54 protein-coding genes (2 of these 54 cut by a window edge) are annotated in these 55,315 nt (G+C 64.8%); 24 read left to right on the top strand and 30 right to left on the bottom strand.

Annotation, left to right across the window (positions count from 1 at the left end; genetic code table 11):
• A protein-coding gene (locus QD356_RS14300) for a ferredoxin--NADP reductase (protein WP_043331585.1) crosses the window boundary here: on the top strand, positions 1 to 487 show its 3' portion. Its footprint begins 290 nt before the window's first position; 487 of the gene's 777 nt are visible here — the last part of the coding sequence; its start codon lies off the left edge, out of view; its stop codon occupies positions 485 to 487.
• A gap of 130 nt (positions 488 to 617) precedes the next feature.
• Here the strand turns inward: QD356_RS14300 and glnK are convergent, their stop codons facing one another.
• The 3 genes from glnK to QD356_RS14315 form a co-directional block, all read right to left on the bottom strand.
• Positions 618 to 956, bottom strand: coding sequence for a P-II family nitrogen regulator (glnK, locus tag QD356_RS14305; protein ID WP_024951507.1), 339 nt, complete (start codon positions 954 to 956; stop codon positions 618 to 620).
• Between the two features lie 149 nt (positions 957 to 1,105).
• Positions 1,106 to 2,353 (bottom strand): ammonium transporter, encoded by a 1,248-nt coding sequence (locus tag QD356_RS14310; RefSeq protein ID WP_192839056.1) that lies wholly within the window; start codon positions 2,351 to 2,353, stop codon positions 1,106 to 1,108.
• Between the two features lie 31 nt (positions 2,354 to 2,384).
• Positions 2,385 to 2,723, bottom strand: coding sequence for a P-II family nitrogen regulator (locus QD356_RS14315; protein ID WP_043331582.1), 339 nt, complete (start codon positions 2,721 to 2,723; stop codon positions 2,385 to 2,387).
• A gap of 437 nt (positions 2,724 to 3,160) precedes the next feature.
• Here QD356_RS14315 and QD356_RS14320 point away from each other — a divergent pair, with 437 nt between their 5' ends.
• Positions 3,161 to 3,535, top strand: a complete 375-nt coding sequence (locus QD356_RS14320; RefSeq protein ID WP_192839057.1) for an accessory factor UbiK family protein — start codon at positions 3,161 to 3,163, stop codon at positions 3,533 to 3,535.
• 94 nt (positions 3,536 to 3,629) lie between these two features.
• On the opposite strand, the gene QD356_RS14325 is transcribed toward QD356_RS14320, so the two are convergent.
• Positions 3,630 to 3,908: a hypothetical protein gene (locus QD356_RS14325; RefSeq protein ID WP_225996600.1), complete on the bottom strand. Its 279-nt coding sequence runs from the start codon at positions 3,906 to 3,908 to the stop codon at positions 3,630 to 3,632.
• Positions 3,909 to 5,060: 1,152 nt separating this feature from the next.
• Between QD356_RS14325 and QD356_RS14330 the strand changes: the two genes are divergently transcribed.
• Positions 5,061 to 6,605: a YifB family Mg chelatase-like AAA ATPase gene (locus QD356_RS14330; protein WP_166019070.1), complete on the top strand. Its 1,545-nt coding sequence runs from the start codon at positions 5,061 to 5,063 to the stop codon at positions 6,603 to 6,605.
• Positions 6,606 to 6,639: 34 nt separating this feature from the next.
• On the opposite strand, the gene QD356_RS14335 is transcribed toward QD356_RS14330, so the two are convergent.
• From QD356_RS14335 to QD356_RS14350, 4 genes are all read right to left on the bottom strand, one after another.
• Positions 6,640 to 7,725, bottom strand: a complete 1,086-nt coding sequence (locus QD356_RS14335; RefSeq protein WP_192839058.1) for a DUF4105 domain-containing protein — start codon at positions 7,723 to 7,725, stop codon at positions 6,640 to 6,642.
• Between the two features lie 24 nt (positions 7,726 to 7,749).
• Positions 7,750 to 8,901 (bottom strand): aminotransferase class I/II-fold pyridoxal phosphate-dependent enzyme, encoded by a 1,152-nt coding sequence (locus QD356_RS14340; RefSeq protein WP_192839059.1) that lies wholly within the window; start codon positions 8,899 to 8,901, stop codon positions 7,750 to 7,752.
• Between the two features lie 98 nt (positions 8,902 to 8,999).
• Positions 9,000 to 9,527: a hypothetical protein gene (locus QD356_RS14345; protein WP_192839060.1), complete on the bottom strand. Its 528-nt coding sequence runs from the start codon at positions 9,525 to 9,527 to the stop codon at positions 9,000 to 9,002.
• The gene (locus QD356_RS14350; RefSeq protein ID WP_225348087.1) at positions 9,524 to 10,462 is read right to left on the bottom strand and encodes an alpha/beta hydrolase; all 939 of its coding nucleotides are present in this window, start codon (positions 10,460 to 10,462) and stop codon (positions 9,524 to 9,526) included. The genes QD356_RS14345 and QD356_RS14350 overlap by 4 nt, the downstream gene beginning before the upstream one ends.
• Before the next feature lie 462 nt (positions 10,463 to 10,924).
• Here QD356_RS14350 and QD356_RS14355 point away from each other — a divergent pair, with 462 nt between their 5' ends.
• Positions 10,925 to 13,105: a malate synthase G gene (locus QD356_RS14355; protein ID WP_192839061.1), complete on the top strand. Its 2,181-nt coding sequence runs from the start codon at positions 10,925 to 10,927 to the stop codon at positions 13,103 to 13,105.
• A gap of 197 nt (positions 13,106 to 13,302) precedes the next feature.
• Entirely contained in the window at positions 13,303 to 13,719 is a 417-nt protein-coding gene (locus tag QD356_RS14360) for a PaaI family thioesterase (RefSeq protein WP_043336979.1), read from the top strand.
• 38 nt (positions 13,720 to 13,757) lie between these two features.
• On the opposite strand, the gene QD356_RS14365 is transcribed toward QD356_RS14360, so the two are convergent.
• A complete protein-coding gene (locus QD356_RS14365; protein WP_043336980.1) occupies positions 13,758 to 14,177 on the bottom strand; it encodes a DUF423 domain-containing protein in 420 nt (139 codons plus the stop codon).
• 99 nt (positions 14,178 to 14,276) lie between these two features.
• On the opposite strand from QD356_RS14365, the gene thiS reads away from it, so the two are divergent.
• From thiS to QD356_RS14385, 4 genes are all read left to right on the top strand, one after another.
• Positions 14,277 to 14,477 (top strand): sulfur carrier protein ThiS, encoded by a 201-nt coding sequence (gene thiS, locus QD356_RS14370; RefSeq protein WP_043336981.1) that lies wholly within the window; start codon positions 14,277 to 14,279, stop codon positions 14,475 to 14,477.
• A 79-nt stretch (positions 14,478 to 14,556) separates the two neighbouring features.
• Positions 14,557 to 15,390, top strand: a complete 834-nt coding sequence (locus QD356_RS14375) for a thiazole synthase (RefSeq protein ID WP_052384900.1) — start codon at positions 14,557 to 14,559, stop codon at positions 15,388 to 15,390.
• Between the two features lie 60 nt (positions 15,391 to 15,450).
• Positions 15,451 to 16,290 (top strand): tRNA (guanosine(46)-N7)-methyltransferase TrmB, encoded by an 840-nt coding sequence (trmB, locus tag QD356_RS14380; RefSeq protein WP_192839062.1) that lies wholly within the window; start codon positions 15,451 to 15,453, stop codon positions 16,288 to 16,290.
• 188 nt (positions 16,291 to 16,478) lie between these two features.
• Entirely contained in the window at positions 16,479 to 17,396 is a 918-nt protein-coding gene (locus QD356_RS14385; protein WP_225996601.1) for a putative RNA methyltransferase, read from the top strand.
• A gap of 291 nt (positions 17,397 to 17,687) precedes the next feature.
• Here QD356_RS14385 and QD356_RS14390 read toward each other — a convergent pair whose 3' ends face one another.
• Positions 17,688 to 18,617 carry an AEC family transporter gene (locus QD356_RS14390; protein ID WP_131431117.1) on the bottom strand — a complete coding sequence of 310 codons (930 nt, stop codon included), beginning with the start codon at positions 18,615 to 18,617 and terminating at the stop codon, positions 17,688 to 17,690.
• A gap of 266 nt (positions 18,618 to 18,883) precedes the next feature.
• Here QD356_RS14390 and QD356_RS14395 point away from each other — a divergent pair, with 266 nt between their 5' ends.
• The gene (locus QD356_RS14395) at positions 18,884 to 19,477 is read left to right on the top strand and encodes a hypothetical protein (protein WP_052384509.1); all 594 of its coding nucleotides are present in this window, start codon (positions 18,884 to 18,886) and stop codon (positions 19,475 to 19,477) included.
• Between the two features lie 64 nt (positions 19,478 to 19,541).
• On the top strand, positions 19,542 to 20,258 hold the full coding sequence (locus tag QD356_RS14400) for an SCO family protein (RefSeq protein ID WP_192839063.1): 717 nt from the start codon (positions 19,542 to 19,544) through the stop codon (positions 20,256 to 20,258).
• Between the two features lie 538 nt (positions 20,259 to 20,796).
• On the opposite strand, the gene QD356_RS14405 is transcribed toward QD356_RS14400, so the two are convergent.
• Positions 20,797 to 21,504, bottom strand: a complete 708-nt coding sequence (locus tag QD356_RS14405) for an FKBP-type peptidyl-prolyl cis-trans isomerase (RefSeq protein WP_043333314.1) — start codon at positions 21,502 to 21,504, stop codon at positions 20,797 to 20,799.
• Between the two features lie 139 nt (positions 21,505 to 21,643).
• Positions 21,644 to 22,249: a TIGR02444 family protein gene (locus tag QD356_RS14410; protein WP_192839064.1), complete on the bottom strand. Its 606-nt coding sequence runs from the start codon at positions 22,247 to 22,249 to the stop codon at positions 21,644 to 21,646.
• Between the two features lie 135 nt (positions 22,250 to 22,384).
• Here QD356_RS14410 and QD356_RS14415 point away from each other — a divergent pair, with 135 nt between their 5' ends.
• On the top strand, positions 22,385 to 24,319 hold the full coding sequence (locus QD356_RS14415; RefSeq protein ID WP_107335718.1) for an ATP-binding cassette domain-containing protein: 1,935 nt from the start codon (positions 22,385 to 22,387) through the stop codon (positions 24,317 to 24,319).
• Positions 24,320 to 24,322: 3 nt separating this feature from the next.
• On the top strand, positions 24,323 to 25,087 hold the full coding sequence (locus QD356_RS14420) for a pseudouridine synthase (RefSeq protein ID WP_192839065.1): 765 nt from the start codon (positions 24,323 to 24,325) through the stop codon (positions 25,085 to 25,087).
• A gap of 121 nt (positions 25,088 to 25,208) precedes the next feature.
• Here the strand turns inward: QD356_RS14420 and QD356_RS14425 are convergent, their stop codons facing one another.
• Positions 25,209 to 26,441 (bottom strand): patatin-like phospholipase family protein, encoded by a 1,233-nt coding sequence (locus tag QD356_RS14425; RefSeq protein ID WP_192839066.1) that lies wholly within the window; start codon positions 26,439 to 26,441, stop codon positions 25,209 to 25,211.
• 354 nt (positions 26,442 to 26,795) lie between these two features.
• On the bottom strand, positions 26,796 to 27,227 hold the full coding sequence (locus tag QD356_RS14430) for a YqaA family protein (protein WP_192839113.1): 432 nt from the start codon (positions 27,225 to 27,227) through the stop codon (positions 26,796 to 26,798).
• A gap of 143 nt (positions 27,228 to 27,370) precedes the next feature.
• On the opposite strand from QD356_RS14430, the gene thiD reads away from it, so the two are divergent.
• Positions 27,371 to 28,171 (top strand): bifunctional hydroxymethylpyrimidine kinase/phosphomethylpyrimidine kinase, encoded by an 801-nt coding sequence (gene thiD / locus QD356_RS14435; RefSeq protein WP_192839067.1) that lies wholly within the window; start codon positions 27,371 to 27,373, stop codon positions 28,169 to 28,171.
• A 93-nt stretch (positions 28,172 to 28,264) separates the two neighbouring features.
• Entirely contained in the window at positions 28,265 to 28,942 is a 678-nt protein-coding gene (locus QD356_RS14440; protein WP_192839068.1) for a chalcone isomerase family protein, read from the top strand.
• A 266-nt stretch (positions 28,943 to 29,208) separates the two neighbouring features.
• On the opposite strand, the gene dctP is transcribed toward QD356_RS14440, so the two are convergent.
• Positions 29,209 to 30,300: a TRAP transporter substrate-binding protein DctP gene (gene dctP, locus QD356_RS14445; protein WP_225996602.1), complete on the bottom strand. Its 1,092-nt coding sequence runs from the start codon at positions 30,298 to 30,300 to the stop codon at positions 29,209 to 29,211.
• Positions 30,301 to 30,782: 482 nt separating this feature from the next.
• On the opposite strand from dctP, the gene QD356_RS14450 reads away from it, so the two are divergent.
• The 3 genes from QD356_RS14450 to dtd all read left to right on the top strand — a co-directional run bounded on the left by QD356_RS14450 (position 30,783) and on the right by dtd (position 33,388).
• Positions 30,783 to 31,445 (top strand): TRAP transporter small permease, encoded by a 663-nt coding sequence (locus tag QD356_RS14450; protein ID WP_052384515.1) that lies wholly within the window; start codon positions 30,783 to 30,785, stop codon positions 31,443 to 31,445.
• A 78-nt stretch (positions 31,446 to 31,523) separates the two neighbouring features.
• Positions 31,524 to 32,798, top strand: coding sequence for a TRAP transporter large permease (locus QD356_RS14455; RefSeq protein WP_054556427.1), 1,275 nt, complete (start codon positions 31,524 to 31,526; stop codon positions 32,796 to 32,798).
• 140 nt (positions 32,799 to 32,938) lie between these two features.
• A complete protein-coding gene (dtd, locus tag QD356_RS14460) occupies positions 32,939 to 33,388 on the top strand; it encodes a D-aminoacyl-tRNA deacylase (protein WP_192839069.1) in 450 nt (149 codons plus the stop codon).
• Positions 33,389 to 33,488: 100 nt separating this feature from the next.
• Here the strand turns inward: dtd and QD356_RS14465 are convergent, their stop codons facing one another.
• The 6 genes from QD356_RS14465 to QD356_RS14490 form a co-directional block, all read right to left on the bottom strand.
• On the bottom strand, positions 33,489 to 34,535 hold the full coding sequence (locus QD356_RS14465) for a TRAP transporter substrate-binding protein (protein WP_225996619.1): 1,047 nt from the start codon (positions 34,533 to 34,535) through the stop codon (positions 33,489 to 33,491).
• A 280-nt stretch (positions 34,536 to 34,815) separates the two neighbouring features.
• Entirely contained in the window at positions 34,816 to 36,222 is a 1,407-nt protein-coding gene (locus QD356_RS14470; protein WP_192839071.1) for a TRAP transporter large permease subunit, read from the bottom strand.
• Positions 36,222 to 36,791: a TRAP transporter small permease subunit gene (locus QD356_RS14475; RefSeq protein WP_043333327.1), complete on the bottom strand. Its 570-nt coding sequence runs from the start codon at positions 36,789 to 36,791 to the stop codon at positions 36,222 to 36,224. The genes QD356_RS14470 and QD356_RS14475 overlap by 1 nt, the downstream gene beginning before the upstream one ends.
• Before the next feature lie 664 nt (positions 36,792 to 37,455).
• Positions 37,456 to 38,193: an endonuclease/exonuclease/phosphatase family protein gene (locus QD356_RS14480; RefSeq protein WP_225996620.1), complete on the bottom strand. Its 738-nt coding sequence runs from the start codon at positions 38,191 to 38,193 to the stop codon at positions 37,456 to 37,458.
• A gap of 92 nt (positions 38,194 to 38,285) precedes the next feature.
• Positions 38,286 to 38,930, bottom strand: coding sequence for a thiol:disulfide interchange protein DsbA/DsbL (locus QD356_RS14485; protein ID WP_043333328.1), 645 nt, complete (start codon positions 38,928 to 38,930; stop codon positions 38,286 to 38,288).
• Positions 38,931 to 39,207: 277 nt separating this feature from the next.
• The gene (locus QD356_RS14490; RefSeq protein WP_347882118.1) at positions 39,208 to 39,855 is read right to left on the bottom strand and encodes a c-type cytochrome; all 648 of its coding nucleotides are present in this window, start codon (positions 39,853 to 39,855) and stop codon (positions 39,208 to 39,210) included.
• Positions 39,856 to 40,265: 410 nt separating this feature from the next.
• Here QD356_RS14490 and yihA point away from each other — a divergent pair, with 410 nt between their 5' ends.
• Entirely contained in the window at positions 40,266 to 40,955 is a 690-nt protein-coding gene (yihA, locus tag QD356_RS14495) for a ribosome biogenesis GTP-binding protein YihA/YsxC (RefSeq protein WP_054556430.1), read from the top strand.
• Between the two features lie 143 nt (positions 40,956 to 41,098).
• Here the strand turns inward: yihA and QD356_RS14500 are convergent, their stop codons facing one another.
• The 8 genes from QD356_RS14500 to argH all read right to left on the bottom strand — a co-directional run bounded on the left by QD356_RS14500 (position 41,099) and on the right by argH (position 48,300).
• On the bottom strand, positions 41,099 to 41,509 hold the full coding sequence (locus QD356_RS14500; protein WP_192839073.1) for a hypothetical protein: 411 nt from the start codon (positions 41,507 to 41,509) through the stop codon (positions 41,099 to 41,101).
• A gap of 268 nt (positions 41,510 to 41,777) precedes the next feature.
• Positions 41,778 to 42,497 carry an HAD family hydrolase gene (locus QD356_RS14505; RefSeq protein WP_192839074.1) on the bottom strand — a complete coding sequence of 240 codons (720 nt, stop codon included), beginning with the start codon at positions 42,495 to 42,497 and terminating at the stop codon, positions 41,778 to 41,780.
• A complete protein-coding gene (locus tag QD356_RS14510) occupies positions 42,494 to 43,573 on the bottom strand; it encodes a tyrosine recombinase XerC (RefSeq protein WP_192839075.1) in 1,080 nt (359 codons plus the stop codon). The genes QD356_RS14505 and QD356_RS14510 overlap by 4 nt, the downstream gene beginning before the upstream one ends.
• Positions 43,570 to 44,361, bottom strand: coding sequence for a DUF484 family protein (locus QD356_RS14515; protein WP_192839076.1), 792 nt, complete (start codon positions 44,359 to 44,361; stop codon positions 43,570 to 43,572). The genes QD356_RS14510 and QD356_RS14515 overlap by 4 nt, the downstream gene beginning before the upstream one ends.
• A gap of 80 nt (positions 44,362 to 44,441) precedes the next feature.
• The gene (gene dapF, locus QD356_RS14520) at positions 44,442 to 45,272 is read right to left on the bottom strand and encodes a diaminopimelate epimerase (RefSeq protein WP_192839077.1); all 831 of its coding nucleotides are present in this window, start codon (positions 45,270 to 45,272) and stop codon (positions 44,442 to 44,444) included.
• Complete coding sequence (gene lysA / locus QD356_RS14525; protein ID WP_043333334.1) at positions 45,272 to 46,543, bottom strand: diaminopimelate decarboxylase; 1,272 nt, start codon at positions 46,541 to 46,543, stop codon at positions 45,272 to 45,274. The genes dapF and lysA overlap by 1 nt, the downstream gene beginning before the upstream one ends.
• A 60-nt stretch (positions 46,544 to 46,603) precedes the next feature.
• The gene (locus tag QD356_RS14530; RefSeq protein WP_225996603.1) at positions 46,604 to 46,825 is read right to left on the bottom strand and encodes a lipoprotein; all 222 of its coding nucleotides are present in this window, start codon (positions 46,823 to 46,825) and stop codon (positions 46,604 to 46,606) included.
• Positions 46,826 to 46,905: 80 nt separating this feature from the next.
• Positions 46,906 to 48,300: an argininosuccinate lyase gene (gene argH / locus QD356_RS14535; protein ID WP_043333338.1), complete on the bottom strand. Its 1,395-nt coding sequence runs from the start codon at positions 48,298 to 48,300 to the stop codon at positions 46,906 to 46,908.
• Between the two features lie 275 nt (positions 48,301 to 48,575).
• On the opposite strand from argH, the gene hemC reads away from it, so the two are divergent.
• From hemC to QD356_RS14560, 5 genes are all read left to right on the top strand, one after another.
• The gene (gene hemC / locus QD356_RS14540) at positions 48,576 to 49,523 is read left to right on the top strand and encodes a hydroxymethylbilane synthase (protein ID WP_043333340.1); all 948 of its coding nucleotides are present in this window, start codon (positions 48,576 to 48,578) and stop codon (positions 49,521 to 49,523) included.
• Between the two features lie 10 nt (positions 49,524 to 49,533).
• The gene (locus QD356_RS14545) at positions 49,534 to 50,418 is read left to right on the top strand and encodes a uroporphyrinogen-III synthase (RefSeq protein ID WP_192839078.1); all 885 of its coding nucleotides are present in this window, start codon (positions 49,534 to 49,536) and stop codon (positions 50,416 to 50,418) included.
• Positions 50,419 to 51,990: a uroporphyrinogen-III C-methyltransferase gene (locus QD356_RS14550; protein ID WP_225996604.1), complete on the top strand. Its 1,572-nt coding sequence runs from the start codon at positions 50,419 to 50,421 to the stop codon at positions 51,988 to 51,990.
• Entirely contained in the window at positions 51,987 to 53,210 is a 1,224-nt protein-coding gene (locus QD356_RS14555) for a heme biosynthesis HemY N-terminal domain-containing protein (RefSeq protein WP_043333341.1), read from the top strand. Before QD356_RS14550 ends, QD356_RS14555 begins: the two co-directional genes overlap by 4 nt.
• 519 nt (positions 53,211 to 53,729) lie before the next feature.
• Positions 53,730 to 54,314: a DUF2780 domain-containing protein gene (locus QD356_RS14560; RefSeq protein ID WP_159055812.1), complete on the top strand. Its 585-nt coding sequence runs from the start codon at positions 53,730 to 53,732 to the stop codon at positions 54,312 to 54,314.
• Positions 54,315 to 54,467: 153 nt separating this feature from the next.
• Here the strand turns inward: QD356_RS14560 and QD356_RS14565 are convergent, their stop codons facing one another.
• Positions 54,468 to 55,315, bottom strand: the 3' portion of a protein-coding gene (locus QD356_RS14565; protein ID WP_192839079.1) for a mechanosensitive ion channel domain-containing protein. Its footprint extends 1,537 nt past the window's final position; the window shows 848 of its 2,385 coding nt (coding positions 1,538-2,385); the start codon falls outside the window, past its right edge; the stop codon is at positions 54,468 to 54,470.

The following is a 55,315-nucleotide window of genomic DNA, read 5'->3' on the forward strand; positions in this document are numbered from 1 at the left end:
CACGCTGGTACTGGACGACCTGCTGCCGGGCGAGAACCTTTACCTGTTCTCCACCGGCACCGGTCTGGCGCCGTTCCTGAGCGTCATCCAGGATCCGGAAACCTATGAGCGCTATGACAAGATCATCCTGATGCACGGCGTGCGCCATGTCTCCGAGCTGGCCTATGCCGACATGATCGCGGAAGAGCTGCCCAAGCACGAGTATCTGGGCGAAGAGATCGCCGAGAAGCTGATCTACTACCCGACCGTGACGCGCGAGGAGTTCCGCAACCAGGGCCGCATCACGGATCTGGTCGAGAACGGCAAGCTGTTCGAGGACATCGGCCTGCCGCCGCTGGACCCGAAGCGCGACCGCGCCATGATCTGCGGCAGCCCGGCGATGCTCGACGACATCAGCGCCATGCTGGATGCGCGTGGCTTCGCCATCTCGCCGAAGATGGGCGTGCCGGGTGACTACGTGATCGAGCGTGCCTTTGTCGAGAAGTGATCCGCGAGCATCACGCATGAGCGACAAGTGCTGAAACGAAAAAACCGCAGGCCGATGGCCTGCGGTTTTTTTGTGTGCTCATGTCACCCGTCGGGGCAGCACGTCAGTGCCAGGGGCTTGCGCCAGAGGCTCAGACGGCGTCCTTGCCGGTCTCGCCGGTACGGATGCGAATGACCTGCTCCAGCGGCGAGACGAAGATCTTGCCGTCGCCGATCTTGCCGGTATTGGCGACATTGGTGATCGCCTCGATCACGGAATCGATCATGGCGTCATCCACCGCGACTTCCAGCTTCACCTTGGGAAGGAAGTCGACCACGTACTCGGCACCCCGATACAGCTCGGTGTGGCCCTTCTGGCGGCCGAATCCCTTGACCTCGGTCACGGTGATACCCTGCACGCCAATCTCCGACAGGGATTCGCGCACGTCGTCGAGCTTGAATGGCTTGATGATGGCAGTGACCAGTTTCATCGTGTCTCTCCTTGGGTGATGGTGCGGGTAACGAGGCCTGCTCGTCACGCCGGTCTCTGACTCAAGCATACACCGCTTATCCAGTCAGGAAAAAAGACTCCCGCCAGGTGGCGGGAGTCTTGATGCTGCAGGTGCTGTCGCGTCCAGGCTTACTTGCGGCTGGAGGTGAATTCCGGATAGGCCTCCATGCCACATTCGGCCAGATCCACACCTTCGTACTCTTCTTCCTCGCTGACGCGAATCCCCATGACGGCCTTGATGATCAGCCACACCACGAAGCTTGCGATGAACACCCAGGCGAAGATGGAGGCGGCGCCCAGCAGCTGTGCGGAGAAGGTGGCATCGTCATTGGTCAGCGGCACGGCCAGCAGACCCCAGAGACCGACCACACCGTGCACGGAGATGGCGCCGACCGGATCATCGATCTTCAGCTTGTCGAGACCGACGATGGAGAACACGACCAGCAGACCGCCGATGGCGCCGATCAGGGTGGCAGCACCGACGCTCGGTGCCAGCGGACCCGCAGTGATGGCGACCAGGCCAGCCAGCGCGCCGTTGAGGGCCATGGTCAGGTCAGCCTTGCGGAACCACAGACGGGCGAGGATCAGCGCGGCGATGACACCACCACAGGCGGCGGCATTGGTGTTGACGAAGACCTGAGCGACCGCGTTGGCCTCATCGATGTTGGACAGCACCAGCTCGGAGCCGCCGTTGAAGCCCAACCATCCCAGCCACAGGATGAAGGTACCCAGCGTGGCCAGCGGCAGGTTGGCGCCCGGGATGGCATTGATCTCGCCATTCTTGCCGTACTTGCCCTTGCGAGCGCCCAGCAGCAGCACGCCTGCCAGTGCGGCGGAAGCGCCGGCCATGTGCACGATGCCGGAACCGGCGAAGTCGCTGAAGCCCGCTGCGCTCAGGAAGCCGCCACCCCAGGTCCAGTAACCCTGCACCGGATAGATGACACCGGTCATGACCACGGCGAAGGCCAGGAAGGCCCACAGCTTCATGCGCTCGGCGACCGCACCGGAGACGATGGACATGGCGGTAGCCACGAACACCACCTGGAAGAAGAAGTCGGAACGTGCGCTGTAGTAGATGTCGCCACCGGAAGCGAGCGCTTCCTCAGCGGTATTCTCGGCACCGATCAGGAAGCCCAGGCTCGGCAGGAAGCCGCCTTCGGCGCTCGAGTACATGATGTGGTAACCGACGACCATGTACATGGTGCAGGCGATGGCGAACAGCGCCACGTTCTTGGTCAGGATCTCGGTGGTGTTCTTGGCGCGGACCAGACCGGCCTCGAGCATGGCAAAGCCGGCTGCCATCCATAGCACCAGGGCGCCACAGACCAGGAAGTAGAAGGTATCAAGTGCGTACTTGACCTCGATGATCTCGTTCATGCGGGGTTCTCCTTGTTATTGTGCGCGGGGCTCAGACAGCGTCGGCGCCGCGTTCACCGGTGCGGATACGGATGACATCGTCCAGCGGAGTGACGAACAGCTTGCCGTCGCCGATCTTGCCGCTGTTGGCCGCCTGGGTGATGGCGTCCAGTACCGATTCCACACTGCTGTCATCGACAGCCACTTCAATCTTGACCTTGGGAAGGAAGTCGACGACGTACTCGGCACCGCGATACAGCTCGGTGTGCCCCTTCTGACGTCCGAAGCCCTTCACTTCGGTGACGGTAATCCCCTGCACGCCGTTGTCGGCCAGTGCTTCTCGCACGTCGTCCAACTTGAAGGGTTTGATGATGGCGGTGATCAGTTTCATGTGCTGCCCCCGTTCGCTACCGGAATGATCATTCTTGTTAAGCATGGCCAGTCAGATGAGCTGGCGGCCTGTTCCTGACAAGTGCATCGCACGAGATGTGCCATGCGGCTGAAAATCCTTGTAACTCATCTGGTTATCGCAGGATGGCTGACAGTCTTTTGGCCTGTGCAAAGATGGCTGAATCCGAAGGTCACCTGGCATGCACCGTAATGGTGCTGTTTCTGCGCCTTTGGGTGTGGGGGCAAGTGCTAATGTGGTGCAGGTGTGTGCCTGCCGATGAGGATTGTCTGGTGCAGGACGATGCGGGGCATGCACCCGACTCCAGGGTTGCGTATCCTTGCAGCAGGACACGACGGCCCCATGTACAGGGGTGTCATCATTTTCTGACCGGCAGTCCGCACGACGCGGCCGCCGGCCCGCAACGGCTGAGGTGCAGCATGTTCAAGAATGACGTCATCGGGCGTATGGCCCAGCAGATCGGTGAGCGCCTGCAGGATGCCTCGCATGGCCCGGAAGAGCTGCAGAAGTCCGTGCAAGGGGTGATGCGCGGTGCCTTCGACCGCATGGAACTGGTCTCGCGTGAAGACTTCGACATCATGATGGATGTGCTGACGCGTACGCGCAGCCGCGTCGAGTCGTTGGAAAAGCAGGTCATCGCCCTCGAGGCACTGCTGGAAAAGCAGGGGCTGGTAGCGGGCAATGCACCGGCTGCCGAGCCCGCCACACCAGTGGATGACGAGGGGGAAGCCGCGGTAGCGAAGCGTGAAGCCGCCAGTCACGCCGCGGAGATCGAGCGCCAGCGCGACGCCTGATTCCGTCAGGTGACGGCTGAACCAAAACCGCCACGCCCTTTCGGGGCGTGGCGGTTTTTTGCGTCATGGGCGCCGCTGATTCTGAGGGGCGGCCTCAGGCAGTCTGGGGACGAGTGCCCAGCATCCAGCGCACCAGACCTACCACTGAGGCGATGATCCAGAAGATCTCGATCACGAAGCTGGCGAGGTTGAAATTGATGCACAGGCTGATCAACAGCAGGATCGCTCCGCTCAGATTCATCAGGTTGTAGGTCAGGCTGCGGGCATCGAGTCTGCCGATCTGCAGCAGGAAGAAGGCGCCGACGACCAGAGCGGTGCCTAGCATGCCGATCACATCCGCCAGGGATGCCAGTGGGGCAAGCATGTCTTGCATGGGTAGTGCTCCTGAAACAAGCCGAAGTCGTCCTGAATGGCTGGCCCTTTCCGTGGGTTGGACGATTCTCTGCCGCGCAGCGGCGGCGTTCCGTGAGACAGCTTGGCGGTCATCCCGGCGAAGCCGGGACAACCGATCAAATATACAGCAGTCCCCGTCTGGCGGCACTCTTGTGGCTCTCTCGAGGGCGCTATCGGCCCTGTATGAGCACTTTCTTGGTGCAGGCAGGTATCGAGTCGGCCTCACACCATGCCCATGTGGCGACTGGCGGCGCTGGAATGCGCCAAAACAGGCGCTTTTGCGTGGAAAGTGCTGCCAAAACCGCTACTTTTAATTCGCCGCGAGCGTTTGTCGGCAATGCTGGCGAGCGACCCGCAGCGTCAGCACCCAGGCGCGTCGCGGCGCGTGAAGCTGGAATGGCAGTCGCAGCCGCAGATGCAGGGCACCAGACGCTCTCAATCACCAGGCAGCCGTGAGCCGTCACCCAGCGCCAGGTCCTCAGGCGCCAATCCCCGGCATCAACGACCCGATGCTCGTGCAAAGTCCTCGAACGCAGCGCATGCACCTTCTCTGACTCCTCTCCGCCAGGCGCCTCATGAGCCCCTCTGGCTAAATCTGATCTCTGACATGGCTTTCATCACTCGACTGAGTCGATCGTCCAAGCACCCTGCCTGCAGTTATTGAGTTTAATTTCTGTTGGTTGGTGCTTGTGAGTTGAGGTCGGGCTGTGGGTGTCCTGGTCTTACGTTGGCTCGCTTGATCATCGATGGTATCAGTGCCTTGAATGATGAAGTTTTGAGCGCTCAAAAAACGTCCACACGCAATGATTATGTAATCTTATCCACAGCCTGTCTTTTTGTTACGTATCCAGTAATTGCGTGAGCCTGAGGCGTAAAGAAATTTACGTTATAGGCGACAGAATCGTCACCTGAACACGTATTTCCAGGCGGCGCATGGCAGTGTCGTGGGGGTATGCGAAGCCTTGCGGCAATTGTCGAGCGCCCGAGCGTTGAGGCGCTCGCCTTCTGGGGAGTATGAGGTTTGCCATGCTGGGAGGGTTGGCAGCGGTGTGTGCCTTCATGCTCATGGCAGGCCAGTGCCTGCTCCGATTGCGCCGTGCAACTGAGAGGCGGCATCACGCAGGGAAGGCTCATGTCATTGGCAATGTTGCGCACGCGCGCGTCACTTGGTCTCGAAGCACCGGAAGTTCAGGTGGAGGTACACCTTTCCAACGGTTTGCCGGGGCTGTCCATCGTCGGCTTGCCGGAAGCGGCGGTGAAGGAGAGTCGCGAGCGGGTGCGCAGTGCGCTGCTCAATGCCGGGTTCGAGTTTCCGGCGCGGCGCATCACCCTCAATCTGGCGCCAGCGGACCTCCCCAAGGAAGGCGGACGCTTCGATCTGCCCATCGCGCTGGGGATTCTGGTCGCCTCAGGGCAGATACCGGAAGAGGCCGTGGCAGCGATGGAGTGCCTCGGCGAGCTGGCGCTGGATGGCAGCATCCGTGCCGTGACCGGCGTGCTGCCAGCCGCACTCTGCTGTCGCAAGGCGGGGCGGACGTTGGTGGTGCCGCGCGGCAATGCCGACGAGGCGGCGCTCGCCGAGGAGTTGGAAGTACTGGCGGTGGGGCATCTGCTGGAGTTGGTGGCTCACCTGCTGGGGCGCGAGCGCCTCACGCCGCATGTGTGTTCGATCATTCCCCAGGCGCGCCTGCCGGAGCCCGACCTGAGCGAGGTGCGTGGCCAGCATCAGGCACGCAGGGCATTGGAGATCGCCGCGGCCGGCGGCCACAACCTGCTGTTCGCTGGTCCGCCGGGCACCGGCAAGACGATGCTGGCCAGTCGCCTATCCGGCATCTTGCCGCCACTGGGCGAAGGGGAAGCGCTGGAAGTCGCGGCGGTGCGCTCGGTATGTGGTCTGCCGATCATGGAGCGCTGGGGGCAGCGGCCATTCCGCGCCCCGCACCACACGGCCAGTGGGGTCGCGCTGGTGGGAGGTGGCTCCAAGCCGCGTCCGGGCGAGGTGTCGCTGGCGCATCATGGTGTGCTGTTTCTGGATGAGCTGGCGGAGTTTGACCGTGGCGTGCTGGAAGTGATGCGTGAGCCGCTGGAGAGTGGCCGTATCCTGATCTCGCGCGCCAGCCATCAACGCCGTTTCCCGGCGCGCTTCCAGCTGGTGGCGGCGATGAACCCCTGCCCCTGCGGCTACCTCGGTGACAGTCGTCGCAATTGCAGCTGCACCCCGGCGCAGATCCAGCGCTATCAGGCGCGTCTGTCCGGCCCGTTGCTGGACCGCATCGACCTGCAGGTCGAGGTGCCGGGCCTGCCCGCCGAGGAGCTGACATCCGCCACCCCCGGCGAGGCCTCGGCCGGCGTGCGCGAACGAGTGCTGGCCGCTCGCGCGCGCCAATTGGCACGCGGCGGCCTGAATGCTCATCTGGATACCCATGCGCTGGAAGCCGCCTGTCAGCTGGAAGACGGCGAGCGCCAGTGGTTGGCCGGTGTGCTGTCACGCCTCAATCTCTCGGCGCGCGCCTATCACCGGGTGCTGCGTGTCGCGCTGACACTCAGTGATCTGATCGACCAGGACGGCGTGCAGCGGCCGCAGCTGATGGAGGCCATCGGCTATCGCCAGCTGGACCGCATGATGGGCAGGGACCCGGCTCGCCCGGGCGCCAGTGCCCAGCAGCGCAGCGCCTGATGTCGGCGGATCAGGATGTCAGCCCTGCTCGGGCTCAGTAGGAGGGTCTGTCCGCGCCGGGGATGCCCTCACGAATCAGGCGTGAGAAGTCGCCGTCCGGATGCTCATCGGCGGCGATGGCGGCGGGATTGATCAGGCTGCTGGCCTTGAGTTCCGCGAAGGGCGCAGCGTCACTCAGGGCGTTCTGGTCCGCGACATATTCCGGCAGATAGCCGGAGAGCAGCAGACGGTAGTCCAGCGGCAGACCGTCAGTCAGGCGCGTCATCATCGCGTAGACGAGGGTGGTGCAGTTGCTGGTGGCGGTGTTGTAGAAGCGTGGCTGAGTGCGCAATGTCTCGGCTTCGTCGACGTAGGCCAGCAACAGCTCGCGGATCATCTCGCGCGGCATCTGCACCCGATAGAGGTGTACCTGTTCGCCGCGCATGTTGCTGCGCACGCGGATGATGTCGCGTTCGTCGGCGGCGATCACTGCCAGTTCGTACTGCTTGAACATGCCGCCGAGGGTCGAGAACTGCTCGGTGCGCTCCTTGCGGATCTCCACCGAGAAGGCCAGATAGCGGCCATCGGCAAAGCCGAAGCTGACCAGTGTGTGGGCGATCTGCGGCCCCATCCAGTGACTGGTCAGCAGGTCCACCGAGGTCAGCTCCTCCAGCGGATAGTCGCGGCTTTCCCAGCGCGGCGTGTAATCCTCGGCGCTGTGCCACACGAAGTTGCGTACCTGCTCGAGATGCAGCACTTCACCCTGCGTGGCAGCCTCGGCCCTGGCGCTTGCCGGCGATGCCTCGTCCCGTGCTGGCGTGACCACCTGCCCCTCGACCAGATGCGCCACCTCCGGCGCCCAGTCGCGGTCCGCCCGTGGCGTGATGCTGGCCCACCAGGCAAGGCTTGCGACCAGCAGCATCAGGTAGCCGCCCATCAGCCGCCAGCGAATCGCGCTGGCCTGTGGCCACCACAGGGCAATCACGCACACGAGCCCCAGCACCGCTGCGAGAGCAGCCACGGTGGTGCGCAGCCCTTCCGGTCCCGGCAGGCGGAACCACAGTGCGGGCACCAGCCAGAGGCTCGCGCCCACCACGGCGAGGCTGCTCAAGGCACGGGCCGCGAGGCTGACCAGCGTCATCGCGAGGCCCTCACGATAAATCGTTCATGAACGGCGCTCTTCGGCGATGGCCTGCTCGAGACGCGCGAGACGGCCCGGTACCAGACTGTCTTCGAGTGTCGAGATGCGCAGGATATGGCCAAGCGAAGGATGCGGGGAGCGAGTGATCAGCACGCCTTGAGCCATCAGCTGCTGCTGCACCTGCGCTGCCAGTTCGGCGCTCTTGAGGCGCACGCAGAGGAAGTTGGTCGCGCTGGGCAGCACTTCCGCGCCCAGCGAGCGCAGGTGCTCGGCAAGACGATCGCGACAGTCGATCACGCCGGCGACGTGCGCTGCCGCCTCTTCAGGGTGCGCAAGCAGCAGCTCACCTGCCGCCATTGCCGGGGCGCTGACCGCGAAGTGAATCCGCACCTTGGTCAGCATGGCGACATCGTCAGGCTCGGCGATCATGAAGCCGAGACGCAGGCCCGCCAGCCCATAGGCCTTGGAGAAGGTACGCAGGCGGAAGGTGCGTGCCATCGGCGCATGGCCGGCGTGGGCGGCGTCCGGGCGGAAGTCGTGATAGGCCTCGTCCAGCAGCAGGCTGCAGTTCTCCGGCAGGGCGTCGCGCAGAGCGCGCACATCGGCGTCAGAATGCAGGTGGCCGCTGGGGTTATCGGGGTTGGCGAGATAGACGACGCGGGCCTCATGCTGCCTTGCCGCGGCGAGCAGCGCCGCGAGGTCCGGTGCCAGTCGCGATGATGAGGCGACATCGGCCGTGGCGAAGCTCTCGCTGTAGGGCACCTCGATGACCTCGGCACCCAGCCCGCGGGCGAAGTACGCCAGGGTCGGATAGGTGCCGGCGCTGGTGATCACGCGCTCGCCCGCACAGACGGTGGCGCGCATCACCAGTGCCAGCAGGCTGTCGGCACCGGCGTCGACCAGCAGGTTCTCGTAGGCGACTCCCAGGCGCTCAGCCAGTTGCTGGCGCAGTTGCCAGGCATCGGCGTCGGCATAGCTGCGGCTCAGGTCGGCCAGGGCAGTGCCCAGCGTGCCGCCCAGCGTATGGTGCGGCATGTCGAGCCCTTCGTTGGAGCCATACTGATATGGCAGTGCGTGTCCCAGTCTGCGTTCCAGCGCCTTGATGCCGGGGAACGGGTTATGCGGCCCATCCTGATAGAGGTGGGCAAGAAAGCGACGGGGACTGGCGGTGGTCATGTTGGCTCCGGAAAAGCAGAAAACGGTAAAGGGTGAATCAGGGGTGGCGGGGGCCACGGCGCAGCTGGGCGCAAGACTCAGGACTCAAGACTCGGAGCTCAGGGCGCGGGGTGATTGCGCGCCAGCGACTCGAGGGCCGCCTGGTCGAAGGCACCGCTCAGGGTGAAGGTGCGCGTCTCATTGCGCTCGGCGCTGGCGCTGCGGACCAGCGTCAGCTGCAGCTGATACGGCTGCAGCGTGCGGTCTGACAAGGTCAGTGCGACGCCGCTGGCCTCGAGAGTGGTCTCGAGACGCCACTGACGGCTATCGACGGCAGGGCGGTCAGTGCTCCAGTTGAGCACCTGAGGCCCGTTCTTGAGCGCCAGCAGTGCGCGGGTCAGCGCCTCGTTCAGCGCGCCCGGGTTGGCCTGCAGCGTGGCATCCACCTCGGGCGGCGCGAGCAGCAATACCTGTTGCTCGAGAGGGGGTGTCCAGGACTGCTCGGCGATCAGGCGCGCCGCGCTCTGGCCGAGACCATAGATGGGGTCGCGTTCGGCACGCGGCACCTGGTCCAGGCTCATGCAGCCCGCCAGCGTGGAGAGTAGCAGGGTCGCGGCCAGCATGCGCAGGCGATGCATGGCCATCATGCCGTGCGCCCCTGCTGCGGCAGGTCTGACGGGCGCTGCGACAGGGCATCGAGAAAGGCGTCCAGCTCGGCAAACAGCTCCTTGCGAATCGGCTCGGCTTCATTGACCAGATGGTGCTGGGCCTCGGGATGGCGGTAGATGCGCGCATTGGGGAACTTGCTGGCCAACACGCCGAGATTCCACTGCCAATCGACGGTGGTGTCCTGCTCGCCCTGCAGGATCAGGGTCGGCAGTGAGCAGGGGGGCAGGGCGCGCAGTCGGGGAATCCACTCCCGCATCGCCGTTACCCACTTCACCGCGAGGCGATCGGCCTGCAGCGGATCATTGGTGCTGAGAAACTCGTAGAAGGCCACATCATTGGTATTCGCGCGGTACTTGCGCGGAATGGAGTCGATGAAGGGGCGCGCCATGCTGTGCAGCCAGCGTGACTGCGACCAGCCCCACGGCCTTACCAGCGGTGCGAGCAGGGCGATTCCCTGCCAGCGCGATTCATCGCCGCGCATCAGGGCGTCGGTGGCCAGCACCGAGCCGCCGGTGCTCTGGCCGATGCCGAACCACGGGTGCGGCGCCAGGCTGTGGTCTTCCAGGTAATCCTGGAAGGCCTGCAGGCAGCCGACATAGTCGCCGAAGTCATCGATGGAGGCGGGCTCGCCGGATGACAGGCCATGGCCCGGCAGGTCCCACAAGGCGACCTGCCAGCCGTTGCGCAGCAGGTGCGCCAGCAGATGGCGATAGAGGGCGAGGTGATCGAAGTAGCCGTGGACCACGAAGACGGTGCCGCGCGGCTTGCGCGGTGTCCATAGCTGGGCCCACAGGCGAAAGCCCCCGGCCTCCAGGTGGCCGGCATGCACGGCGATGTCCTCGCTGCGCAGCGCATCGAGACCATAATGGCCCAGGTAACGCTCCAGTGGACTGGACGTCTGGCCCGGCAGCATGTCAGGCAGGCGGATAAAGGGGCCGTGGTCGAGCAGTTCACTGAAATCGGGCATGGTCATCTCCATAATGCTGCCATGCTAGCGGCTGGCGCGGCTGCGAGCTACACAAAGAACAGTGTTTCTTCACTGTTTTCCCCGCCTGTCGCCGAGCAACAACAGCGACGCGGAATCAACGCTGGGCGGGTAATCGGGCTCCATGGGCTTGTTCATTGGTCATAGCACTCCTTTCGCCGGCCTCGCCATCGGGTATGGTGATGGGATTCGTCCCCGCCGGGCAGGTGACAGCGTCTTCCTGCCCGGCGTCTCGATGGCTCACGCTGGTCTGGCAGTCGCGCGTCAGCAGTCGCGTCAAACGCCGCGCCAGTGAGTGCCGTCTGGCGAAAATCCTTTTGAACACCACTGCTTGCAGTGTTGTCAGCCGTTGAGGGTTTCCAGCGATTCGTTTTCAGGGAGAGCAAACGCATGACCGACCGTATTCAACTTCAGCGCCTGGCCATCGACGCCAGCCTGCACCGCTTCATCGAGCAGGAAGCGCTGCCGGGCACAGGGATCGCGCCGGAGACCTTCTGGGCGGGTGTCGATTCACTGCTGCACGAACTGGCACCGCGCAACCGCGAACTGCTGGCGACCCGCGAGCAGCTGCAGGGCGAGATCGATGCCTGGCACCGCGAGCATCCGGGCAAGGTAGACCTCGAGGCCTACAAGGCGTTTCTGCACAGGATCGGCTATCTGCTGCCGGAGCCGAATACGGTCGAAGCCAGCACCGCCTTCGTGGATAGCGAGATCTGCCAGCAGGCCGGCCCGCAGCTGGTGGTACCGGTGATGAATGCCCGCTACGCCCTGAACGCCGCCAATGCGCGCTGGGGCTCCCTCTATGATGCGCTCTACGGCACCGACGCGATCAGCGAGGAAGATGGCGCCGAGCGTGGCAAGGACTACAACCCGGCGCGCGGGGCCAAGGTCGTCGCCTATGCGCGCCAGGTGCTGGATACCATCGCGCCGCTGGCCGGCGGCAGTCACCACGACAGCGAAGGCTACACGATTCGTGATGGTCATCTGCTGGTGCGTGCCGGAGGGCGTGACCTCAGCCTCAAGTCGCCGGAACGCTTCCTCGGCTATCGCGGCGATGAAAGCGCGCCGAGCGCGATCATCTTCGCCCACAACGGCCTGCATGCCGAGCTTGTGATCGATGCCGAGCACCCCATCGGCAAGACCGATCCCGCCAACGTCAGTGACCTGATCATGGAGGCCGCGCTCTCCACCATCATGGACTGCGAGGACTCGGTGGCCGCCGTCGATGCCGAAGACAAGGTGACGGTCTATCGCAACTGGCTGGGCCTGATGAAGGGCGACCTGACCGAGACGCTGGAGAAGAATGGCCGCAGCATGACGCGCAAGCTGAATGCGGACCGCGAATACACCGGCGCCGATGGCACCACGCGCGTGCTGCATGGTCGCTCGCTGATGCTGATTCGCAACGTCGGTCATCTGATGACCAACCCGGCCATCCTGCTCGAGGACGGCAGCGAAGCGCCGGAAGGCATCATGGACGCCATTTTCACCAGCCTGATCGCGCTGCACGACCTCAAGGGCGACAAGCAGGACCGCGGCGGCATCTGCAACTCGCGCACCGGCTCCGTCTACATCGTCAAGCCCAAGATGCATGGCCCCGAGGAAGTCGCCTTCGCCGATGAACTGTTCGCGCGGGTCGAGCAGCTGCTGGGCCTGCCGGACTCCACGCTCAAGATGGGCATCATGGATGAGGAGCGCCGCACCACCGTCAACCTCAAGGCCTGCATCGCGGCCGCCAGTTCCCGCGTGGCCTTCATCAACACCGGCTTCCTGGACCGCACCGGTGACGAGATGCACACCTCGATGGAAGCCGGCCCGATGCTGCGCAAGGGCGACATGAAGGGCGCCGCCTGGATTCAGGCCTACGAGAAATGGAACGTGGATGTCGGCCTGGAATGTGGCCTGCGGGGCCGTGCCCAGATCGGCAAGGGCATGTGGGCCATGCCCGACCTGATGGCCGCGATGCTCGAGCAGAAGATCGGCCATCCGCGCGCCGGTGCCAACACCGCCTGGGTGCCGTCACCGACCGCCGCCGTGCTGCATGCGCTGCACTATCACCAGGTCTCGGTGAAGGACGTGCAGCATGATCTGCTCAGCCGTCCGCGTGCCAGCCTCGATGACCTGCTGACCATCCCGCTGGAGCTCGACCCCCAGTGGAGTGCCGAGGAGATCCAGGCCGAGCTGGACAACAATGCCCAGGGGATTCTCGGCTATGTGGTGCGCTGGATCGATCACGGCACCGGCTGCTCCAAGGTGCCGGACATCCATGATGTCGGCCTGATGGAAGACCGCGCCACGCTGCGCATCTCCAGCCAGCACATCGCCAACTGGCTGCATCACGGCATCGTCGACACTGCCCAGGTGCAGGACACGCTGGAGCGCATGGCCGGCGTGGTGGACCGCCAGAATGCCGCGGACCCCAGCTATCAGGCGATGACGGATGACCTCGAGGGCTCCATCGCCTTCCAGGCCGCCTGCGAGCTGGTCTTCCAGGGTCGCGTGCAGCCGAGCGGCTACACCGAGCCGGTCCTGCATCGCCGTCGTCTCGAGAAAAAGCAGCAGGCGCGCTGATCGCAGGGCGGCTGACGACAGGAAACAGTGAACACGACAACGGCGACCCTGGGTCGCCGTTATCGTCTGTCGGCGAGCAGGAATTGCCCGGCCACTATTTTGCCAGGCGCATGTTTCCCGAGACCGCATTTGCCGCTAGCCTTGCCCCAGAAACCGCGTAACCGCGCGATCGGACCCAGTGTGTCGAGGAGAATGTCATGCCCGTGATGAGCGCCGCCGCCATCGAGGATTTCCTCGATGAAGTCTTCCCCCAGCGTCTGGGTACCATCGAGGCCGTCGGCGATCGCTGGGCGACCATGGGGCTGGCCATCGAGGACGAGCACTTGCGTCCCGGCAGCTGCGTGTCCGGGCCGACGATGATGGCGCTGGCGGATGTCTGCCTGTATGTCGCGATTCTCGGCGAGATCGGCCCGGAGCCGATGGCCGTCACCAGTGACCTCAGCATCCACTTCCTGCGTCGCGCGCGCGGCGACCGCGACCTGATGGCCACCGCGCGTATCCGCAAGCTGGGCCGGCGACTGGCCGTCGGCGAGATCGAGCTTTTCAGCCACGGTGACACCGACCCGGTCGCCATCGTGACCGCGACCTATACCTTGCCGGACAGCGATGACTGACCCCGGGGCGGTCGTGGGCCACGCCTTGGGCCAGTCCGCTACAGCTTGTTGATATCCTTCTCTTCGCTGCCGCGCTGACGCCAGCCGGTGACGGCCAGGCTCAGCCAGCCGGCGATCAGCAGCAGGCCGCCGATGGGCGTGATGATGCCCAGCTGGGTGCGCGCCGTGGTCGCCAGGGCATACAGCGACCCCGAGAACATCAGGATGCCGGCGGCCCACAGCCCCAGCGTCAGCATCTGGCCGCGCAGCGGCTGCACCGAGCGCCAGGCGAGTACCCCGACCGCCGCCAGCACGTGCCACATCTGATAGCGGACGCCGGTCTCGAACACGCGCAGCATGTCCGCGCTCAGGGTGCCGCGCAGGCCATGGCTGGCGAAGGCACCCAGCGCGACGGTGGACATGCCGGCCAGTCCCATGGCCAGCCACCAGTGGCGGGAGTGGGAGTCGTTGTGACGCATAGACAATAATTCCTTGAGGGCAGGTGGCGCGGCACGATGTGCCTACGCCTGTCCACGTAAAGCCGCTACAATAGCGGCCTCTTTTCGCGGGAGGACAGCATGCAGATACAGCTCAACGGTGAAGACCACGTGGTGACGGACGACACGACGATTGCCGCTCTGGTCGAGAGTCTCGGTCTTCAGGGCCGCCGACTGGCAGTGGAACGCAATGAAGACATCGTGCCACGTAGCGCGCACGCCGACACCCGTCTGCATGCCGGTGACCGCATCGAGATCGTCCATGCCATCGGTGGTGGCTGATCCGTCCTGTTTCCAGGATTGACACTTTTCACTACTCGCTCGCGCTCAGCGCGTTCACGTCCAGCTCGATGAGGTCATCATGACAGACAGTTCTGCCCCGACATTGAACAATCCCGTCACCCAGGTCGCCGGCGACAGCCCGTTGATCGTCGCCGGTCGCGAGTTCTCCTCGCGCCTGCTGGTCGGTACCGGCAAGTACAAGGACATGGACGAGACACGCTCCGCCATCGAGACGTCCGGCGCGGAAGTGGTCACCTTTGCGGTCCGCCGTACCAACCTGGGTCAGAACGCTGACGAGCCGAACCTGCTCGACGTGCTGTCACCGGATCGCTATACCTTCCTGCCCAACACCGCCGGCTGCTACAACGCGCGTGACGCGGTGCGTACCTGCAAGCTGGCTCGTGAACTGCTGGATGGCCACAACCTGGTCAAGCTGGAAGTGCTGGGCGATCAGGACACGCTGTATCCCAATATCGTCGAGACGCTCAAGGCCGCTGAAGAGCTGGTCGCCGATGGCTTCGACGTGATGGTGTATACCTCCGACGACCCCATCGTCGCGCGCCAGCTCGAGGAGATCGGCTGCTGCGCCATCATGCCGCTGGGCTCGCTGATCGGTTCCGGCCTCGGCATTCTCAACCCGCACACCCTATCGCTGATCATCGAGCGCGCCAATGTGCCGGTGCTGGTCGATGCCGGTCTGGGTACGGCGTCAGAAGCCGCCTTCGCCATGGAACTGGGCTGTGATGGCGTGCTGATGAACAGCGCCATCGCCCACGCGCGCCAGCCGCTGTTGATGGCAGATGCCATGCGTCAGGCCGTGATTTCCGGCCGTGGTGCCTTCCTGGCCGGCCGCATGCCGACTCGCCTGACGGCACGTGCCTCCTCACCGGGCGCTGGCCTGATCACTGGCTGAGCCCTGAAACATTCGAATCCGATGCTCGCGCATCGTTCATGCAAAGACCAAGACGACCCCATGACTGACGAGACTTCCAAGCCGCAGGACGACACGTCCACTTCTGCTCCCGCTGACGATGCGCAGCAAGAGAGTGTGCAGAACGAGCGCGCGCAGCCCGAAAGCGTGCAGACCGAAAGCGCGCCAGCGACCCCTTCCGTTGCCGATGAAGCCGTCGCCCGCAAGCGTGGCATCAAGAGCTACGTGATTCGTGGTGGCCGCATGACCCAGGCCCAGACCCGTGGGCTCGAAGAGGTCTTCCCGCGCCTTGGCCTGCGTCACGAGCAGGGCGAGCTGGATCTCGAAGCGCTGTTCGGGCGTCGGGCGCCGCTGGTGATCGAAGTCGGCTTCGGCATGGGCAAGTCACTGTGTGAACAGGCGCAGGCCAACCCGGACACCGACTTCATCGGCATCGAAGTGCACGCGCCGGGCGTCGGCAAGCTGCTGGATGATGTCGACAAGCTGGGCCTGACCAACCTGCGTGTCTATCGTCACGACGCGCTGGAAGTGCTGGCGGATTGCGTGCCGGCCGGTTGCGCCGACACCTTCCAGCTGTTCTTCCCGGACCCGTGGCCGAAGAAGAAGCACCACAAGCGTCGTATCGTTCAGCCGGCCTTCGTCGAGCTGGTGCGTCGTGTGCTCAAGCCGGGCGGCCACTTCCACATGGCCACCGACTGGGCCAACTACGCCGAAGCGATGGCGGAAGAGATGGCCGAAGCGCCGGGCTTTGCCAACACCGCTCCGGCGGAAACCGCGCCCTACGTGCCGCGTCCGGACTTCCGTCCGCTGACCAAGTTCGAACAGCGCGGCGAGCGTCTCGGCCACGGCGTGTGGGACCTGATCTTCGTCAAGCAGGACTGATCAGCGCCTCATGCGCAGTGGAGGCGTCTTCATGACGCTGCATCGCGGCCGCCTTCGGGTGGCCGCTTGCGTGTGAGGCCCATCGCCATGGCGCGGTTTGCGTGCCAAGGCCATTTGCCTGCGTGGCGGCCTGTGCCGCTTGCCGTGTTTGCTGCCCCTTTCTTTCCTCGTCCCGAGAGTTGCTGACCATGACGACGCCTACCGCCGACTCGGCTGATCGCCCGACCATGACCCCGCTGACGGCCCTGACCTGTCCGCTGGATGCCCAGCCGCTGGTACGTGATGGCCAGAGCTGGTGCTGTGCCGACGGGCATCGCTTCGATATCGCACGCCAGGGGCATGTCAATCTGCTGCCGGTGCAGCGCAAGCGCAGCCTGGACCCCGGCGACAGCAAGGCGATGGTGAGTGCCCGTCAGCGCCTGTTCGCCCTCGGCGGCTATCAGCCGTTGGCGGCGGCCCTGGCCAGCCGTGTGCTGGCATTGGCGGCGGCCCAGACGACTCAGGCGCCGCTGGCCGTGCTGGATGCCGGCTGCGGCGAAGGCTTCTATCTGCGTCAGCTGGCGTGCGCTGCCGGTGAGCAGAATCTCTCGCTGACGGCGGCGGGGTTGGATATCTCCAAGCACGCGGTGCTGGCCGCGGCGAAGCAGTCACGTGATGCCGCCTGGCTGGTGGGCACCAACGCGGCCCTACCGCTGGAAGATGCATGTGTGGATGTCGTCATCTGCGCCTTCGGCTTCCCTGTCTGGCAGGAGTTCGCGCGTGTCCTCAAGCCCGGTGGCCACGTCGTGCTGCTGGAAGCGGGGGCCGAGCACCTGCTGGCGTTGCGCAAGATTCTCTACCGCGAGCTGAAGCCCGCGCGTGGCCAGGCTGGACTGAGCGCTGCCGAGTCTGCTGGCTTCGCCATCAGTGGCGAGGTCGAGCATCTGCATGCGGGGCTGTCTTTGACCAGCAATGAGCAGATTCGGGACCTGCTGACCATGACCCCGCATCTGTATCGCGCCGAGCGTGATGGCCTGGCGCGTGCGGAAGCCATGACGGCGTTGGAGGTCGAATTGCATGCGGAACTGAGGGTGTTCTCGCTCAAGGATGCACAAGACAAAGCTTAAATAGAAATTCTTCGCATTTGCCTTGCAAAAGCAAATGAGAATGATTATCTTGTCTGTGCGGTGTCCGGGCAGACATCGCAGGGCGCAAGCCCAGCCGTAGCGGCGGAGTCAGGCCCCCGCTACGGTGTTTCTCCTCATCAAGCTAGTCACGGTCTTGGGCATCCTCATCTGGGGATGCCCTTTTTGTTGTGCGCTTTGCGCATTTTGTTGTGCGCTGCGCATACTGCGAGCTCTCACGTCGCGTTCGGATGTGCGGTCGACAGCTCGACAGCTCGACAGCTCGACAGGAGCTCAGGTCGCCAGCCACAGGGGCAGGGTCAGCATCGCCAGCAGCGTCTGGGCGGTGATCAAGGCCGCCATCAGCTCGGCATTGCCGCCTAGCTGGCGGGCCAGAATATAGGCGGAGGTCGCGGTGGGCAGCGCCGCGAACAGAATCGCCACATCACGCGCCACTCCCTCGAGGCCGAACCACCGGCAGAGCACGACCACCAGTGCCGGCATCGCCAGCAGCTTCAGCAGGCTCGCCAGCCACGCCACGCTGCCACTACTCACCAGTACACGCGGACGCAGCGCCACGCCCACCGCGACCAGGCCGAGCGGCAAGGCGGCGCGCCCCAGCAGGCTGATGGCGTCACCACTCCAGCCCGGCAAGCCGATGCCGCTCAGGTTGAGCGCCGTGCCGGCCAGACACGCCAGCACCAGCGGATTGCGGGTCAGCGCCTTGAGCGAGCGCAGCAGGCCGCCTTCGCCCAGGGTGCCTGCCCCGATGAAGGCCATCACGCACAGCAGGTTGGCGGCCGGCACCATCAGCGCCAGCGCCACGGCCGCGACGGTTGCCCCGGCACTGCCATGCAGCGCTGCTGCCCCGGCCACGCCGACGTAGCTGTTGAAGCGGATGCTGCCCTGGAAGAGCGAGGTAAAGGAGGCGGCGTCGCCCATATGACGGCTCAGCCAGTCCGGCGCGTGACGCCAGCTCAGCCATAGCGCGGCGGCGAACAGCAGCATCGCGCCCAGCATCACGCTGGCCAGCGCCACGACCGGCACGCTGGCCATGTCGGCGCGTGCCAGCGTGGACACCAGCATGGCGGGGAACAGCACGTAATAGATCAGGCGTTCCAGTTCGCTCCAGAAGCCTTCGCCGGGGAAACGCTTCCACCCGAGTAGCGCCCCCGCGAGGATCAACAGGAAGAGGGGGCCGAGCGCCTGCTGTACACTTGCCATGCTGACTCCTTGTCGGGGCTGAGTGCGAATGCCTTGAGAGCGATGTGGCGTGCGCGTGACATGATGTCTCGCCTGCTGCCGCGGTGAGGCGGGCTGGTAAGCTTGTCATGACTCGCTCAGCGCTGCACTTGGACTCAGGTCTTGTTCGCCGGTCACGCGTGCCGTCATGTCGTGACTGAGCGCAGACCATTCCCATCACGTCACTTTCTTTCCCATTCGGGGCGCCTTGCCTGTCGATGCGCTGCCGGACCGTTGCCGGAACTGCCATGTATCGCGTAGAAGAAGACAATGCCCGCCCGCGGCTGCTCAATCTGCTGATCATCGTCACGCTGATCACCATCGTGGTCTCGCTGTATTACCTGATCGACTATTACCTGGTACGCGATGGCAGCAACGGCAAGGTGACCTGGTTTGCGCCCAATCAGTCCTGCGAGCTCAATCATGCCCCCTGTACTGCCGAGCTGGGCCGCTTCGGGCGTATTACCCTGGCGCTGGAGGGCGATATCAGTCCGCTGACGCCGCTGGGCATTCGTGTGATGACGGAAGGCGTCTCACCGGAGGGGGTCGAGGTGGACTTCATCGGCCGCCACATGGACATGGGCGTGAAGCGCAGCGTGCTGAATACCACCGATGCCCAGAGTCTCGAGCGCCAGCATTGGCAGGGTGAAGGGCAGCTGGGGTTCTGCAGCAGCGCGACCATGGCGTGGCGTGCGCAGGTGATCGTCACCACCGAGCGTGGCCGACTGGGCAGCTGGTTCGATTTCGATAGCCACCCGCAGGCCACCACGGCGGAGCAGCTCGAAAGCTCGGTCGATCAATTGTTTCGCAGTGATACCCGCCCGACGCATCAGGGCAGCTAGCCGCTGGCGCTGAGCCCGGCCGGCAGGGGCGTCGTTTCAGGCATGAAGGCACCGGGAGGCAGGGATGGGCGCAGAGCGAAAGTCACAGGACGGGCAGGCAGGCACTCGCCGACAAGAGAGCCATCAGCTGGACAAGGGCGTCGCCAGACGCTGGTGGCTGCTGGGTGCCGTCGGCCTGGCGGCCGTGATCGGTGCCGGTGTCGCCTGGCAGCAGGCGCAGCGGGATCTGGCGCCGGTCGCGGGCATGCAGGCCTGGGCCAGCCTGGGCGGCCCCATCCAGCTCGAATCACAGCAGGGTGACTTCACGCTCGCGGAGGTGACGATGGGCGAGGCCGCAGACGCGCAGGCCACGCCGGTCGTCGCGCTCTACTTCGGCTATACCCAGTGCCCGGATGTCTGCCCGATGACGCTGGCGGCGCTGCGTCAGGTGATGTCTGAACTGCCACCGCAGGCGGCGGCGCGTGTGGTGCCGGTGATGGTGTCGCTGGACCCCGAGCGCGACACCCCTGCCCGGCTGGCCGAATACACCGGGCACTTCGGGCCGCGCTTTCAGGGCATCACCGGCAGTCAGGCGGCACTCGCCGATGTGGCGCGGCGCTATGGCGTCAGCTATCGGCGTGTCGAGGCGCAGGACTCCGCGCTGGGTTACACCATCGATCATGGTGCCGCGCTCTATCTCGTCTCTGCCCAGGGGCGCATCTATGATCGCATTCCATTCACGCCGGGGCCGGCCGGTGTTCGCGCTGGCGTGACGCGCGTCCTGAGCGCGACCGCCGATTGAGCGCTGCGAGGCACCCGCTGAATGCGCCGCGTCTTGAGGCCTTTCTCAGGGGTGAAATACACATTGTCCACAAGTTGGCAAGCGCTCAAGGAAAATTTTGTGGATAATCATGACGCCTCGAACACGCAACGCAGTGCCGTCAAGTGCTGATTTATAAAGGCTAGTAAAAACAAACTGTTACGCGATATCGACTAAAAATATCAAGTCAGTGGTTGCTTTGCGTTCAACCAGCATCACTGCCGCGACAGGCCCCGGAAAGGCCGGTTGTCAACCTGTGGTCAATAGCTTCCCCACAGATTTATCCACAGGCTGGCGGCGTCCGCACCGGGCCTTCTGGAGGGGAGAATCAGCGGACATCAGCCATTGCCGTAGTGATGGCATGCACCGTTGTCCTGTGCGCAGCATGCGCTTGGATGAGCTTGCCACTGGCCCTCATCCGGCCTTGCCAGAAACGCAAAGAGCCGCCCGATGGGCGGCTCTTTCGTTGCTACCGGCAGCAGTGCTTGCCGGTTACCAGCAGGGGCGGCTCACGCCGCCATTACTGCTTGGCGTCGGCCTTGGTCACGTCGAGCAGCTCGACCTTGAAGGTCAGCGTCTCGTTCGGGCCGATCGGGCCGCCGGTGCCAGCCTTGCCGTAGGCAAGCTCGGCCGGGACGTAGAGCATCCAGGTATCGCCGACGCTCATTTCCTGCAGTGCTTCCTGCCAGCCCTTGATGACCTGGTTGACCTTGAAGCTGACCGGCTCGCCACGCTGGTAGGAGCTGTCGAAGACGGTGCCGTCCAGCAGCTTGCCTTCGTAGTTCACCTTGACGGTATCTTCAGCGGATGGGGTCGCGCCGTCACCGGATTCCAGCACCTTGTACTGCAGGCCGGAATCCAGTGTCTTCACGCCGTCCTTCTTGGCGTTGTCGGCGAGGAACTTGTCACCCTCTGCCTTGTTGTCGGTCGCTTCCTGCTCGACCATCTTCTTCTGCTCTTCCATCTTCTTCTGCTGGAAGCGGGAAAGCGAATCCGCGATTTCCTGGTCGCTCATCTTCATGTCGCCCTTGGCGTAGACATCACGCACGGCTTGAGTGAAGGCGTCGAGATCCAGATCGGTGATGTCCTGGGAGAGGCTCTTGCCCAGAGTTGCACCGATGCCATAGCTGAGCTGTGCCTGCTCGTCTGCGAGGCTGTCATCGGCGGCAAAGCTGAACGGGGTGACCAGGAGGGCGCCGAGCGCGACGGCACTGACCAGCTGTTTCATGAAAACTCCTTCAGGATGGAATGGGCCTGAGACGGGCCCGAAACACGCAATTGGCACCGAGGCGGCATGGCCTGCCTCGGGCACTAGTGTTACTCCGACTCTACCAGCCGCGTACAAGTTCCGCATCTCGCTGGCGTTGTCAGGCGCCGGCGGGCACGCGGGCCAGTGCCAGCCTGCGCAGGGCACGTGCCGACGGGTGGTCCCCCACGGTGAGGGTCGTCTTGCCGCTCAGCAGGGCCAGCGATTGCTGAAAGGCCTGCAGCGGGTCCGCGACATGCGCGAAGGGCGCCCGCAGGCCGGTCGCGCCTTCGGCTGACGACAGCGCAGGACTCAGCTCTTCCAGCTGGGCGAGGGTCTCCTGCTCGGCGGAAAGCTCGCAGGCCTTGAGCTGCTGATAGAGGCGTTCCAGGCGTTGCACCGCGGCCGGGTCCTGGGTCGCGGGCAGCGTCGTCAGCTCCTGCTTCAGCTGGCGGCGCCGCTCGCGCAGCATGCCGGTCATCCAGCCCTGCCAGTCGCGCACGTCTTCCAGCAGGCGAGTGGGCGAGGCGGCCAGGGCGATGCCGTGGGCGGACAGCCAGTGAATCCACAGCAGCTCGCAGACATCGAGGCCCGCCTCGTCCTGCAGCAGCAGGCAGGTACTCATCATGTCCGGCGTCGGCTGAGGGTTGCCCGCAGAGCCGACCTCGCCGGGCAGGGCATACAGAGACAGCGCGTAGTCCCACAATCCGATAGAATATGCGCCCATCAAGTCGGCCTCTTCGTATGTCACGGATGATGTCTCTTCACGAGTCGCACCCAGCAGCTTGCTGAGTCGTAGCGCTCGTGTCGGTGGCGGTGAACGGGAGCCCGACGTCCCCCGTATTTTCTGATCGAGGTTGTCATGATTGCACTGCGCCAGCTCGCCCTGCAACGCGGCGGAGCACCGCTGATCGACGAAGCGGACCTGACGCTGCATGCCGGTCACAAGGCCGGTATCGTCGGCCCCAACGGCGCCGGCAAGTCGAGCCTGTTCGGCCTGATCCTCGGCGAGCTGACGCCCGACAGCGGCACGGTATCGCTGGCCGGTGGCGTGCGTGTCGCGCACATGGCGCAGGAAATCGATGCGCTGGAGCGTCCGATCGTCGACTACGTCATGGACGGAGACCACGCGCTGCGCGAGACCGAGCGCGCCCTGGCGGCCGCCGAAGAGAGCGGCGAGCACCAGCGTCAGGCCGAGCTGCACGCCCACTTCGACACCCTCGATGGCTATACCGCACGGGCACGTGCCGAGCAGCTGCTGGTCGGCCTCGGCTTCAGTCAGGCGCAGCTCAGTCAGCCGCTGGCGGCCTTCTCGGGTGGCTGGCGCATGCGTGCCAATCTGGCGCGTACCCTGTTCACGCCCTCTGACCTGCTGCTGCTGGATGAGCCGACCAACCACCTGGATCTCGATGCGCTGCTGTGGCTTGAGCAATGGCTGGCGCGTTATCCCGGCGCGCTGCTGCTGATCTCCCACGACCGCGACTTCCTCGATGCGGTGTGTGATCACATCATTCACTTCGATCGCCGCAAGCTGGTGGTCTACAAGGGCAACTACAGCCGCTTCGAGCGCACGCGTTCCGAGCGTCTGGTGCGCGAGCAGGTCGAGCACGAGAAGACCATGGCGCGGCGCGCCGAGATCGAGGATTTCGTGCGTCGTTTCAAGGCCAAGGCCACCAAGGCACGTCAGGCCCAGAGCCGCATGAAGATGCTGGAGCGCATGGAAGAGACGGCGGCGGTCAAGGCCGATTCCCCGTTCCACTTCACCATCCCGTGCTCCGACAAGATCTCGCATCCGCTGCTGGGGCTGGACCGCGCGGTGATCGGCTATCCCGGTCAGCCGCCGCAGCTCTCCGGGGTGCGCTTCTCGCTGCTGCCGGGGCAGCGCATCGGTCTGCTCGGCCCCAACGGCGCCGGCAAGTCGACGCTGATCAAGGCGCTCACCGGCGAGCTTGCGCTGGTCGAGGGGCAGCGTACCGCCGGCGAGCATCTGGCCATCGGCTACTTCGCCCAGCATCAGGTGGACGGGCTCGACCTGTCCTCGACGCCCTTCAATCATGTGCTGCGCCTGTCACCGTCGGCGGGCGAGCTGGAGATCCGCACCTTCCTCGGCAGCTTCGGCTTCCACGGCGATGAGGTCTACGCCACGGTGGAGTCGTTCTCCGGTGGCGAGAAGGCGCGTCTGGCGCTGTCGCTGATCGCGTGGCAGAAGCCCAATCTACTGCTGCTGGATGAGCCGACCAACCACCTGGACCTCGACATGCGCGAGGCGCTCACCGATGCACTGGCGACCTTCGAGGGCACCGTGATTCTGGTCTCCCACGACCGCCACCTGCTGCGTGCCTGCGTCGATGAATTCTGGTGCATCGCCGATGGCCGCGTGACGCCCTTCGATGGTGATCTGGATGACTACCGTGCCTGGCTCAAGGCGCGGGTCGAGGGCGAGCGGCGGGAAGCGCGCGCCCAGAAGGATGCCGATGCGGGGACTGACAGCACGCGCACGCCGGACCGCAAGGAAGCGCGCCGTCAGGCGGCTGAACTGCGCGAGAAGCTGCGTCCGCTCAAGAAGGTCAGCGACAAGGCCGAGCAGAAGATGAGCAAGGCGCAGGGCGAGCTGGACAAGATCGAGGAAGCGCTGGGCGATGCCACGCTCTACGAGGCGGACCGCAAGGCGGAGCTGACCAAGCTGCTGGCCAGCCAGGGCGAGATCAAGAGTCGCCTCGATGAGGCCGAAGCCGAATGGTTCGAGGCTCAGGAAGCGCTGGAAGAGATGGAAGCTCAGCTCAAGGCGGCGGACTAGGCCATGCGGCTGGACCGCTGGCTGACACGTCAGCCACAGCTCAACCGTCGTCATGCGCTCTCGGCGCTGGCGGCGGGGCGCGTGCGGGTCAACGGCGCGACGATCAGTGACCCGCTGCATGAGGTCGGCCCCTTCGATGACATCCACCTGTCAGCGCCTGACGCGACCGTCTGCCTGCAGGTCGCGCGGCGTCCGCGTCATATCCTGCTCAACAAGCCCGCCGGGGTCGTGACGGCCTGTCATGACCCCGAACACCCCACCGTGATCGATGTGCTGCGTGACACGCTGAATGCACGCGACGAGGACAGCGGCTGGCTAGCCGAGATTCACCATGTCGGGCGTCTCGACCGTGCGACGACCGGTGCCCTGCTGCTGACCAACGACGGCGAAGTCTCGGCGCGCATCAGTGATGCCGGGCTCGAGGGTCCCGCCAAGCGCTATCGCATGGGGCTGGAGCGGCCCCTGTCGGAGGCCGAACAGGAAAGCGCCATCGCACAGGTTCGCCAGGGGGTGCTGCTCGAACATGATCCGCGCCCGACACTGCCGGCACAGCTTGCGTTTCTCACCGCGGATCAGGCACGCCTGACGCTGCACGAGGGCCGCCATCATCACGTCAAGCGACTGTGGCGCAGCCTGGGCAATCGCGTGGTGTGGCTGCACCGTGAGTCGGTGGCGGGCTTGAGCCTCGAGGGGCTGGCGCCGGGGGAGTGGCGCGAGCTTACCCGCGAGGAGTGTTCACGGCTCGGGGCCGCGCAGCCTCGCGGGTGAGGCCACCCGGCGGGTGGCGTCTTGCCGACACCGGGTTATCCACACCCGCCTGGCGCGCCGCCAGTGCGTGACGGCTGCGATGGGGTGTGGATAGATCGTGCTGAATCGTCGTCAGCGCTGCTCAGCTGCCGGTCGCCTGGCTGGGCAGGTCCTCTGCCGTGATGCTCGCCTCGTCATCGTCGCTGGAGCTTGCCTCCGGCGTCGACAGGCTGACCAGCTCGCCCTCGGCGTTGCGCGTGAAGTTGCGCACGATGACCCCGATATCCTCCGGCAGCGGCGCAAACTGGCTGCAACGGCTCAGCACTTCCTGCATGTCCTGATAGCCACTGTCGCGACGCGAGTCGATGGTCGCGCGCGAGAAGTCGATATCCTTCAGTGAGGTCTCGCCCGGGCGCGCCGAGGCCAGCAGACGCACCACGTTGATCGAGGGCTGCTGGGTCATGGCGAGGATGCGCTGGATCTTCGGCGACTGGCGCAGCTCCTCCGGCAGATGGTCGGCGAGATTCTCGATTCCCATGCGCAGCGCCTGATTCTCCTCCAGCAGATTGAGGTGCTCGCCGGCACGGCTGGAATACTGGATGTCCTTCTCGCGCAGCTGCGCCTCCTGCAATGTCTCCGGCACCTTGCCATCGGCACTCCACAGGTCGATCACGTAGCAGTTGACCACCGTCTCGCCATGCGGACGCTCCGACAGCACCCAACTGACGGGCGTATTGGAGTACAGGCCGCCATCCCAATAGGCTTCGCCATCGACCCACACCGGCGGGAAGGCCGGTGGCAGGGCGCCGCTGGCCAGAATATGGCGGTGATCCAGCGCTTCATGCGAGGAATCGAAGTAGCGCAGCGCGCCGCTGCCGATATTCACCGCCCCGACCGACAGGCGAACGTTCTCCGGGTGGCGGGCATCCAGGCGCTCGAAGTCCACCAGCCGGTTGAGCGTGTCGCCCAGCGGCTCGGTGTCGTAGAGGCTGGGCGGCTCGCCGAAGAAGCTCTGCCAGATCGGTACCGTCCACAGCGGGCGCGGGCGGAAGAAGCCCGGAATGCCCCACAGCATGGCGGAGGTACGCGCGACACTGCGCTCCCACGGATGAAAGGCGGGCCCCATGCTGGCAGCGGGTTGGGCGATGCCATACCAGAATGACTCGAGGGCCTTGAGGCGCTCGCCCTCCGGATTGCCGGCGATCAGGGCACCATTGATGGCGCCGACCGAGGTGCCGACCACCCAGTCGGGCTGGATGCCGGCTTCGGCCAGCGCCTCGAAGATGCCGATCTGGTAGGCGCCGAGCGCACCACCGCCTTGCAGCACCAGAATATTGAGCGCATCGGCGCAGAAGTCGCAGGATGTATCACGCATGAAACCTTCTCCTCTCTAGCAGTGCAGCACTCCGCCGGGGAATGCCCGAGGTCAGGGGGACCGTCGCGAGCGTGACGCCATGTGATGGGGGAGGCGTGGGCTCGTGGAGGCGGCGCAAGGGTGACGAGGTGCATATCAAGGGCAGCGAAGCACCTGATCAAGGCAATGAGGCACTGGTGAAAAGCAATGAAAGTGCTTTTATTGTGCAGTGCAGCATGGCGCCTGTCAGCATAGCACGCATCCTCGCCTTGCGTGTCTGCGATCTCATTCAAGCGACTGTCTGAGGCAGCAGGGACAAAGACGAGGGTGAGGTTAGGAACAGGAGCAGGAGCAGGAGCAGCAGCCGTGCGGCGGTCATTGGCACCAGGGCGTCAGCCACAGGTCGGCTGCCAGCAGCAGCAATGCATAGCGTCCGCCCTTGGCGATCACGATCAGGACGATGCTTTTCCACCACGCCAGCCGGAAGATACCTGCCAGCACCGTCAGCGGGTCGCCGATCAGCGGGGCCCAGCTCAGCAGCAGGCTCCAGGCGCCGAAGCGGCGATACCACAGGGTGCCGCGCGCCAATGCGCGCCGCGAGACCGGAAACCAGCGCCGTGTGCGCAGACGACGGGCGCCACGCCCCAGGGCGACGTTGATCAGGCTGCCGAGCGTGTTGCCCAGCGTCGCCGCGATCCATAGCGCCCAGGGCGCGTGCCCCTGGCACCACAGCCCCGCGAGGGCCGCCTCCGATCCGCCGGGCAGCAGGGTGGCGCTGGCCAGCGAGATCACGGCGAGCGAGGTCAATGCCGGCAATGACAGTAGGGCCACTTCATTCATATCACTTTCTTCTGTTTTTCACGGTGGCAGGGCGCTGGGGGTGGCTTTCTTCCCTCCTCAGCTCGGGTATGCTGTTGGCACGTCAAAGCCATATTTCGGGAGCTTCCTGCATGCATATTCCGTGCGTCCTGACGATAGCGGGCTCAGACCCCTCCGGGGGAGCCGGCATTCAGGCGGACCTCAAGACATTCTCTGCGCTGGGCGCCTACGGGGCCAGCGTGATCACGGCGCTGACGGCGCAGAATACCTGCGGTGTGCGCAGCGTGGAGGCGGTCTCGCGGGAATTCATCGCCGCACAGCTGGACGCCGTGCTGGATGATCTCGATATCCGCGCCGCCAAGATCGGCATGGTGGCCGATCCGCTGGTGGTGGAAATGCTCGCCGACCGCCTTCAGCAGCGTCGCCCGCGCTGGGTCGTGCTCGACCCGGTGCTGGTCGCCAAGAGTGGCGATGCGCTGGTCAATGATGCTGCCATCCAGTCGGTGGCCGAGCACCTGGTGCCGCTGGCCGACATCATCACGCCCAACCTGCATGAAGCCGCGGTGCTGCTGGGTGAGCGGCGCCTGATCGGGCGCTCCGACATGCCCGAGGTCGCCCGCGAGCTGCGTGCCAGAGGCGCGAAGGCGGTGTTGATCAAGGGCGGGGCGCTTGAGGGGCAGGCCTGTGATGACCTGCTGGTCAGCGATGCCGGCGAGCAATGGCTGTGCGCACCGCGTATCGAGACCGACAACCTGCACGGCACCGGCTGCTCGATGTCTTCCGCCATCACGGCGCGACTGGCGAACGGCCTGCCGTTGCCGCAGGCGGTGGTCGAGGCGCGCGAATGGTTGCTGGGCGCGCTGCGCGCCTCCGACCAGCTCAGCGTCGGCAAGGGCCGTGGGCCGGTGCATCATTTCCACGCCCTGTGGTAAGCCAGTCAGAGCCAGGCCTGTGTAACCCGGTCTGCAGGAGTGATGAACCCCGCAAGCTCCCCCTTGATCACTGCCAGCCAACGAGTAGATGCCATGCCTATATCGCCGCTGTATCGTTTGTCCGTGTCTGCTGTCCGTGGCGCCGTTTGCTGCCTGAACGCCGCCTGTCGTGTCGTCAGCCTGCCGGTGGTGAGTGCGCCGCGCTGGCTGGCCGCGGGCGTGATGGGGGCGCTGCTTGCCACCACCAGCCCGGCGGCGCTCGCCGTCGAGATCAAGGGGGTGACCTTCGCGGATCAGGTGACCACGCAGTCCGGCCAGCCGCTGACGCTGATCGGCAGTGGGCTCTTCACCTACCTGCTGTGGGACGCCTATGTCGGCGCCTATTATCAGGATGCGCGTCGCCCGCGCCCGGCGCCGCTCAAGGATGTCTCGCGACGTCTGGTGCTGGAGTACTTCCATGCCATCGATGCCGAGGACTTCGCCAAGGCGACCACCAAGGGCGTGCGCAAGAACCTGTCAGCGGCGGATTTCGCGGCGATCGAGCCTGAATTGGCGCGCTTCAATCGCGCCTATCAGGACGTCGTGCCGGGGGATCGCTATACGCTGCAATGGCTGTCCGCCGGTGGCGGCAGAGGCACGCTGTCGCTGGTGCTGAACGGACAGGTCATCTTCGAAAGCGATTCACTGGCGCTGGCCAACGGCCTGTTCGCGATCTGGCTGGGCGATGAACCGGCTCAGCAGGATTTCCGTACTCAGCTGCTGGGGCAGTAGCGCGTTCTCCATCTGGCCCCTCTAGCCCCTCTCTAGCCCCTCTTTAGCCTATCTGGCCCATCTAGCCCATCTGTCGCGGCATCGCTATCGTCTTGCGCCTTTCGCCTCTATCGAGACACCACGAAAAACGCCCCTGCCGAGAGTTCCGGCAGGGGCGTTTTTTCATGCTCGTCTTTCTATCTTTCTAACATTCCAACTTTCTATCTTTCCATCACTCTTTCGATCCTTGCTATCTACCTGGCGGGGCTGACGCGCCTGCCTGGGGCTTACTTGCCTTCGGCAGCCTTGATGTCGGCCTGCAGGGTGTCGAGGATCTTGCTGCCGCGCTCACCGGATTGCTCACGATAGACTTCCCAGCCCTTCTCGCCGACCGGGCGGAAGGCTTCGCGCTGCTCATCGGTCAGCGTGATGATCTCGATGTCGCTGTCTTCCTTGATCTTCTGCAGACGGTCGGCGTTGTACTCCTCCTGCTTCTCGAAGATGTACGGACGCATCTCGTTGGTGACCTTGTCGAGCATCTGCTGCTGCTCGTCATCCAGACCGGAATAGAAGTCACTGGAGGCCACCAGCGTGGTGATGAACTGCGCCTGCTTGGCCTGGATCATGTAGTCCTGAACTTCGTAGAAGCTCATTTCCTGGATGGCGAACACCGGGTTCACCTGGCCGTCGATCTGGCCCAGCTGCAGGCCGGAGTAGACCTCGGAATAGGGCATCGGCGTCGGGTTGGCACCGTAGCCGCGATAGCTCTCGACCAGAATCGGCGAGGTCATGGTGCGGATCTTGAAGCCTTCCATGTCCTCGGGTGTCTTGATGTCGCGGTTGCCGGTCCACACCATCCAGCCTTCCGGAATCACGCCCAGCAGCTGGAGGTTCTGCTCGGTGTAGGCCTCGGACAGCATGTCGATGGCCTTGGAGTTGCCGAGCACCTCTTCATTGACGGCATTGTCGTCGGAGAACAGGAAGTGCAGCGTGAAGACGCCCGACTCCGGAATCACCGAGGCCAGGTGACCCGGTGAGGCAAAGGTCAGCTGGATGGCATCGCTCTGCACCAGTTCGGTGAGCTGCGAGGAGGTACCCAGTGCACCGTAGGGGTAGATCTCGACATCGATGTCACCGCCGGAAGCCTCTTCGATGCGCTTCTTGAATTCCTGGGCGTAGGCATCCTGCACACTGCCGGAGACCTCCTCCAGCGCGAAACGCCAGGTGTCCGCCTGCACGCCCGCGGAGGCCAGCGCCGCCATGCCCAGGCCGGACGCGAGAGCGCCTCCCTTGATGAACGCGGCGAGACGAGAAAGGGGAACAGGAGTCCTGGACGTCTCGCGATTCTGCTCGGGTGACGGGTTCCATTGCATCGTCATCTTGTTCTCCTTGTGTGATTTCCATCAGCGTCGGGCGGCTCTGGGCATACCCGGCGTGCAACTTGCATCATTTAGATAATATTGCCATTCTTAATATAATAAAAAAATTACCAAATTGGATAGTATGATTAGAATTTATTATGAATAAGCTGAGCCTGTGCGCATGAGTCTCTGGTACTCGAGCTCTGGTGCTTGAGCTCTGGTGCTCGAGGATCTGTCCGTCGCTCGTCAGAGCTTCGCGCTCGGTCTTCACGATCGGCCCCGGCGCCAGACCGACATGCCGCGCGTCGGCCGCATACTGATTTCAAGCGCCGCTAATAAAGCTAGAACAAGAGTAGCCAAAGTGAAAATCACGGCGGCGCCGCGGAAAATTTCAATGGATCGTACTGGCAAATGCAGGCCGTCTGGCGCAAACCACTGCGCTCATGACGTCTGATAGAAAGCCTATCTGGCAGGATGCCACATCAACAGGAAGCCGCTTCATGAACTCGCCCCCCTCCAAGTCTCCCTCCGCTGACGAGACCCGCCCCGCCCCGGCCGAGACGAATGGCGGTCAGGACCCCCTCGCACATCTGCCTGCGCCGCTGCGCCGTCTGGCCGCCTGGTTCGAACGTGGTGACCAGGGCCTGGCGCATGTCGAGCGCTGGTTGATCGCCCTGTGCGTGCTGGGCATGGCGACGGCCAGCATCGCCAATGTCATCGGGCGCAACGTCTTCAACTACAGCCTGCCGTTCACCGAAGAGCTGATGCAGATCCTGCAGCTGTGGCTGACCTTCCTCGGCATCAGTTACGGCGCGCGCGCCGGGCGCCATATCCGCGTGACGGCGCTGCTGGACTTCATGCCGCCGTGGTTGCGCAAGGTGCTGCTGATCGCCGGACAGGTCATCACCTGTGCCTTGCTGGCCTACCTCGCCTGGCTGGCGGTGGATTATCTGCAGAGCCTGGCCAAGTCCGGGCGTGTCACGCCGTCGCTGCGCTGGTCGCTGGCGGCGCTCTATGCCGTGGTCCCGCTGGGGCTGGCGCTCGGGGCGCTCCAGTACCTGATGGCGATTCTGCGCAATCTGCTGGCGCAGGGCGCCTGGTTGTCATGGCGTACAGCGGAGATGGACGAGAACGAGGAAGTCGACGGCAGCGGCGCGCTCTAGCCACTGCGTCGGGAATGTCTTCTCGATGCCTCGATAGATGATTGATCACACTTCATTGACCCAGGGACGGAAGCTGCGATGTGGATTCTGCTCGTGATGGTGGGGCTGCTGTTGCTTGGGGTACCCATGATGGTGCCATTGAGCGTCGGCACCTTTTTCTTGTTGTTCAGCGATTTTCCCTTCCTCAAGCCGGAGCTGGTGATCCAGCAGATGATCGGTGGCCTGCAGCCGGTGGTGCTGACGGCGGTGCCGATGTTCATTCTGGCGGCCGATATCATGCTCAAGGGCTCCACTGCCCAGCGCCTGCTGGATCTGGTCGAGCGCTTCGTCGGCCACTGGCGCGGCGGCCTGCCGGTGACCACCGCGCTGGGCTGTACCCTGTTCGGCGCGGTGTCCGGCTCCACCCAGGCCACGGTGGTGGCGATGGGGCGCCCGCTGCGCCCGCGGCTGCTGGAAGCCGGTTACAGTGACAAGTTCACCATCGCGTTGATCATCAATGCCTCCGATATCGCGCTGCTGATTCCGCCCTCCATCGGCATGATCATCTACGGCGTGGCGACCGGTACCTCGGTGGGTGACCTGTTCATCGCCGGTATCGGCCCGGGGCTGATGATCCTGGTGCTGTTCTCGCTCTACTGCATGTGGAAGTCGTGGAAGCTGGGCATCGCTCCGCAGCCCAAGGCGGACTGGCCCGCACGCCTCAAGGCCTTGAAGCGCGCCAGCCTGCCGGCGGGCTTCCCGGTGATCATCATCGGCGGCATCTACTCGGGCATGTTCTCGCCGACGGAGGCCGCCACGGTCTCGGTGATCTACGCGCTGATTCTCGAGATGCTGATCTATCGCGGCGTGACCCTGAAGGACCTGCCCAGTGTGGCCTTCTCCACGGGGCTGATCACCGCGGTGGTGTTCATCCTGGTGGCGGCGGGTGCGGGCTTCTCGTGGATGATCTCCTTCGCCAAGATTCCGGATGCCATCCTCGGCGGCTACATCCCCTACCTGTCGGAGCATGCGCTGGCGCTCTTGGCGGTGATCGCGGCGGCCTACTTCGTCGGCTGCATGTTCGTGGACCCCATCGTGGTGATCCTGATTCTGGCACCGGTGTTTGCGCCGGCAGTCGATGCCGCCGGACTGGACCCGGTGCTGGTCGGTACCCTGGTCACCCTGCAGGCGGCGATAGGTTCGGCGACCCCGCCCTTCGGCTGTGACATCTTCACGGCGGTGGCGGTGTTCCGAAAACCGTACATGGAGGTCATCCGGGGGACGCCACCCTTCATTGCCCTGCTGTTGCTGGCGACGGTGCTGCTGATGCTGTTCCCGCAGATCGCGCTGTTCCTGCCGAGCCTTGCCAACTAGCAGCTCGCCAACTAGCAGCTCGCCCCCTCAGGTAACACCTGTCGCGCCCCGCAGGCTCAGTCTGCGGGGCGTTCGCGTCTGGTATGCTCCCGAACACGAAATGTCATGAACATCATCCATCTCTTGAAGGAGCAAGCGGCATGCGAGCATTGATCCAGCGCGTCACACGGGCGGAAGTCGTGGTCGAGGACGAGAGCGTCGGCGCCATCGGGGGCGGTCTGCTGGTACTGGTGGGCGTCGAGAAGGGCGATGATGAGGCGCGTGCCGACAAGCTGCTGCACAAGCTGCTGCATTACCGCGTCTTCGGTGACGAGAACGACAAGATGAACCTCAACGTCCAGCAGGCGGGCGGCAGTCTGCTGCTGGTCTCGCAGTTCACGCTGGCGGCGGACACCGGCAGCGGCATGCGCCCCAGCTTCTCCTCGGCGGCGCCACCGGCGGAGGGCGAGCGGCTGTTCACCTATCTGGTCGACAAGGCGCGTGAGCGAGGGCGGGAACTCGGGGTGGGGATCGAGACCGGACGCTTCGGCGCCAACATGCAGGTCTCGCTGCTCAATGACGGGCCGGTGACCTTCCTGCTCGAGAGCTGATCGCGCAGACCCAAAAAAGCCGCCCCCGAGGGGGGCGGCTGCAAGCATTGGATGACGGGACTGCGCCGTCTCGCGGGAGCGCGGCGCAGGTAACGCAGTCTTACTGCACGCCTTCCGGGTTGCGTGCGTTCAGGTAGGCCTGCTCAGAGACCTCATGCCACTTCTCGACCTTGCCTTCGAAGGTGGTGTAGGACTCGTAGATGCGGCCTGCCAGCTCATTGGAGTCGCCGAGTTTCTTGACCACTTCGCCGGACAGCTCACGCGCCTTGTCGAGCACGTCCTGTGGGTAGCGGCGCAGCTCGACCTTGTGCTCGTTGAGCAGTGTCTCGAGGGCGTCGTTGTTGCGCGCGGTGTACTCGTCGAGCATGTCCTGGTTCACGTCACGTACCGCGGAACGCAGGATGGCCTGCAGGTCCTTGGGCAGCTCGGCCATGGCGTCGTCATTGACGATGGCCTCGAAGGTGACGGTCGGCTCGTGCCAGCCCGGATAGTAGTAATACTTGGCGGCCTGATAGAGACCGAAGGCCAGGTCGTTGTACGGACCGATCCACTCGGTGGCATCGATGGCCCCGGACTGCAGCGAGGTGAAGATCTCGCCGCCCGGCATGCTGACCGTCGCCACGCCCATCTGCTGCATGACATCGCCACCCAGACCCGGGATACGCATCTTCAGACCTTCGAGGTCGGCGACCGAGTTGATCTCCTTGTTGAACCAGCCGCCCATCTGCACGCCCGAGGCGCCGCCCGCCATGACTTCGACGCCGAACTTGTCGTAGACCTCGTTCCACAGCTCCAGACCGCCGCCGTAATGCAGCCAGGCGTTCATTTCCTGCGCGGTCATGCCGAAGGGTACGGCAGCGAAGAACTGGGCTTCCGGCGCCTTGCCCTTCCAGTAGTAGGAAGCCGAGTGGCCGATCTGCGCGGTACCGGAAGATACGGAGTCGAGGACCTCGAAGCCCGGGACCAGCTGGCCTGCGCCATAGACCTTGATCTTGAGACGGCCGTCGGACATCTCATCGACCAGACGTGCGAGGCGTTCCGGCCCCTGGCCCACCCCCGGGAAGTTCTTCGGCCACGAGGTGACCATCTTCCAGGTGAAGGTATCTGCGGCGTTGGCGACGGCCGGCAGGGTGCCCATGGCGGTCATGGTGCCGACGGCGATGCCGAAGGCGAGTTTGTTGAGTTGCATGGCATGCTCCTTGAAGTGCCCGATTGTTGTTGTGCACCGGTCATGAACTGGCGCTGGGCAAGAGGTGGGCCGCGAACGACCCCCGGATATGATGCATCTGCATGAGCCGACTGGCGGCTCTCCCATCAGCTGGCGGGGCAGGCCCCGCCAATTCAGTTGCTGCTCTGTCTTTGTTCTGTCCGTGTTCTGTATTTGTTCTGTCCGTGCTCTGTCCTTGTGCTGTCTCGTCAGTCGTGGCCTAGAACTGGGCCGGCAGCCAGGTCGCCAGCCCCGGGAAGGCGGCCAGGGCGCCCAGCATGCACAGCTGGATCAGGATGAACGGCACGACACCCTTGTAGATCTGGCTGGTGCTGACTTCCTTGGGCGCCACGCCGCGCAGGTAGAACAGCGCGAACCCGAAGGGCGGCGTCAGGAAGGAGGTCTGCAGGTTGATGGCGATCATGATGCCCAGCCAGATCGGATCGAGGCCCATGGCCAGCAGCACCGGACCGACGATCGGCACCACCACGAAGGTGATCTCGATGAAGTCGAGGATGAAGCCGAGCAGGAAGATCACCAGCATCACCACCAGGGTGGCACCGATGACGCCGCCGGGCATGTTCTCGAAGATCTCGGTGACGACCTCTTCGCCGCCGAAGCCGCGGAACACCAGCGAGAACAGCGCGGCACCGATCAGGATCAGGAACACCATCGAGGTGACATTGGTGGTGGAGCGCACCACTTCCGTCAGGGTCTTCAGGCTCAGCTTGCGGTTGGCGAGGGCCAGCATCAGCGCACCGAAGGCACCCACGGCAGAGGCTTCGGTCGGGGTCGCGAGACCGCCGAGAATCGAGCCGAGCACACAGACGATCAGCACGATCGGCGGCACCAGCCCCTTCATCAGCAGCCAGAAGATGCTGCCGGTATGCCCCAGCTCTTCCATCAGCGCATCCCGATCGACGGCCGGCGCCTTATCCGGCTTCAGCCAGGCGACCATGGCGATGTAGACGATATAGGCGAGCACCAGGATCAGGCCCGGAATCAGCGCGCCGATGAACAGGTCACCCACCGAGACGGTCTTCGGGCTCCAGATACCCATCGACAGCTGCGCCTGCTGATAGGCGGAAGACAGCACGTCGCCCAGCAGAACCAGCGCGATGGATGGGGGGATGATCTGCCCCAGGGTGCCGGTGGCACAGATGGCGCCGGTGGCCAGTGACGGGTCATAACCGCGCTTGAGCATGGTCGGCAGTGACAGCAGGCCCATGGTGACGACGGTCGCGCCGACGATACCGGTGGAGGCGGCCAGCAGCATGCCGACGATGGTCACGGAAATCCCCAGCCCGCCACGCAGCGAGCCGAACATCAGTGCCATGGCGTCGAGCAGCGTCTCGGCGACCTTGGACTTCTCCAGCAGCACGCCCATCAACACGAACAATGGCACGGCAAGCAGGGTCTGGTTGGTCATGGTGCCGTAGAGGCGGTTGGGCATCGCGGACAGGAAGCTGGCATCGAATACGCCCTGGGTAATGCCCAGCGCATCCAGCCCCATGCCGAGTCCGGCGAAGGCAAGCGCGGTACCGGCCAGTGACAGCGCCACCGGATAGCCCAGCATCAAGACGATACAGATACACACGAACAGCAGCAGTGGCATGATCTCGAGCATTACACCAGCTCCTCATCGTGGTCAGGGGTGTCATCGCTCGCATGCGGAGAGGGCAGGCGGCCCATCAGGAACAGCAGATGGCGGCCGGCTTCCGCCACGCCTTGCAGCATCATCAGGATGGCGATGGCCGGAATCAGGGTCTTGAGCAGGTAGACGCCCGGCAGGCCGCCGGATTCGGGCGAGGCTTCCTTGATGCCCCAGGAATCGCCCACGTAACCGAGGCTGGAGAGCAGGATGAAGGTCATCACCGGGAACAGCAGGAACAGGGTGCCGCCGAGATCGACCCACGACTTACCGCGGTGCGACATGCGCTGATAGAAGATATCCACCCGCACATGGCCGTCGTGCTTGAGCGTGTAGCTGGCGGCGAGCAGGAAGACGGCCGCGTGCATGTACATCACGGATTCCTGCATGGGGATGCTGTTGATGTTGAAGGCGTAGCGCAGCATCACGATGGTGAATTCGACCAGCATCATGATGACGACCAGCCAGGACACGCAGCGTCCCAGCCCCTCGGTCATGCGGTCGAGCCCTGTGAGCCAGCCGGGGGTAGAGGCATTGGCAGACATGGAGTCCCCTTGGCCTGCGGGTAGCAGGTGATGATTGTTGGTGTTGTTGTTGCTTTGCCGACAGCGTCTGCTGTGTCTTTGCCAAGCGCTTGTGTTGCAAGCGATTGCTGGCAAGGTCGCCAATTCAGATGTTGCTCATGTTGTGGTCAGTCGCGGTGTCCAGCAAGCCGTGATGGCATCGCTTTGAACAACGCTATTCCACGCTTCATCCCTGTAAGTGACGTCGCTCGGATACGGCATGCCATCAGTCATCGCTAAGTCAACGATTAATCCACGTCATTGGCAGACAAAGAGTAGCGAGCGGCGCCGCAACAACAAATGGATCATTGGTCTGACAGGCGGTTTTTGTCTTTGCTTACAGTGAGATAGGCGAAAAAATACCGTCAGGCAGGCAAGGAAACGGGCAAGTAAGGGCGCGGCAGATCGCGTCATGCGCATCCAACAGCCCGCAAGCGATGCGCCGCAGACGCGGCGGCAGGGGTGAGCATCATGGCGCAGACAGCTGCCGGCAAGCCGTAGCTGAGGGAAGCCTGGGTCGGGAGAGTCAGGCGGGATAGCCAGGTGGGAGAGCCAGGTGGGAGAGCCAGGCAGCAGAGGGGCGATATGCGAGGGATCGATATCCGAGGGGCAGGCGTCAGAGATGCCTATGCAAGAGAGACAGGCGTCAGGCGAGCCCGATCGCCTTGCGGCATGCGGCTGGCAGATGGACTTCTACCGCAAGCGGCAGATGGTCGGAGAACAGGTGCGACAGCGTGGTCGGGTGGCTCAAGCGCAGCGTCGAGGAGACCAGGATATGGTCGAGCCCACGGCGTGGCTGCCAGGCCGGGTAGCTGTTGATGGCCTTGCTGGGGCGGGAGTCGAGTGCCTCGCTGAACGCCTTGTGCTGACGAAGCTGGGCCAGCGTGCAATTGAGGTCGCCCATCACGATGACATGCTTGAGGGGCGCGATCAGCTCGCCGAGGTACTGCAGCTGACGATGCTGGATACGGGCACCGAGTGCCAGGTGGGTCACGAAGACATGCAGGGCGTGTTCGCCTTCGCCGAAGCGGGCATGGATGGCTCCGCGTCCCGGCAGCGTACCGGGCAGACTGTGCTCTTCGAGATGGCTGATCGGCAGGCGCGACAGCAGGCCGTTGCTGTGCTGAGCCAGGCGGCCCAGATTGCGATTGAGCTGCTGATAGCGATGCGGGAATTCGGCCGTCTCGGCCAGTGAATCGACCTGATTGACGTTGCCGGAGCGGAAACTGCCACCGTCCACTTCCTGCAGCCCGACGATATCGTAGGGCGTGATGGCGGCGGCGATCAGCTCCAGACGCTTGCGGCGCATCGGGTGTGGCAGCACATGCTGCCAACCGCGGGTGACGTAGTGATGCCACGCCGCGGTATGGATACCGACCTGCATGTTGAAGGTCAGCAGACGCAGGGGAGGTGCCGTCTCGTCGAGTCCGGCACCTCCCGCGGCGCTGGCGGCCACTGGGTCAGCAGCCGCTGCCATCAAGCGGCGTCCTTGCTGCCGGCTTTCTCTTCACGCACCTGCTCGACCAGCTCGTCGGTGATCTTGAGCATGTTCTGCAGTGAGCCAGCCGTGCTCGGCGAGATGACATAGCGGCCATCCACGATCAGTGCCGGTACGCCCATGATCTTGTAGGCGCGCATCTGGGCGTGGGCCTGATTGACCTGGCTCTTCACGCCGAAGGAGGTCAGAGACTTCTTGGCGTCTTCTTCGCTGACGCCGTAGTCGCTGTAGAACTTGGCGATATCATCCGGATCGGTCAGACGCTGGTGGTCCTGATGGATGGCATCGAAGAAGGCCTTGTGGGTCTCGTCGAGGATGCCCAGGTCCTTGGCGGCATAGAAGGCATAGGCGTGCTTGACCCAGTCCTGCCCCATGGTGGCCGGCAGACGGTTGAAGGTCACGTCACTCGGCAGCTCGTCGACCCACGGCTCGAGGCTGGATTCCAGCTTGTAGCAGTGCGGGCAGCCATACCAGAACGCTTCGACCACTTCGACATTGCCCGCCGGCGCGTCGGTCTTCACCGGCTCGTCGAGTACCTGGTAGTCCTTGCCAGCTTCAGCGGCGAACACGCTTGCTGACAGGCCAAGGCCCGCCACCAGAGTCAGTAGGGGTTTCCACTTCATGGAACATCTCCATCGGATTGAGGCATGCCCGGGCATGATACCCGGCAACATTAGTGATGCATCGAGTATGCGTGTCAGCCACCACTGCTGTCGAGACTGCCGGGCGGGACACGGCGGATCACTGTCGGGCCAGCCTAGCGTGACAAGGTTGACCGTTGGATGAACGCCGTTCGATCACGCGCCGTACAAGGCGTCGCTCGATCACGCCCCGTGAATGGCGTGCTGGTGCCGGTCGTCATCAAGTCAGTCATACGCGACAACCGGCTGAACGGATGCCTCAGCGCAGGCCGTGGAGATATTCGGCCACCTGCTGCATGTCGCTGTCACTCATGCGCGCGGCGATGCTGCTCATGATGGCGTTCGGGTCGTTGTCGCGGCTGCCGTCGCGGAAGGCCTTGAGCGCCGTCACGGTATAGGCGGGGAATTGCCCGGCCAGCGCCGGATAGCCTGCCGAGTCGATGCCTTCACCACGCGGACCATGACAGGCTGTGCAGGCCGCGATGCCGCGCTCGAGCGAGCCGGCCCGATACAGCACCTCGCCTGCACGGGCCGCCTCTGGCTCGGCCTGGCCGCGATTGGCAGGCTGCGCGGCGTAATGGGCCGCGATATCGGCGATGTCCTGATCGCTCAGGTTGTCGGCGATACCGGCCATCTGCGGCACCGAGCGGCGACCATCCCGGATGTCGGCCGTCTGCTTGCGCAGGTAGTGGGCCTGCTGGCCAGCAAGATGGGGGAAGGCCGGCGTCGGCGAGATGCCCTGGGCGCCATGACAGGCAGCACAGACGGCAGCCTTGGCCTTGCCTGCCGCGGCATCGCCGACCAGCGACTCGGCGGCGGCCCCCGTCGGCAAGGTGGCGGCCAGCGTCGTGGCAGCAACTGCCAGCAGCAGGCGCAAGGGGCGCTCGGGGATCTGCCTTGGTCTCATCAGCTCATCCATTTCACTGGTCCCTGTTTCACGAAGAGGCCCGTTCGGGGCTTGTATCATCCGGCGTGGATGGTGGCCTCTGTCATTTCCCCGGTGCCCGCGCCGTGCTGCGCGCGGTGAGAAGTGCACCCCACTCTCGCAGCCCGTGAGAGCAGGGTGGTACACTAGGCCTCATGATCGCCATGCTGACCTTGCAGGCAGTATAGCGAATCCCCTCAGGGCGCGTGAGCGTGCCTGTCGCCAGTCGTGTCATCGCAGTAATCCAGAGCATCTTCCCGCTGTCGTCGGCAAGTTGCAGCGCCGATGGCAGGGCATGCGGCACTCTTTTTCGTTACACCGGTCGTTTCTTCTGCTCTCTCGTGATGTCGCGCGGGCGAGACGTCCGCCTTCAACAGGTATTCAGAACTCCCATGGCCGAATCAGCTCCTTCGACCCCCAAGCTCCATTATCGTCAGGCGCGCTTCCTGATCAGTGCCGCGACTCTGGCCCAGTGCCCGACGGACGTGGGTGCCGAAGTGGCCTTCGCGGGTCGCTCCAATGCCGGCAAGTCCAGCGCCATCAATGCGCTGACTTCGCAGAAGGCGTTGGCCCGTACCTCCAAGACCCCCGGCCGCACCCAGCTGATCAACTATTTCACCATCGGTGAAACGGGCCGCCATCTGGTCGACCTGCCCGGCTATGGCTATGCCAAGGTGCCGGACAAGGTGAAGCGCGAGTGGCAGTCCCATCTGTCCAACTACCTGCGCAACCGCCAGTCGCTGCGGGGCCTGGTGCTGCTGATGGATGTGCGCCATCCGCTGTCCGAATTCGACCAGATGATGCTGGGCTGGGCCGATGAGGCCAAGATGCCGGTGCATATCCTGCTGACCAAGGCGGACAAGCTGAAGCGCGGGCCTGCTGCGGCAAGCCTGCAGAAGGTGCGCCACGCGCTCAAGGAGTGGGAAGACCTGGTCACCGTGCAGCTGTTCTCGTCGCTGAAGTACTCTGGTGTCGAGCAGGTACATGCCAAGCTCGACGAGTGGCTGGCGGACCCGTCGGTGATGGATGGCGTGGAAGAGATGGCGGGCGATGAGGCACCGCAGGACCCCTTCGACGACTGACTGAAGGGGTAAGGCGATTTGGGGCGAATCCTCGAACTACGCCACCTTGCATGACGAAACGGCCACCCCTCGGGGTGGCCGTTTGCGTTACGACAGGCACGCTGTCACTCACATCTGCACTGCTGCCCTTCCCCAAGGCCCACTCACATGAACAGGCTGCGCGGCGCGCTGCTGATGGGGTCAAGGCGGGTCAGAGAGCTCGTCTCCCTGGGCGCCGAGAGAATATGCGGCACCTTTGCCGCGGGCTCGACGACTTCTGGCATCGTCACGGCCTCGCTGGGGACGAGCAGGCTGCGCATGGCCTCCTGTGGTGAGGCTGCCGGGGCCTCCTGCACGCCGGATTGCAGCGTCGCGAGGCTGGCACGCCCACTGTAGACCGCCACGATGACCAGCAACGCGGATGCCAGCACGATGGCGACGCCTTTCAGCAGGGCGCGGCTGGTCTGACGCGAGGGCGTCATGATCGGCGCGCGTTGCTCGCCTTCACCATGCAGGGGCGGCCTCTGGGGAGAGGAAGATGACACACGGTAGCGCGGGAGTGAGTGGGTGCTCATGCTGGCCTCTCCTTTTGAGGTCGAGGTGGCAGGCATCTCCCAGCGCAGATTCAGGAACCCCAGACAGGGTTCAATATCGACGACGCTGAGAAACTTGTACATGAAATATGGTTGAGGCGTCATTTTTGTACAAGTTTTAATTCACTCAGCCATTGGGCACACCAGGCGCATCAGGCGCGCCACACCTTGAGCCTCAGCCGTCGGTCGTTCAGTCATTCCCACACTCAGTCATTCCGCCACTTGCACCGTCACTCACTCATTCCGTCACTCAGTCATTCAGGCGTGCAATCAGCGCCGGCAGCTCGCGGACATGCGAGATGACATGTACGCCTGCCGGGACGGGGCCCGGTGCGCCCTGGCCCTTGACGTCGATCCAGGCGGCCTGCATGCCCAGGCGCGCGGCAGGCAAGGCATCTTCCTTCCATGAGTCACCGACATGCAGGGTGGTGGAGGGGCGGCTGCCCAGGCGTGCCATGGCGGCGAGGAAGGGGCGCGCATCCGGCTTGGGCGCCAGCCATTCGCCGGCGGCGATGCTGAACTCGAAATGATGATCCAGCGCGAGGCGAGCCAGGTCGACATTGCCATTGGTGATGGCACCAAGACGGTAATCGCGGGCGAGGGAGTCGAGCAGCTCGCTGGCTTCCGGGAAGGGCGTCAATTCGTGGCGCAGCGCCAGGAAGCGCTCGATGGCGGCGCGTGACCAGTGGCCCGCCTGCTCATCATCATGCCCGGCATCGCGCAGCATGGCGTGCATGGCCTCGCGGCGCAGCCAGGTGAAGTCACCGCGGCGCAGCGGGTGCTCCAGCCCCAGCGCCATGCGACGACGCGTGTATTCCTCGAGGGGGAAATCGTTGGCATGCCCGATCTCGCCATCCAGCCAGGCGTAATGCTCGGCCTCGGCGCGCTCCATCACCGCGCGATTGGCCCACAGGGTGTCATCGAGATCGAAGGTCAAGGCCGTCAGGCGAGGCGCGTTGGCAGGCGTCACAGGGTGTCATCCTTGAGTGGGGCATCAATAGGGGAGGTGGCGTCGGTGTCTGACGTTGCCGTCGCTGATCCGCGCTGGCGGCGGGCGCGAGGGTGCGCCTGATCATAGGCGCTGGCCAGTTGCTGCCAGTCGAGGCGCGTATAGACCTGGGTGGTCGAGAGGTGGGCGTGTCCCAGCAGTTCCTGCACGGCGCGCAGATCGCCGCTGGATTCGAGCAGATGACTGGCGAAGGAGTGGCGCAGGCGGTGCGGGTGCAGATGCTCGGGCAGGCCACGTTCTTTCGCCTGCGTCACCAGCCTGAGCTGAACCCCACGTTGACCGAGGCGACGCCCCTGCTGGCCGACGAACAATGCCGGCTCGTCCCGGGCGGCGAGCTGGCCACGCACCACCAGCCAGGCATCCAGCGCCTGGCGGGCGCGTGAGCCGATCGGCAGCTGGCGGGGCTTGTCGCCCTTGCCGCGTACGCGCAGGCGGCGGGTTTCCAGCATGTCGAGGTCGAGGCTGACCAGCTCCGAGAGACGCAAGCCCGCGCCGTAGAGCAGTTCCAGCATTGCCTGATCGCGGATCGCCAGCGGCGTGCCGTCATGTGGGCAGTCGAGAAAGCGCGCCAGACTGTCGATATCCACCGGGCGTGGCAGATGGTCCGGCAGGCGCGGGGTCTGCACCAGCCCCGCCGGGTTGTGTGGCAGCACATCCTGCTCGACCAACCAGCCACAGAAACGGCTGATCGCCGCGCGCCGCCGCGCCAATGAGCGCGGCGCGAGGCCACGACTGCGCTCGGCACCCAGGAAACGCCTGAGCGTCGGTACGTCCAGCGCCTGCCAATCCTGCGGCAGGGGCGGCGCGTCCTTTGCACGAGCGACGCTGCTGTCCGCTGCGGGGCGCAGCATGAAAGCGGTCAACGCCTGCAGATCACGCGCGTAGGCGCTGACGGTCGCGTGGCTGCTGTCGAGGGCAAGCTCGGCCAGAAATTTCCGACAGGTCGCGGACAGCGCCTGCTCGGCGGCAACACGCTCGGCGCTGTTCGCTGCGGCGCTGTTCGCTGAGGCGCCGTGGGCCGACTCGAGGCGACTCATCGGCTGGCCTGGTCGTCACGGCTCGAGGAGCGCAGTGGCGCCTGGCCCGGGACATCGCGCCCTAGGCAGCGGGCCAGCACGTCGCCGAGGTATTCGGGAAACAGGGTGTCGAGACCGGCACGAAACTGCTCGGCATCGGCACTCGCCACCACCAGATAGCCCAGGCACTCGCCACGGGTCAGGCGCACGATGACGGCGGAGCCGCGCGTGGCATCGGCCTGGCTGGCATCGACGAGGTCTGCGCAGTCGGCGCCGAGTGGCCACTGATGGTCGGGCAGCAGGGCTTCCCAGCGCGTGCGCGGCATGGCCAGGCAGCGGCTGGCGCGCCCCTCGAGCAGGCGCTCGAACTGCTCGCCGCGCGCATCGTCGAGCGTCTGGCGCGGTGGCTGTGCAGAGGCACCGGCATCGCGCTGCCACAGACAGACGGCCGCGATGTCGAACAGCTCGCTGAGACGCGTGGCCAGCGTTTCGGCCAGCGCATCATCGGACTCGGCATCGAGCAGATCCAGCACCAGCTGACGCAGACGCTGATAGCGACTCTCGTTGTCGCGCGCGGCGGTCAACAACTCCTCGAGGCGCTCTTCTGCCTGATCGGTCCGCCCGCGCAAATCATGTACCAGCCGCTCCAGCAACGAGATGCTGCCGCCGCGCGCTTCCGGGTGTGGCACCCGCATGCGTTGCAGCAACCCTTCACGCCCCTCGAAGAAATCGGGATGCGTGGCCAGCCATTCGGCGACCCGATCCGGGTCCAGCGTGCGCGGGCGACGTGACACGGGTGACTCGGCCATGTGGGACTCCTTGCGGACGGTTGGCAGCGGGGCGCTGTCGGCCATGTTTCCGGCAGCGTCCCTCGGCTGGGGCTGGCGCTCTACAGGATGATGCGGCCTTCGAATACGGTCTCGGCGGGGCCGGTCATGAATACCGGCTGGCCGTCGCCAGCCCATTCGATGCTCAGGGTACCGCCGGGCAGCGTGACGTTGACCGGGCTTGCCAGCAGGCCACGGCGAATGCCGGACGCGACCGCCGCACAGGCGCCGGTGCCACAGGCCAGCGTCTCGCCGACACCGCGCTCGAAGACACGCAGGCGCGCTTCATGCGGCGAGACGACCTCGAGGAAGCCGGCATTGACGCGCTTGGCGAAGCGCGGATGCGCCTCGATCAGCGGGCCCAGCGTCAGCACCGGGGCCTGTTCGACACTGTCGACCAGCAGCACTGCGTGGGGGTTGCCCATCGAGACGACGCCGATTTCCAGCGTCTCGCCGTCGATGTCCAGGGTGTGCACCGGCAGGTCGGCCTCGGCCTCGAAGGGCAACGCGGCGGGGGCGAAGCGCGGCGCGCCCATGTCGACGCGCACACGGCCATCTTCGGCCACGACCAGGGTCAGCGGGCCGCCGGCCGTCTCGACGCGAATCTCGCGCTTGGTGGTCAGGCGCTGTTCACGCACGAAGCGCGCGAAGCAGCGCGCCCCGTTGCCGCAGTTCTCGACTTCACTGCCATCGGCATTGTAGATGCGATAGCGGAAGTCCATGTCCGGGTCGCGGGGCGGCTCGACCACCAGCAGCTGGTCGAAGCCGATGCCGAAGTTGCGGTCCGCCAGACGGCGGATATCGGCATCGCGCAGGCGACTGCGCTGCGAGATCAGGTCAATGACCATGAAGTCATTGCCCAGTCCGTGCATCTTGGTGAAGTTCACCAGCATCAGGCATCACCTTCCGGCAGCAGTTGCTCACCGGTCCACAGTTCTTCGAGGCGCTCGCGACGACGCACCAGGTGCATCTCGGGGCCATCTACCATCACCTCGGCAGGACGGCAGCGGCTGTTGTAGCTCGAGGCCATCACGAAGCCGTAGGCACCGGAAGAGCGCACGGCGAGCAGGTCGCCCGGCGCGATGGCCAGTTCGCGGTCCTTGCCGAGGAAGTCACCGGTCTCGCAGACCGGGCCGACCACATCGTAGCTGGCGGACTTGCGCGTCTCGCGCGTATCGACGGTGACGATGTTCTGCCACGCCTGGTACAGCGAGGGGCGGATCAGGTCATTCATGCCGGCATCGATGATGGCGAAGTTCTTCTCTTCACCGGGCTTGAGGTATTCGACGCGGGTCAGCAGCACGCCGGCGTTGGCGGCGATGGAGCGGCCCGGTTCGAACAGCAGCGTCATCTCGCTGCCGTGCTCATAGCGGGCCAGACGCTCCAGCAGAGCGCTGGCGTAGGCGAAGGGCTCCGGCGGGGTCTCGTTCTGGTAGGGCACGCCGAGGCCGCCGCCGAGATCGAGGTGCTCGATGACGATGCCGCGTTCACGCAGGCGATCCAGCAGCACCAGCAGGCGTTCGAGGGAATCGAGGAAGGGCGCCAGCTCGGTCAGCTGGGAGCCGATATGGCAGTCGGCACCGACCACCTGCACGTGCTCCATGGCGTTGGCGATCTCGTAGACCTCCAGCGCCTGTTCGACCGGAATGCCGAACTTGTTGGCCTTGAGGCCAGTGGAGATGTACGGGTGAGTGCCGGCATCGACGTCGGGATTGATGCGCAGTGACACCGGCGCGACGCGTCCGAGACGGCCGGCGACGGCGTTGAGGCGCTCAAGCTCCGGCAGCGACTCGACGTTGAAGCACTTGATGCCCAGCTCCAGCGCACGCTCCATCTCGCCTGCCTGCTTGGCGACGCCGGAGAACACCACCTTGGCGGGGTCGCCGCCGGCCTTGATGACGCGCTCCAGCTCACCGGCGGAGACGATGTCGAAGCCGGCGCCCAGACGTGCCAGCACATTGAGCACCGCCAGGTTGGAATTGGCCTTCACGGCATAGCAGATGAGATGCGGGTGGTCGCCCAGCGCATCCTGATAGGCCTTGAAGTGGCGCTCGAGCGTGGCACGACTGTAGACGTAGCACGGCGTGCCGAACTGCTCGGCCAGCGTGGCGAGCGAGACGTCTTCGGCGTGCAGCACGCCATCCTGATAAACGAAGTGATCCATGATCCGGCCTGCAAGATGTCGCGCCGGCGGGCATCACCCGCCGGAGATGAATAAGGGGGCTCAGGCGTCGCTGCCGGAAGTCTCGGCAGCGGCGGTGCTCTCTGTCTCGGAGGCGTCAGCGGCCGGCGCGGGAGCTTCGGCACGCTGACCACCGGCATCGGCGTCCGCCGGCAGATAGAGCGGGCCTTTCTGGCCGCAGCCGGCCAGCAGGCCAGCACCCAGCAGCAGCGCCGCGAGGGTGCGAAGGGTATGACGGGCGGACTGGCTCATCAGATGACACATCGGGCGGCCTCCTGGCAGCAAGCGATAGAGCGATGCGGGCCCGGTTGCCATGGGTGGCGACCAGGCCCGAAAGAGGATGATCAGGCGCGCGAGGCCAGGGCGTCACGCGCACGCTGCACGGCAGCGCGGACCTGGTTCGGCGCGGTGCCACCGATGTGATTGCGCGCTGCGACGGAGCCTTCCAGCGTCAGCACGTCGAAGACGTCCTGCTCGATGGTGTCGGAGAACTGCTGGAGCTCTGCCAGGGTCATCTCGGACAGGTCGCGCTGCTGCTCGATGCCGAAGGCGACGGACTTGCCGACGATCTCGTGGGCATCACGGAAGGCGACGCCCTTGCGCACCAGGTAATCCGCCAGGTCGGTCGCGGTGGCGAAGCCCTTGCTGGCCGAGGCGTACATGTTGTCGGACTTGGCGCGGATCGCCGGAATCATGTCGGCGAAGGCACGCAGGCTGCCGCGCACGGTATCGATGGTATCGAACAGCGGCTCCTTGTCTTCCTGATTGTCCTTGTTGTACGCCAGCGGCTGGGACTTCATCAGGGTCAGCAGGCTCATCAGGTGGCCATAGACACGGCCGGTCTTGCCGCGCACCAGCTCCGGCACGTCCGGGTTCTTCTTCTGCGGCATGATGGAGGAGCCGGTGCAGAAGCGGTCAGGCAGGTCGATGAAGTCGAACTGGGCGCTGGTCCACAGCACCAGCTCTTCGCTCATGCGTGACAGGTGCATCATCAGCAGGCTGGCGAAGCTGGTGAATTCGATGGCGAAGTCACGGTCGCTAACCGAATCGAGGCTGTTCTCGGTCGGACGGTCGAAGCCGAGCAGCTCGCTGGTGACGTGACGGTCGATGGGGAAGGTGGTACCGGCCAGCGCCGCGGCGCCCAGTGGCAGCACGTTCATGCGCACGCGGCAGTCACGCAGGCGGTCCTGGTCGCGGGCGACCATTTCCTGCCAGGCCAGCAGGTGGTGGCCGAAGGTGACCGGCTGAGCGCTCTGCAGGTGAGTGAAGCCCGGCATGATGGTGTCGGCTTCCTGCTCGGCCAGCCCCAGCATGCCTTCGCGCAGACGCGTCAGTTCGGCGTCGATGGCGTCGATCTCGTCACGCAGATAGAGGCGGATGTCGGTGGCGACCTGGTCGTTGCGTGAACGGCCGGTGTGCAGCTTCTTGCCGGTGATGCCGATCTTGGCGGTCAGGCGTGCCTCGATGTTCATGTGCACGTCTTCCAGTGCCACGGACCACTCGAATTCGCCCCGCGCGATCTCTTCACTGATTTCCTTCAGTCCCGCGATGATGACGTCGCGTTCTTCTTCGCTCAGCACGCCGACACCGGCCAGCATGGTGGCGTGGGCGATGGAGCCCTGGATGTCGTGCTGCGCCATGCGCTGATCAAAATCGACGGAGGCGGTGAAACGTGCCACGAAGGCATCGGTCGGCTCGCTGAAGCGGCCGCCCCAGGACTGATTGGTAGATTCGCTCATCGGGATCTCGAATTGTGGTGACGTGTCCAGAGTTCGGCGTCCGGTGCACGGTCGCGCAGCCGGTATCGTTGACCTTGGAGTGTACCAGACTCCTGCGCGTGGGCGAGGGGCCGCGGCCAGTCCGGCGGATCGCAGGAAAGCGTGCCACGGATTTTCCCCCTGAGGTGACTGGCTTTATGATAAGTGTCATCAGAGGGCAGCGCTGTTCGTCAGTCAGGTTTGCTCAACAACTTCGAATCAGATGGCGTGCATTGCGCGCCAGCAAGGAGAATGCCGTGCCCCGCCGTGAGATTCTGCGTATCGCGACCCGCAAGAGCCTGCTCGCCCTGTGGCAGGCCGAACACGTCAAGGCGCGACTCGAGGCCCTGCATCCTGGCTTGAGCGTCGAGCTGGTGCCGATGTCGACGCGTGGTGACAAGATTCTCGATACCCCGCTGGCCAAGATCGGCGGCAAGGGGCTGTTCGTGAAGGAGCTGGAAGAGGCGATGCTAGACGGTCGCGCCGATATCGCCGTGCACTCCATGAAGGACGTGCCGATGCACTTTCCGGAGTCGCTGGGACTGGCGGTGATTCTTGAGCGTCACGCCCCGACCGACGCCTTCGTGTCCAACACCTGTGCCAACTTCGATGCCCTGCCGCAGGGCGCGCGCCTGGGCACCTCCAGCCTGCGTCGTGGTCTGCAGGCCAAGGCGGCACGCCCGGACCTGGAAGTGCTGAGCCTGCGCGGCAATGTCCAGACGCGTCTCGGCAAGCTGGATGCCGGCGAGTTCGATGCCATCATCCTGGCCACTTCCGGCCTGCAGCGCCTCGAGCTGGATGCGCGCATCACCGCCGAGATGGACGCCGAGACCTGCCTGCCAGCCTGTGGCCAGGGCGCGCTCGGTATCGAGTGCAACCTGCAGGACGAGGAGATTCTTGCGCTGCTCGAGCCGCTGGCCCATGAAGACTCCAGCCGTTGCGTGCTGGCCGAGCGCGCCATGAACACGCATCTGGAAGGTGGCTGTCAGGTGCCGATCGGCGGCTATGCCGTGCTCGAGGAAGGCGGCAGCCAGCTGTGGCTGCGTGCGCTGGTCGGCAACCCCGACGGGACGGTCATCCTGCGCGCCGAAGCGCGTGGCCCGTCCGATGCCCCGGAGGCGCTGGGCGTCGCCGTTGCCGAAGACCTGCTCTCCCAGGGTGCCGGCGAGATTCTGGCGGCGGTCTACGGCGACGCTCGTGGCTGAGGTGTCAGCGATGGCAAAGGCGTCGCGTCTTGAGGTGTTGACGACGCGGCCGGGCTCGCGCGGAGCGGTTCTCGATGCGATGCTGAGTGAGGCCGGCTGCGAGGTGGAATGCCTCAAGCTGATGGCGCTCGAGGCCTTGCCGCTGGAACCCGCCGCGCGCCAGGCGATCATCGATGTCGATCTGTATCGCGGCGTGATCGTGATCTCGCCCCAGGCCGCCGGCTATCTGGCCGATTGGCTGGAGGAGTGGTGGCCACAGCTGCCTGAAGGCGTCAGCTTCTATGCTGTCGGCGCGGCCACGGCCGAAGTGCTGCATTCGCGGCTGGGCGTGCCGGTGCGTGTTCCGCCGCGCGCCACGCGCGGTGAGCATGGCGAGCGCGATGCGCCGGTCGGCACCACCAGCGAAGCCTTGCTGTCGCTGCCATCGCTCAGGGCGCTTGCGGGTCAGCGCTGGTTGCTGGTGGCCGGTGAAGGCGGGCGTCCGCTGCTGGAAGAGACGCTGGTGGCACGGGGCGCTCAGGTCACGCGTCTGGCACTTTATCGACGCCTTCCGTTGGCTTTGTCGCCGCAACAGGCTGGCCGTCTGGCGGCGGGCGCGTATGATGCAATGGTGGTGACCAGCAATGAACTGCTCGAGACGGTGATGGCATCAGTGACGCCGCAGGCCTTGCACCAACCGCTAATCGTGTCGAGCTACCGTTTGGCTACACTGGCACACGCTCATGGTTTCGAGCGCGTGACGGTCGCCGAGGACGCTTCACCCGGGGCCCTGACGCAGGCAGTACTTCGCGCCTGCGCCCCCATCATCAAGACTCGCCATGCAGTGACCGGCGCCACTGCGCCTGGTCCGCGTGAGGCCATCGATTCCCAAGAATCCGGAAAAGGGCAAGCGTAGATGAGCAACCGAGAACACGATCAGGAAGATAACGGCTCTGCCGGCATGACGCCCGGCAAGTCGGGCGACAAGGATGCTGCCGCTCGCGCATCAGATGCTTCTTCCGCTTCCGGCGTTTCCGCCGATGACACTGCCTCTGGCCGCCCTGGCGCCGAGGCCTCCCGTTCGTCCTCTTCCTCGTCATCCGACACGGCTGATGCCCCGCGCGAGCGCCGCTCGCGAGGTGGGCGCAATCGTCGTGGGCGTGGCAAGGGGCAGGGCAGCTCCTCCTCTTCAACCTCATCCTCCACTGCCAGTGAGTCCACGCCCGTGAGCCAGACTTCAGACGACAACGCATCGACGCCTTCCGGCGCAAAATCGCCGCTTCCGGAGCGTAGCGAACCCGCCAAGGAGGCGTCTGCCGCCAAGCCGAGTGCTGGCAAGGCCTCTTCCAGCAAGGCGACTCCCGGCAAGCCCTCCACGCCGGCTGGCAAGACGGCCAGCGCGGGTGGTGCAGGCCTGGGTGGCACGACGGCGCCCGGCACGCCGCCGCCCGGTGAGCCGCAGGGCAAGAAGAGCAAGGCCGGCAGCATCGCGCTGATTCTCGTCATCTTGCTGGCCATCGTGGTCGCGGTGCTGGCGTGGTTCGGCTGGCAGCGTCTGAATGCGCTGCCGGATGCCCAGGGCCTCGACAAGCAGGTCAGCGAGAGCGTGACCCAGCAGGTCGGCCAGGTCTCCAGCAAGGTCGATGGCCTGTCGAGCACGCTCGAGAAGAATGAATCCCGCGTCAGCGAGCTCGACAAGCGCCTGTCCAGCGAAAGCCAGGACACCGAGCAGGCCCTCAACAAGGTGCTCGAGGAGCTCAGCAAGTCCCAGCAGACCGACGCGCGTGACTGGCACTACGCGGAAGCCGAGTATCTGCTGCGCCTCGCCAACCAGCGTCTGCAGCTGGAGCGTGACGTGAACGGTGCCGATGCGCTGCTCGAGAACGCGGATGCGCGTATCGCGGCGGCCAACAACCCGGCGCTGCTGCCGGTGCGCAAGGCCATCCAGTCCGAGCTGGCCAGCCTGGACAGCGTGCCACGCGTCGATCGCAGCGGTATCTATCTGGCGCTGCTCGCCGAGCAGGAACAGCTGGCGCGTCTGCCGCTCAAGCAGGACGTGGCCGAGATCGCCGCCAAGGTCGAGAACGACGCAGCGCCGACAGGCGGTTGGCAGCAGCAGCTGGCCCGCTTCGGCAACGAGCTGAAGGACCTGGTCACCGTGCGTCGTCATGACGAGGCACTGGAAGCCTTGATCACGCCGGAGCAGGAGTCCTACCTGCGTCAGAACGTGCGTCTGGTGCTGGAGCAGGCGCAGCTGGCGCTGCTCAAGGAAGAGCCGAAGCTCTACCAGGCCGCCATCGACAAGGCCATCACGCTGGTCAATGGCTACTACGACACCAAGACCGATGGCGTGCAGAATGCCGTCGCCAAGCTGGAAGAGCTCAAGAGCAAGACCATCCGTCCGGAGCTGCCTGACATCTCCGCCTCTCTGAGCAAGCTGCGTGAGCTGATCGAGCGTCGCGCCCAGCAAGGGGGTGGCAACGCATGAGAGTCCTGATACTGCTGATCATCATCGGGCTGGCCATCGGTGCCCTGTTCGGGCAACTGATGCAGGCCTTCCCGGGCTACTGGCTGATTCGCGTCGGCGATACCTCGGTCCAGACCTCCTTCTGGTTCGGCTTGATCCTGCTGTTCGCGGGCTTCGTGGTGCTGCACTTCGGTCTGCGCCTGCTGTCGCGCTTCGCGCATCCGTTCTCCCGCCTCAAGGTGTGGAACAGCCGTACCCGTCACCGCAATGCCACGCGCAAGACCGTACGGGGTCTGGTGGCGCTGGCCGAAGGCCGCTGGAAGCGGGCCGAGAAGTCGCTGACCCACTCGGCGGAAGATTCCAGCACGCCGCTGGTCAACTACCTGTCCGCCGCCCTGGCCGCGCACTATCAGGGACGTTTCGAGCAGGCGGACACGCTGCTCAAGCGGGCGCACGAGTCCACCCAGGGCTCCGAGAGTGCCGTGGGTCTGGTGCAGGCGCAGCTGATGCTGGACCGCCAGCAGCATGAACAGGCACTGGCGACCCTGACGCGTCTCGACAAGCAGCTGGGCGAGCACCCGCAGGTGCTCAAGCTGCTCAAGCAGGCCTATCTGGCGGTCAATGACTGGGATGGTCTGCGTCGTCTGATGCCGCGTCTCGACAAGCAGGACCTCATCTCCCCCGAGGAGAAGAAGGAGCTGGAACAGCGTGCCTATGTGGCGCTGATCCAGCAGGCCGCGCGCAATCCGGAAGACATCGAGCGCGTGCGCAACCTGTGGGCCGACATGCCGGACCACCTGCGTACCGACGTGAATCTGGTCGCGCTCTACGCCGAGGCGCTGATCGCCGGTGGTCAGGAAGGTCTGGCCGAGCGTCTGCTGCGTCACTCCCTCAAGGAGTGCTGGGATTCGCGTCTGGTGCTGCGTTACGGGCTACTGGACGTGGATGCACCGCGTCAGCTGGTGTATGCCGAGAAGTGGCTGCAGGAGCGTCCGAATGATCCGGACCTGCTGCTGTCGCTGGGCCGTCTGGCACTGCGAAACGCCAGCTGGGGCAAGGCTCAGGAGTACTTCGAGGCTAGCCAGCGCCAGCGTCCGAGCGGTACGGTGTGTGCTGAACTCGCGCGTCTGTTCGCCAACCTGGGCGAGCACAACAAGAGTCAGCTCTACTACCGTCAGAGCGTCGAGCTGCTGGATCGCTCACTGCCGGCCCTGCCGCAGCCGAGCAAGGACAACGCCTGAGGGGTGGCCGCCGAGTGTCAGTCAACCGTCGAGCGCCAGCCGCCTAGTGCCAACCAGGGCATGCCAGGCGTCATGAGGGCTGGCGGACAAGACACTCGGCGGCTTGCACGATGTTTCCTTGTTTGATGAAAGGTATTGCCCAATTGCACCGGTCGCGCTGTCGGCCGGTGATGCAGGTTTCTCTCCGGGGTATCCACGTTCACACGCTGTGTGACGGGATGCCCTTCTTTTTGCCCGTATGACGGGCGCTGTGGGCATTCTCGCCCAGGCTTTCGCCCTGTCAGCACGCCGCCGTGAGATGTCGGCGGGTGCATGCTGGCGTGGGCATGGCCGTTGCCGGATTTCTCGTTGCTGATCCGGCAACGATGCGTCCGGGCCTTCACGGCCGGAGCGTGAGCGTGTGGCGCTGGCTGGAAGCGATTCCTCCGTGCGATGATTCTGCGTGTCGGATGCGCCCATGCACGTGGTGCATCTTCGGGCCGAGTCCGGTCCGTTTCCCCAAGCGATGATGGAGTCTGCATGTTGCATAAGTCCCTGGCCCTGATGGGCGCCTCTGTACTGGCCGTGTCACTGGCCGGTTGTGCCGCTACCGGTAACAGCTCTTCCAGCAACGCCGCCAGCTCCTCCAGCTCGTCCAGCTCCATGATGAGCCTTGCCAGCAGCATGCTGAGCAGCCAGACAGGCCAGTCCCTGCCGGCGGCCGACCTGATGTCCAGCCTGACCTCCCAGCTGGGTGTGTCCTCCACTCAGGCACTGGGTGGCTCTGCTGCCATGCTCGCACTGGCCCAGTCCCAGCTTGGCACCAGCGCGACCTCCGAGCTGTCCACCGACGTGCCGCAGCTGTCCAGCCTGACCAGCAGCAGCTCGCTGTCCACGCTCTCCAGTCTGGCGAGCCTGAGCGGCAACGACAATGCCACGGCATTGGCCAGCACCGTCGGCAATGTCGATGACAGCGCGTCTCTGGACAGCGCCTTCTCCGCGCTGGGCATGGACAGCAGCATGGTCTCCCAGTTCGCGCCGGTGCTGCTCAGCTACATGGGCGGCGAAGGCGTCAGCTCGACGCTGCTGAGCTCGCTGTCCAGCATGTGGGGCACCGGCTCCTGAGCCAGCCTCGTGCATGAGGTGTGAGGCTGCATTTTAAGCCCGCACATGAAAACGCCCCCGAGCCAGTGGCTCGGGGGCGTTTTCGTTTCAGTATGGCTGCCTGCGCAGGCAGCCGTGTCGGGATAGCCGTGTCGGGATAGTGCAGGCGCTTGATCAGTCGCCGTCGGCATCCGGTTGGGTGGTCTGACGGATGCGTTGTTCCTCGGCATCCACGACTTCGCCGTCTTCGGTGGCATGACGCGTCAGCGGGTTCTCCTCGCGACGCTTGGCGACCTTGGCGGCTGCCTCGCGCTGCTCGGGGGTCTTCGGCTGGCCGGCGGCCGAGCCATCGATCACGAACGGTGCCTGCATGGTGCGCACGTTGGCCGGCGGCGCGCCACCGTCCTTGTCCTGACCGAAGTACATGGTCATGTGCGGGAACGGGATCTCGATGCCAGCGGCGTCGAAGTGCTGCTTCACGAGCTTGTTGTACTCGCGGCCGATGGCCCACTGGTTGCCCGGGCTGGTCTTGATCATCACGCGGATGTTGACCGAGCTGTCGGCCAGGGCCGAGACGCCGGCGATGGTGACCGGTTCGAGAATCTCCGGACCATAGCTGCCTGCCTCGAGCTCATCGAAGGCCGCACGCAGGTGCACGATGGCGTGGTCGACATTCTCGCGATAGGAGATGCCGTATTCGCCGACATGGTAGGCGAAGTCACGCATGTAGTTGGAGACGGTATCCACCGACGAGAACGGCACGATATGGAAGGTGCCGGACAGGTCACGGATGCCCACCGAGCGGATGGTCAGGCGTTCCGCGGTACCGGTCACGCCACCGGCAGAGACCACATCGCCGGTGTTGATGGCGTTCTCCAGCTGGATGAACACCCCGGTGATGATGTCCTGCACCATCTTCTGCGCGCCGAAACCGATCGCCAGACCCAGTACCCCGGCACCGGCCAGCAGCGGCGCGATGTCGATGCCGATCTCGGACAGCACGATCATCGCGGTGAAGACGA

The sequence above is a fragment of the Cobetia sp. 2AS genome, assembly GCF_029846355.1.
GTDB classification, from domain to species: domain Bacteria; phylum Pseudomonadota; class Gammaproteobacteria; order Pseudomonadales; family Halomonadaceae; genus Cobetia; species Cobetia amphilecti.

What these genes read in the sequence shown, in the direction of transcription:
- QD356_RS14420 (WP_192839065.1), top strand. Translation starts at nt 24,323, where the DNA reads ATGCGGCTGGACCGCTGGCTGACACGTCAGCCACAGCTCAACCGTCGT.
- QD356_RS14395 (WP_052384509.1), top strand. Translation starts at nt 18,884, where the DNA reads ATGTATCGCGTAGAAGAAGACAATGCCCGCCCGCGGCTGCTCAATCTG.
- QD356_RS14325 (WP_225996600.1), bottom strand. Translation starts at nt 3,908, where the DNA reads ATGCAAGACATGCTTGCCCCACTGGCATCCCTGGCGGATGTGATCGGC.
- yihA (WP_054556430.1), top strand. Translation starts at nt 40,266, where the DNA reads ATGGCCGAATCAGCTCCTTCGACCCCCAAGCTCCATTATCGTCAGGCG.
- QD356_RS14470 (WP_192839071.1), bottom strand. Translation starts at nt 36,222, where the DNA reads ATGCTCGAGATCATGCCACTGCTGCTGTTCGTGTGTATCTGTATCGTC.
- QD356_RS14465 (WP_225996619.1), bottom strand. Translation starts at nt 34,535, where the DNA reads ATGACCGCCATGGGCACCCTGCCGGCCGTCGCCAACGCCGCAGATACC.
- dctP (WP_225996602.1), bottom strand. Translation starts at nt 30,300, where the DNA reads ATGACGATGCAATGGAACCCGTCACCCGAGCAGAATCGCGAGACGTCC.
- QD356_RS14350 (WP_225348087.1), bottom strand. Translation starts at nt 10,462, where the DNA reads ATGCTGCCGGGCCAGACGTCCAGTCCACTGGAGCGTTACCTGGGCCAT.
- lysA (WP_043333334.1), bottom strand. Translation starts at nt 46,543, where the DNA reads ATGGATCACTTCGTTTATCAGGATGGCGTGCTGCACGCCGAAGACGTC.
- glnK (WP_024951507.1), bottom strand. Translation starts at nt 956, where the DNA reads ATGAAACTGGTCACTGCCATCATCAAGCCATTCAAGCTCGACGACGTG.
- QD356_RS14340 (WP_192839059.1), bottom strand. Translation starts at nt 8,901, where the DNA reads ATGACCACCGCCAGTCCCCGTCGCTTTCTTGCCCACCTCTATCAGGAT.
- QD356_RS14320 (WP_192839057.1), top strand. Translation starts at nt 3,161, where the DNA reads ATGTTCAAGAATGACGTCATCGGGCGTATGGCCCAGCAGATCGGTGAG.
- QD356_RS14545 (WP_192839078.1), top strand. Translation starts at nt 49,534, where the DNA reads ATGGCAAAGGCGTCGCGTCTTGAGGTGTTGACGACGCGGCCGGGCTCG.
- QD356_RS14355 (WP_192839061.1), top strand. Translation starts at nt 10,925, where the DNA reads ATGACCGACCGTATTCAACTTCAGCGCCTGGCCATCGACGCCAGCCTG.
- QD356_RS14555 (WP_043333341.1), top strand. Translation starts at nt 51,987, where the DNA reads ATGAGAGTCCTGATACTGCTGATCATCATCGGGCTGGCCATCGGTGCC.
- QD356_RS14475 (WP_043333327.1), bottom strand. Translation starts at nt 36,791, where the DNA reads ATGTCTGCCAATGCCTCTACCCCCGGCTGGCTCACAGGGCTCGACCGC.
- QD356_RS14450 (WP_052384515.1), top strand. Translation starts at nt 30,783, where the DNA reads ATGAACTCGCCCCCCTCCAAGTCTCCCTCCGCTGACGAGACCCGCCCC.
- QD356_RS14515 (WP_192839076.1), bottom strand. Translation starts at nt 44,361, where the DNA reads ATGGCCGAGTCACCCGTGTCACGTCGCCCGCGCACGCTGGACCCGGAT.
- QD356_RS14335 (WP_192839058.1), bottom strand. Translation starts at nt 7,725, where the DNA reads ATGACGCTGGTCAGCCTCGCGGCCCGTGCCTTGAGCAGCCTCGCCGTG.
- QD356_RS14405 (WP_043333314.1), bottom strand. Translation starts at nt 21,504, where the DNA reads ATGAAACAGCTGGTCAGTGCCGTCGCGCTCGGCGCCCTCCTGGTCACC.
- QD356_RS14385 (WP_225996601.1), top strand. Translation starts at nt 16,479, where the DNA reads ATGACGACGCCTACCGCCGACTCGGCTGATCGCCCGACCATGACCCCG.
- QD356_RS14315 (WP_043331582.1), bottom strand. Translation starts at nt 2,723, where the DNA reads ATGAAACTGATCACCGCCATCATCAAACCCTTCAAGTTGGACGACGTG.
- QD356_RS14415 (WP_107335718.1), top strand. Translation starts at nt 22,385, where the DNA reads ATGATTGCACTGCGCCAGCTCGCCCTGCAACGCGGCGGAGCACCGCTG.
- QD356_RS14510 (WP_192839075.1), bottom strand. Translation starts at nt 43,573, where the DNA reads ATGAGTCGCCTCGAGTCGGCCCACGGCGCCTCAGCGAACAGCGCCGCA.
- QD356_RS14455 (WP_054556427.1), top strand. Translation starts at nt 31,524, where the DNA reads ATGTGGATTCTGCTCGTGATGGTGGGGCTGCTGTTGCTTGGGGTACCC.
- QD356_RS14390 (WP_131431117.1), bottom strand. Translation starts at nt 18,617, where the DNA reads ATGGCAAGTGTACAGCAGGCGCTCGGCCCCCTCTTCCTGTTGATCCTC.
- trmB (WP_192839062.1), top strand. Translation starts at nt 15,451, where the DNA reads ATGACTGACGAGACTTCCAAGCCGCAGGACGACACGTCCACTTCTGCT.
- QD356_RS14480 (WP_225996620.1), bottom strand. Translation starts at nt 38,193, where the DNA reads ATGCAGGTCGGTATCCATACCGCGGCGTGGCATCACTACGTCACCCGC.
- QD356_RS14360 (WP_043336979.1), top strand. Translation starts at nt 13,303, where the DNA reads ATGCCCGTGATGAGCGCCGCCGCCATCGAGGATTTCCTCGATGAAGTC.
- QD356_RS14330 (WP_166019070.1), top strand. Translation starts at nt 5,061, where the DNA reads ATGTCATTGGCAATGTTGCGCACGCGCGCGTCACTTGGTCTCGAAGCA.
- QD356_RS14485 (WP_043333328.1), bottom strand. Translation starts at nt 38,930, where the DNA reads ATGAAGTGGAAACCCCTACTGACTCTGGTGGCGGGCCTTGGCCTGTCA.
- QD356_RS14440 (WP_192839068.1), top strand. Translation starts at nt 28,265, where the DNA reads ATGCCTATATCGCCGCTGTATCGTTTGTCCGTGTCTGCTGTCCGTGGC.
- QD356_RS14560 (WP_159055812.1), top strand. Translation starts at nt 53,730, where the DNA reads ATGTTGCATAAGTCCCTGGCCCTGATGGGCGCCTCTGTACTGGCCGTG.
- thiS (WP_043336981.1), top strand. Translation starts at nt 14,277, where the DNA reads ATGCAGATACAGCTCAACGGTGAAGACCACGTGGTGACGGACGACACG.
- QD356_RS14530 (WP_225996603.1), bottom strand. Translation starts at nt 46,825, where the DNA reads ATGTGTCATCTGATGAGCCAGTCCGCCCGTCATACCCTTCGCACCCTC.
- QD356_RS14310 (WP_192839056.1), bottom strand. Translation starts at nt 2,353, where the DNA reads ATGAACGAGATCATCGAGGTCAAGTACGCACTTGATACCTTCTACTTC.
- dapF (WP_192839077.1), bottom strand. Translation starts at nt 45,272, where the DNA reads ATGCTGGTGAACTTCACCAAGATGCACGGACTGGGCAATGACTTCATG.
- argH (WP_043333338.1), bottom strand. Translation starts at nt 48,300, where the DNA reads ATGAGCGAATCTACCAATCAGTCCTGGGGCGGCCGCTTCAGCGAGCCG.
- dtd (WP_192839069.1), top strand. Translation starts at nt 32,939, where the DNA reads ATGCGAGCATTGATCCAGCGCGTCACACGGGCGGAAGTCGTGGTCGAG.
- QD356_RS14410 (WP_192839064.1), bottom strand. Translation starts at nt 22,249, where the DNA reads ATGGGCGCATATTCTATCGGATTGTGGGACTACGCGCTGTCTCTGTAT.
- QD356_RS14500 (WP_192839073.1), bottom strand. Translation starts at nt 41,509, where the DNA reads ATGAGCACCCACTCACTCCCGCGCTACCGTGTGTCATCTTCCTCTCCC.
- QD356_RS14550 (WP_225996604.1), top strand. Translation starts at nt 50,419, where the DNA reads ATGAGCAACCGAGAACACGATCAGGAAGATAACGGCTCTGCCGGCATG.
- QD356_RS14375 (WP_052384900.1), top strand. Translation starts at nt 14,557, where the DNA reads ATGACAGACAGTTCTGCCCCGACATTGAACAATCCCGTCACCCAGGTC.
- QD356_RS14400 (WP_192839063.1), top strand. Translation starts at nt 19,542, where the DNA reads ATGGGCGCAGAGCGAAAGTCACAGGACGGGCAGGCAGGCACTCGCCGA.
- QD356_RS14425 (WP_192839066.1), bottom strand. Translation starts at nt 26,441, where the DNA reads ATGCGTGATACATCCTGCGACTTCTGCGCCGATGCGCTCAATATTCTG.
- thiD (WP_192839067.1), top strand. Translation starts at nt 27,371, where the DNA reads ATGCATATTCCGTGCGTCCTGACGATAGCGGGCTCAGACCCCTCCGGG.
- QD356_RS14490 (WP_347882118.1), bottom strand. Translation starts at nt 39,855, where the DNA reads ATGAGACCAAGGCAGATCCCCGAGCGCCCCTTGCGCCTGCTGCTGGCA.
- QD356_RS14345 (WP_192839060.1), bottom strand. Translation starts at nt 9,527, where the DNA reads ATGATGGCCATGCATCGCCTGCGCATGCTGGCCGCGACCCTGCTACTC.
- QD356_RS14365 (WP_043336980.1), bottom strand. Translation starts at nt 14,177, where the DNA reads ATGCGTCACAACGACTCCCACTCCCGCCACTGGTGGCTGGCCATGGGA.